The organism is Gilliamella sp. App6-5, from assembly GCF_001690525.1.
Taxonomy (GTDB): Bacteria; Pseudomonadota; Gammaproteobacteria; order Enterobacterales; family Orbaceae; genus Gilliamella; species Gilliamella apicola_H.
This window is the reverse complement of record NZ_LZGT01000014.1, coordinates 1-57,671: the sequence shown is the minus strand read 5'-3', so window position 1 is coordinate 57,671 and position 57,671 is coordinate 1. Positions and strand designations below refer to the sequence as shown.

Sequence of the window (57,671 nt, the reverse complement as noted above, 5' to 3'; positions counted from 1 at the left end):
ATGAACTTACTAATAAAACGAAAACTTCTGCAGCAACCAGTATCCATGCATCTGAAGTTACCACGCTTGAGACTGAATCTCAACGTGTTAATCGTTACACTGTCACTCTGTCAAACGGGCGAAAAATTCAAGAATTAAATGATGCAACTGCAGCTAAAATGGTGGCATTTGATACAATTAAATTCAGAGGTTATTATGTTACTGATCAGGAAATTTCTTATCAGGCAGGTAAACGAGCTATTGATGCCGGTGCTAAGTATTATCATATTGCTAGAGTAGCTCATGATTCAAATGGTCCGAATATAACTGTGTTTGTCGATCTTTATCGATAAACTTTATATAGATAATTGGGCGCATAAGCGCCCTTTTTTTATCGAACAAATATCTTCATTCAATTAACTGTTACAACTCAGATTTTACTTTATCGATTTGTTGCTTAATACGTTTTGCTGAAATTGGATATGCAGTACCTAACTGCTGTGCAAATAGATTTACTCTAAGCTCTTCAATCATCCAACGAATATTTGTTACTTTTTCTTGTGATTTTGAATTTTCCGATAAGCTATTCACCCATTTTTTATATTCAATTTCAACCTCTTCAATTATATTCATCGATTGCCTATCTTTAGTGGAATTCAACATTAGTTTTTCAATTCTTTTTTCAATCGCCAATAAATAACGATTGATATCTGGCAGTCGTTTATAACTCGATTTTACAACAAAACCTTTATAAATAAGATTATCCATTTGCTTTTTTATATCAGATAAAGCAAAAGCTAATGATATATCAATGCGACCCTTTAACTTTTTACTGATGTTGTAAAATAAAGTCAAAATGGACTCAACTTCTTTGGCAATATCAACCACAACATCATTAATATGACTTTTAGTATAATCTAATAATGCCTCATAATCATTTTGGCTTTGAATGGCCTGACCATTTTTTTCAATCAAATAGTCAACACCACAAGCAATGCAGTCATCAATTAAACTCAGTACCGTACCAAAAGCATTGAAGTATAAGCCTAATTTAGATTTATTCGGTAACTTTTCATGTAAATACTTGATTGGCGATGGTATATTGAGTATAAGCAAGCGTCTTAGTCCTAATTTTGTCAGTCTTTGTTGCTCATCTTGATTATCGACTAACTTAATGCTTACAGAATATTGATTATCAATGATTGCTGGATAAGCTTTAATCGTATAATTTTTATGATTTTCTTCATAGATACTAGGTAGAGAGCCGAAACTCCACCCAGTTAAATTACTTTGCTCAATTTGAACCGTTTTCTTAATTGTTAAAGATGATAATGCTTGTTGAAGTTCGTTTTTAAGTTGTTCTTTTAGTAAAACGAGGTCTTTACTTGCAGCAATTTCTTTATTGTTATTATCAACAATGCTAAAAGTCATTTTCAAATAATCAGGAATTTGATCCAATTGCCAATCTTCATGGGTAATTTTTACACCTGTCATTTTATGAAATTCGGTTTCTAAACTTTCAAGTAAAGGTTGATCCATTGAAATACCCCTACTCAAAAATGCATCAGCATAGTTTGGTGCTGGAACAAAATTTCGGCGCAGTGATTTAGGTAATGATTTAATTAATGCAATAATTAGATCTTTTCTAAAACCTGGTACCTGCCAATCAAATCCCCTATTTTTGATTTGGTTTAATAGATTAAGAGGTATTCTTATTGTGACGCCGTCACTTTTATATCCGATATCAAATTGATAACTCAGTGCTAATTTCAAATTATCTTGATTCCAAAAATCAGGAAAGTCATTTAAATTTATTAGTTGTGCCGATTGTTTGATCAACATCTCTTTCTTAACATTAAGAAAGTCAGGATCTGATTTCTGTTTTTGTTTCCACCAAGCATCAAAATGTTTAGATGATACGACTGATTTATCTATTCGCTTATCATAAAAATCAAAAAGTTCATCATCATCTATTAAAATATCTTGCCGACGAGATTTATGCTCAAGATCTTTAATCTCATTAATTAATTTTTTATTTTTTTTATAAAACTGATGGTTGGTAAACCAATCACCTTCAACCAAGGCATGACGAATAAATAGGGAACGACTTAATACAGGATCGATTTTACTATAATTCACTATTCGGCTAACAACAATAGGTAAACCAAATAATGTGACTTTTTCATTTGCAATTGTTGTACCTTGTTTTTTGGACCACCTTGGTTCGTTATAACTATATTTCACCAAATTTTTTGCTATGGGCTCAATCCATTCAGCTTCAATTTTAGCCGCTGTTCTTCCCCATAGCCGGCTAGTTTCAATCAGTTCACTAACGATACACCATTTAGGTTGATTTTTGAAAAGTGCCGAATTAGGAAAAATTGCAAATTTAATATTTCGTGCCCCAATATATTCATGCTTTTCAAGTTCTTTCATTCCGATATGGGATAATAAACCGCTTAGTAATGAAACATGTAATGAATTATAATCTGCCGCTTTACTATTTATAGGGAATGCTAATTGTTTAATTGTTTGTCTAATTTGTGTATAAACATCTTGCCATTCTCGAATCCGAAGGTAGTTTAAGAACTCTTTCTGACACAATCGTCTAAATTGATTGCCGGATAGCATATTTTGTTGTTCTTTAATATAATTCCATAAATTAATCAAAGAAATAAAATCGGACTCCTTATCTACAAAACGCCAATGTTTTTCATCAGAAATTTGCTGTTTATCAAAAGGTCTTTCTCTAGGATCTTGTATCGACAAAGCTGCAGTAATTATCATTATTTCTTTAGTACAACCTAATCGCCTTGCTTCGACCAGCATTCTGGCCAACCTTGGGTCGATGGGTAATTGTGCTAAAATCCGTCCTATTTCAGTTAAATGATATCGATGATGTTTAGTAAATATTGCACCGAGTTCTTCTAATAATCGAATGCCATCACGAATATATTTTGCATCAGGCGCTTCAACAAAAGGAAATGCTGCAATGTCACCTAAACCTAACGAGGTCATCTGTAATATCACCGATGCTAAATTGGTACGTAAAATTTCAGGATCGGTAAATTCGGGACGAGATAAAAAATCTTGTTCATCATATAACCGGATGCAGATACCATCTGAGGTTCGCCCACAGCGCCCTTTTCGTTGGTTGGCTGAAGCTTGAGATATCGGTTCAATCGGTAAACGTTGAACTTTAGTGCGATAACTATAGCGACTAATCCTAGCTAAACCCGTGTCGATAACATATTTAATTCCAGGCACCGTTAACGATGTTTCTGCCACATTTGTTGCTAGAACTATTCGCCTTTTAGTGTGTGACTGAAAAATCCGATTTTGTTCTGATACTGATAACCTTGCATATAATGGTAAGATATCAGTATGACGAAGTTCCAATTTATTAAGTGTATCTGCAAGATCTCGAATTTCTCTTTCACCAGTTAGAAAAATAAGTATATCACCATGGCTTTCAGCAGACAGTTCATCAATTGCTTCTATGATCGGTTGAAAATCACTATTTTTATCATTGTAATTATCATCTTCATTTAATATTGTGGGACGATATCTAACTTCAACTGGATAGGTACGACCCGACACTTCAATAATCGGTGCTTGGTTAAAATGTTTAGAAAAACGTTCCACATCAATCGTTGCCGATGTTATTATGACTTTCAAGTCTGGACGTTTAGGTAATAATTGCTTAAGGTAGCCTAAAATAAAATCAATGTTTAAGCTACGTTCATGAGCTTCGTCAATAATAATGGTATCGTATTGTAATAAAAGTTTATCTTTTTGAATTTCAGCAAGCAATATACCGTCAGTCATTAATTTAATCAGTGTTGTTTCACTAACATGATCAGAGAATCTGACTTTGAAACCAACTAATTGCCCTATTTCTGTTTTCAACTCATCTGCAATACGATTAGCCACTGAACGTGCAGCTAATCTCCTTGGTTGGGTGTGACCAATATAGCCTTTGACGCCCAAGCCTAATTCTAAACAGATTTTAGGAATTTGCGTGGTTTTTCCTGAACCTGTTTCACCTGCGATTATGACCACTTGATGATGCTTAATTGCGTCATAAATTTTTTGTTTTTTTTCAACAACAGGTAAATTATCTGGAAAATCAATGCTCTTTGGTAATGAATCTATTCTAGCTTGGTAATGTAACTTAGCATTTTGTATGGCTGAATCTATATTAGTTATAGTTTGACTTTTCTGGGCAAATTTTATTATTTTGTGCTTATCTAAGAAAGTCATTGAGTCAAGGTTTTTTAATTGGTTTTGAGATAACATAGAGAGTCAGATAATATTAATTAACGTCATAAATAGGTTTAATTATAGCAAATTTAACCCATCATTAGGAGTTCATATGAAAAAAACATTATTGCTAATTTCGCTATTTACTGTTGCTTTGGTTATGTCTGGTTGCTATGAAACGGGTAAGATACAAGATACTGATCTTATGCATCACCGTTTCGTATTAATTAATGCAAATGGTCAGGATATCTCTTTAGATGATCAAGCTGAGCTTATATTCGGTGAAAAAATGACTATCACAGGCAAAATGTGTAACCAGTTTTCAGGTCAAGTTATTTTAGATAAAAACAACATTAAAGGTACAGGTGTTGCAATGATCAAAATGCTTTGTAATGATGATCAATTAAATCAATTAGATCATGTTATTCAACAATTAATTACTGATGGTGCAAAAATCAATTTAACTAATAACCAATTAACTTTGAAAAACAACAAAAATGAACTCATTTACCAACTTAAAGATTTAATGTAGTTCAAACCTTTTATTTTTGTGCGAGTTTTAGTAAAAATACATTTATGAATGTTATTATTAAATTATTTTATAAACAAAAAATTTATTTAGGATAAAAAACTTTATTTAAAATACTGTTAAGAATATAATAAGAATAATTTTTAAAGGATTTAACTTATTGATGAAATTATCATACTCTTCAAATGCTTTATGTGATTTTTGTGGCTATTTAAAGCTACATAGAAGCCTTTTAACCAACCCTACCAATGCACTGCCATTGTTTTTTTGCATAACGTTGATTTATCGAGTTTTTAAATAGAATCAAAACATTAACATTAAATAAATTACAAAGTAGATATTATTATGAAAAAGACTAAAATTGTTTGTACTATCGGACCCAAATCCGAATCAAAAGAGATGTTAGCAAAATTGTTAAACGCAGGCATGAATGTTATGCGTTTAAACTTTTCTCATGGTGATTATGAAGAACATGGCAACCGTATTAAGAACTTACGAGAAGTCATGCAAGAAACTGGATTAAAAGCGGCGATCATGTTAGATACCAAAGGGCCAGAAATCCGCACCATTAAATTAGAAGGAGGTGATGATGTATCACTTATTGCTGGTCAAACATTTACTTTTACAACAGATAAGAATGTCATTGGAAATAATGAACGAGTAGCAGTTACATATGATGGCTTTGCGCATGATCTGAAACCGGGTAATCGTGTACTTGTTGATGATGGTTTAATTGCAATGGACGTGATAGAAATCAAAGGTAACGAAGTTATCTGTACAGTTTTAAACAACGGAGAGCTTGGTGAAAATAAAGGTATCAATTTACCTGGCGTTTCAATTAAATTACCAGCACTAGCAGAAAAAGATAAAAACGACCTTATTTTTGGTTGTGAACAAGGGGTTGATTTTATTGCAGCATCATTTATTCGTAAACGTTCTGATGTTGAAGACATTCGCGCTCACTTAAAAGCGCATGGTGGTGAAGATATAAAAATTATCTCTAAAATCGAAAATCAAGAGGGTTTAGATAACTTTGATGAAATTCTTGAGGCTTCTGACGGTATTATGGTTGCACGTGGTGACTTAGGTGTTGAAATTGCCGTTGAAGAAGTTATTTTTGCTCAAAAAATGATGATCAAAAAATGTAATAAAGCCTCTAAACCAGTTATAACCGCAACACAAATGCTCGATTCAATGATCAAAAATCCGCGCCCTACTCGTGCTGAAGCTGGTGATGTAGCAAATGCAATTATTGATGGTACCGATGCAGTTATGCTTTCAGGCGAAAGTGCTAAAGGTAAATATCCACTAGAAACAGTCAATGTCATGGCGACTATCTGTAAACGTACAGATGGTACTATTCCTGCTTTTTTAGAACTAACAACTAAAGAAGAAAAATTAAGCATAACCGCGGCTGTTTGTTGTGGTGCTGTGGAAATTGCTGAACGTTTAAATGCACCATTAATTGTTGTTGCAACACGTAGTGGTAAATCCGCTCGAGAGGTTCGTCATTATTTTCCAAGAGCCCGCATTTTAGCGCTTTCATCAAGTCAAAAAACGGTTAATCAGTTAGCTGTTACTAAAGGTGTAGAACCAATTTTAATTGATTCAATCAATTCAACTGATGATTTTTATCGTTTAGGTAAAGAGATGGCGGTAAAAGTATGTGGTTTACAACAAGGCGATATTATTGTGATGGTGTCTGGTGCTTTAGTACCAAGTGGAACCACTAACACAACTTCAGTTCACCGTATTTAAATCTTAAATTTTTAATCGATATAAAAAAAGCTAGCTATCTGCTAGCTTTTTTTTTTACTTAAGTTATTCTGTATAGAATCTTTTACTAGAGTTTAAAAAACTATAATGATTGAAGAAAAAGTATATTTACCTAAAGAGCTCAGCTGGTTATCTTTCAATCAGCGAGTTTTACAAGAGGCTGCAGATAAAAGCAATCCGCTTATCGAAAGAGTACGGTTTTTAGGCATATACTCCAGTAATCTTGATGAATTTTATAAAGTCCAGTTTGCTAATTTAAAAAGATATGTGCTTATTGAACAAGAACAAGTGCATTCTTCATCTAATGCTAAAAGCCTATTACGACAAGTAAATCAAAAGGTTATTCAATTAGAATTACAGTTTGATCAACTTTATAATGAATTATTGTTAGAAATGGCCAGAAATCAAATCTTTTTGATTAATGAAAGACAACTTTCGGCTTATCAAGAAAATTGGATTAAGAATTATTATAAACAAAATCTGAGGCAATATATTACCCCTATTTTGCTTGATAGCCATACAGAATTGATTCAATTTTTAAAAGATGATCATGCCTATTTGGCTGTAGAAATAGTTTGTGAGGATAATATCAGTTATGCATTACTAGAACTTCCGACTGATAATGTTTCTCGTTTTGTACTGCTACCGTCAGAGGTTTCAACTAAAAATAAGTGCATCATCTTTTTAGACAACATATTACGATATTGTTTATCAGATATTTTTAAAGTTTTTTTTGATGCCAAAGAATTAAATGCGTATTCAATTAATATTAATCGAGATGCAGAATATGAGTTGAATACTGAATTAGATAGCTTACTTGAACTTATGTCTCAAGGTTTAAAACAACGCTTAACAGCACAGCCAGTACGATTTACTTATCAAAAAGATATGCCAAAAGCATTATTTGAATTGTTGATTAATAAATTACGGTTAACCGAACAAGACGCAATGCCTGGTGGACGCTATCCTAATTTTAAAGATCTTGTTAAATTTCCTGAACTTGGGCAAAAGAATTTATTAAATAAGAAAATACAAAACTTAAGCTACACTCGATTTAAGCAATTCCGAAATTCGTTTGATACAATTAAAGATCGAGATGTTTTACTTTATTACCCCTATTACTCTTTTGGCCATGTTTTAGAAATCATGAGGCAAGCTTCATTTGATCCATCTGTTACGCATATTCGAATGAATATTTACCGAGTAGCAAAAGACTCTCGCTTTATTCATGCCGCCATCAATGCTGCAAATAATGGCAAAAAAGTCACCGTAGTCGTTGAATTGCAAGCTAGGTTTGATGAAGAAGCAAATATAAAATGGGCAAAACAGTTGATTAGCAGTGGTATTAAAGTTATCTATTCACAACCCAAACTTAAAATCCACGCTAAATTATTTTTAATTGATCGTAAAGAAAGCGATCAAATAGTTCGTTATGCCCATATTGGTTCAGGTAATTTTAATGAAAAAACAGCAACCATTTATACCGATTTTTCACTATTAACAGCAGATCCAGCAATTACAGATGAAGTTAAAAAAGTATTTAATTTTATTGAAAACCCATTTAAACCCGTATCATTTAACCATTTGCTTGTTTCACCACAAAATACACGATTACGATTTTATGAATTTATCGAACGAGAAATAAATAATGCCAAAGCTGGCAAAGCAGCAGGCATCTATTTAAAACTTAATGCAATAACTGATAAAGATATGATAGATCAATTGTATCGTGCATCTTGTGCTGGGGTAAAAGTTAGAATGGTTGTAAGAGGAACTTGTGTATTAATACCACAGATTCCGAATTTAAGTGAAAATATTACTGTTACAAGTATTGTTGATCAGTTCTTAGAGCATGCTCGTGTTTATATTTTTGAAAATAATGGGAAAAAAGATACTTATATCTCCTCTGCCGACTGGATGCCCCGTAATATTGATAATCGGATTGAAGTAGGCGTGAAAATCTTCGATCCAATAATAAAGTCAACTATCCACAATATATTTGATATACAATGCAACGACAATGTAAAAGCTCGTATTATTGATAAAGATGCAGCCAACAATTACGTACAAAGAGGTAATAAGAAAAAAATCAGAGCCCAGTATGCCATTTATGATTATTTGAAGCAGTCAGAATCCTTTGAAAAAGGACTCTAACATGAATAGTTTCAATGAATATGCGGTAGTCGATCTTGGTTCAAATAGTTTTCATATGGTGATTGCTCGTATCATTAATGGTGTCATACAGATTATTTATAAAAATAAAATAAATATTCATCTCGCAACAGGGCTTAAAGCCAATAACGAACTCACTGAATCAAGTATTATGCGAGGTGTAGAGTGCCTTGCGCTGTTTGCCGAACGATTAAATGGATTTCCTCACGAACATATTCGTGTTGTCGCAACTCATACTTTAAGGGTGGCCAAAAATAGACATAAATTTTTAATGGCGGCGGCTAAAGTGTTTCCCTTCCCTATTGAAATTATTTCGGGCCAAGAGGAGGCTCGTCTTATTTATTTAGGCACCATGACAGCAGAATCAACATCACCAACCGATACAAAACTTGTGATAGATATCGGTGGTGGATCTACTGAAATTGCGATAGGCAAAGGAAATGATTTAACTCCTTTAATTGTTGCTAGTCGTCCCATGGGATGTGTAACTTATACCAAACAGTTTTTTTATGAGCAGACAATTGACGCAGTATCATTTCAACAAGCAAAACTTGCCGCCGAACAGCAAATAGAAAGTATGATAAGTAGACTAAAAAAAATGAATATCACAGCTGCATTTGGTACGTCTGGAACCATTAAGTCTATTTATCATATCTTATTAGATCTTGGTGTCAGTGATGGCATTATCACTCCTAAAAGGCTCGATGATCTAATTAGTTATGTTTTGGAATTTAAAACATTTAACGATATTAATTACCCCTCTTTGTCCAAAGAAAGAAAAAAAGTATTTGTCAGCGGGTTAGCTATATTTAGTGGTATTTTTAATGCGCTGGGTTTACAGACTTTACAATTTAGCCCATGCGCATTACGGGAGGGCGTATTTTATGAGTTGATTGATTGCCCTAATTACCAAGATATTAGGAAAAACACCGCACAATCACTTTCAGAACATTACAACATAGATCAGCGCCATGCAAAACAAGTTGTTAAAACTGCAAAATATTTATTTTCACAATGGCAAAAGCAAGCACCGATTACTATTCCGCCCAATCTTGAATCTATTTTATACTGGGCAGCTCAGCTCCATGAGGTAGGTTTAAAGATTAACTTTTCTTCAATTCATAAACATTCAAGTTATATTTTGCAAAATAGTAATCTGCCAGGATTCAATGAAGAACAACAATTACTTTTATCTACCCTTGTTCGCTACCATAGAAAATCGATCAATATTGATGAACTACCTTATTTTAGCCTGTTTGAATACAAACATATAATATCATTAATGCAAATTCTAAGATTGTCTATCCTCATAAATAATCAACGGAATGCCGCCATTGATTTACAGGCATTTCAATTAAAATTATTAGAAAATAAACTAGCCAAAATCACTTTAGAAATTAATCAAGAATTTGTTGAAAATAATAAACTGATATTACTTGATTTAGCCCAAGAACAAAAATATTGGGAAGTGATTAACGATTGGAAACTATCAATTGTAATTTGCTAGCAATAAAAATTGATATACAGATGAATACCGCCAATCAATGTGGCGGTATATACAATAGTTTGTAAGATAGTTTTTAATTATTATTGATCAAGGCCAATAATCTTCCACCATAAAATACCGATAGTAAATATAATGAGCAGATTTACAACACTACACATAAAACCAACTTTCCACCAAGTTTTTACAGGAACAAACCCCTCGGCAAATAATAGTGGATTTCTAGCATTTGCAAACTGTGTTATTGACCCAAAATAATTAGTACAAATGACTAAAGCAAAAATGGCAATCAAAGTTGGTACACCAAGCGCAATAGCAATCGATAAGAAAACTGGGAATAATGCGGCAATATGCGCATTTCCACTGGCAAAGAAGTAATGTAAATAAACATAAGCAATACATAAAACGATTATTACAAATATCCAACTACTTTCACCTAAATGACCTTGCACCGCGCTACCTATTGTATCGCCCAGCCATTTTGTTACACCAAGTTTATTCACTTGGCCTGCCATCATTAATAATGCCGCAAACCAAATTAATGTGTCCCAAGCCGCTTTTTCGCCTTTTATATCATCCCAGCTTAATACACCGGTTAAGATCAATATAGTCAAACCAATAAAGGCTGTAGTCGTTGAATCTATACCAAAGTTTTTACCAAAAATCCAAAATACTAATAATAGCAGTACAGTTCCTCCCATAACAATTTCGTTAATGGTTATTGGTCCCATTTTTGTTAATTCTTCATCAGCTAACTTTGGTGCTTCTGGCGTTTTCTTTAGTTCTGGATTAGTTAAGAAATAAATAACCAAAGGGATCACAATAAATGAAACTAAACATGGCACAATTGCTGCAATAAACCATTGTCCCCAGCCTAGTGTAATACCTAGTGATGTTGTAACTAATTTAGCAGCTAATAAGTTTCCAGTAAATGCTGTCAAGAACATTGCAGAGGTGATATCATTTACATGACTAATCGTTAACATTAAAAATGTACCAATGCGGTTTCTTGATTTATCTTTCGGGTTAGAGTTAAAATTGATGGCTAAAGCTTCTGCTATTGGATATATAACACCTCCAGCTCGAGCGGTGGTACTTGGAATAGCTGGCGCCAACGCGATATCAGTAACAGATAAACCGTAAGCTAATCCCAATGTATTTTTACCCAAAATCTTCACAAGATAATAGGCAATGCGTTTACTTAGCCCTGTTTTAATAAAGCCTCGAGCAATCATAAAAGCAATAACAATCAACCAAATAAGACTACTATTTAATTCGCTTAAGGCGATTTTAATAGCTGCCGTATTTGTATCTGCCCCAGAAGGTCTTAATACGGCAAAAACGGTAATTGCCAATAAGCCAATTGCTCCAATTGGCATTATTTCGGCCACAATGCAGGCAATAGTAGCCACAAAAATAATACTGGTTTGCCAACCTTGTTGGCTAATACCAGTTGGCGGTGTTACAAACAACCAGAGTATTGCTGAGATTGCTGCAATAATTATGAGTGGAAGCCATTTTACTGGCGGTTTTTTTACTATATTCATAGTATCTTCCTTTTTAATTTAAATAGTATTTAATAAGTTAATATTTAATTTTGTTACACTATGATACTCACTTCGTACTCCATTATTTGCACAAGTTTATTGTCTTATATAAAAGCATCAAAAGAATTAAATTTTTAACAAAATTTTGAGCAAAACATCAAATAAACCATAAAAACTTAAATAAAATTAATATTATTTATGATTTTTTGATGGCAATCTTAATTATAATCTCTGCTGATTGTGTATTGAGTATCAAGCTGTTGAAAAATAAAATTATCAGTATTGATTAATGTTATTGTTTTATTTTTTAACAAGAATATAGCTGATAAGTTTTGATGTTTTTGTAAATATTCTCTACTTTTATCAAGTCCCCATCCATAAAAGACAGTTGAATAAATATCGCCTTCCAATGAAGAATCTGAAATTATTGTCACGCTTTCTAATTCATTGTCTAGTGGATAGCCTGTTTTGGGATTAAATATGTGATGGTAAAGATGACTGTTTTGTATAAAAAAGCGCTCATAAATCCCCGATGTTACAACCGACTTGTTTATAACTTTAATAATCCCAGACAGCTTATTTTTAGTTGAAAACGGTTTTCTTAGCCCCACATGCCAATAGCCGTCTTCATTAAGTGAAGATTTACCCAATGTTAATACATTACCACCTAAATTAATGATGCCTTGATACACTTGATATTGTTGTAAAATCAATTTGACGACATCAGCAATATATCCTTTAGCAATTGCACCTAAATCAATTTCCATCCCAGATTTTTTCAAAAATATGGAATGGGTCTTTACATCCAGTTCAACATTTTTAGGATCAGTTAACAATAATTGTTGTTTTATTAACTTGGTAGATGGTACTTGATAATCTTGAAAGCCAATTTTCCAAAGCTTAATTAATGGACCAATGGCAAAATTAAAGCAGCTATTGAAATGTAGGCTGACTTTTTGAGCTTGTTCAATCAAAGAAAACACAGAATGGCTTACTTTAACAGGGCATTGGCCAGCTGCTAAATTAATTGACATAACTTCTGATAACGACCTATTAACGGTTAATTTATCCTCAAGCACTTTTATGGTTTCAAAAACAGCATATGCAGCGGCTTCATTAGGCTCTAATAGCGTTAATGAAACCGTTGTTCCCATTAAAGTTTGAGTATATTCATAGCTAGGACGTACCATACTAAACAAGCTCAAATAGTTATAACAAGCTAACTTTTGATATAATCACCAGCTTTTTTGCCCGCTTGTATACCAAAAATAATGATATCTGCAACAGCGTTACCTCCTATACGATTTGCGCCATGTACACCACCCACTACCTCACCTGCGGCGAACACGCCTTGAATGACATTTTTATTAGTATCTAAGACTTGTGTTTGAATATTGATAGTTACACCGCCCATGGTATGATGAACACCAGGTGCAATTTTTATTGCATAGAAAGGCCCTTTTTCTATCGGATGACGCATACCCGTTGTTCGTCCAAAATCTTCATCGTGTTTAGTTGTTGCAAACTGATTGTATCGTTTTACAGTTTTCGTTAATGTGTTGTCATTAATCGATAGCTTTTGAGCTAATTCTTCAATCGTATTTGCTTGGGTAACAAGTTCATTTGCAACATATTCTTCAACTGATCTGTTTTCATCACGTATTTGTTGATCAAATAAGATATAAGCATAGTGTTCCGGTAGTTTGATAATCTCAGCTGATACATTGTCTCGGGTGTCAAGCTCATTAACAAATCGTTGGCCTTCTTGCGATACAAGTATCGCGCCCCCACCACGAATAGATTCTGAAATTAAATAAGAAGAGGTTTGTTCAACTGTTGGATGGATTTGAATTTCTCCCATATCAACAGTTCCAGCACCAAGCTTTTCAAGTATCATAATACCAGAGCCGGTGGCACCTTTATGATTGGTGGTGACAAATCCTTTAAGATCAGGGCGATATTTTTCAACCATTGCAGTATTAGCACTAAATCCACCGGTTGCAATAATGACTGCTTTGGTTTTTATCATATGAGTTGAACCGTCTTCTTCTGAAACTTTAACGCCAATAACTTTGTGGTTTTCGGTGACAATTTCAGTAACTGCTGTATCAAGCATGACTTCGATACCACGCTTATTGATATTTCTGACTAGTCCACTGATTAAGAAACCACCTACCGCTGCACCACTTTCTGGGCGGTGTGTTCGATCAATACTCATACCACCAGTTGTTGTAATGCCACTTAGTTCAATACCATTCTCATCTAACCAATTGATCGCATCTGGTGCATTTTCAACAAAATAATGTAATAAGTCAGGATTATTTTTATTTTTTCCACCTATCATCGTTTCTTGATAGAAAAGTTCTTTACTGTCTTTGATACCTTTAAGTTTTTGGAACTTAGTTTCTGCGGCATTCATACCAGCTGAGGCTTTATTGGTATTACCGCCAATGACAGACATTTGCTCAACAATTACTACATTTGCGCCCAGATCATGCACTTGAATAGCAGCCGCTAGCCCAGCACCACCACTACCAACTACCACTACATCGAAAGATTGGTCATTAGGATCGCCACCTTCGGCAATAATCGCCTCTTTGTTAGATTTTGCCATCGCTTTAGTGACTGCTTTTTTAAAAGCTTCACATTGGGTAGTTGCTCCTGAAATCGTATCAACATGTGAACTATTGGAATCAATAATTCTATTTTTTATAACAGTAAAATTATCTAGGATATCATTATCAAACTCTTTAGCATTCACTAATGCCATATCTTTAATAAAGTCTTTACCTAATTCAACATTAATAAGAAATTCGTAAGATTCATCGTTAACTGTTTCTTGATAATTACCTGGTTTAAATTTTTTAACATTAAGATTAACATCACGAATCAAGCTTTCAACCAAAGAAAAACGCCATAAAGGTTCAGGAATATTAAGTTCTTCACGTTTATCACTATTGATAAACAGTTCTAGTTTTTCACCTTTCTTAATACGGCTAATCCAATCAGGATAAGCAATACAAGCTCGTCCAACAGCGACTAAGTCATAACCATTATTGATTGCATCATTAACATCATTTAGATTAATAACATTACCAACACCCACAACAGGAATTTTTGCTAATGTGGCCGATCGCATTGCTACATATTTTTTAATTAGTGGGGTTGGATCTTGTGTATCAACAATAGATGGTCTAAGTGTTGTTCCCATTGAAAAATGGACATAATCAAGCCCTTTGTCAGCTAATTTTTCAAGTAAATACATGGAATCATCAAAACGAATGCCTGGGACTTCTAGCTCTTCAGGTGAAAAACGATAACCAACAATAAATTCAGGTGTTGCATATTGTTTAACCATATTATGGGTGATATTTAAAATAGCAAGCGGGAATCGAGTACGATTATCACGGCTTCCGCCCCATTTATCATTCCTTTGATTTGAATTAGGAGAATAGAATTGTTGAATTAAATAAGTATTAGCACCATGAATCTCTACCCCGTCAAAACCAGCCAGAATAGCTCGACGCACGGCTTGACCAAACTTATCAATCATTTCGTCCACTTCATCAGTAGTCAATTCAATTGGCATAGCAGCATTAGGACGCGGAGCTGCAATTGCACTAGGCCCTACAGGAGATTGTCCACCAATGAGTTTAGGTTCGACCATTCTTCCGCCATGATACACTTGAATAATTGCTTTAGAGCCTTGATCTTTGATAGCTTGAGCAATTTTAGCTAATCCTTCAATTTTATCGTCACTATCTAAACCAATCGCTCCAGGAAAAGCTAAGCCTTTATTATCGATAAATCCACATTCAACAATAATAGCCCCTATTTCACCAGATCTTACACGATAATATTCGATCAAGTCATGTGTAACAGAACCATCATAAAAACCAGAACATGTTGTCATTGGTGCCATCATTATACGGTTTTTTAATTCAACACCATTGGGTAGCGTTAACGATTTAAAAATATTTTCATTTTGCATTTTTATATACCTAACATTTAATCTTTTTCGTTTTCAATAATGATAACATTACCAATAGTCATTCTCCACTTACGTTAATTTCATTAATAGCTGGTGTATCATTTTTTCGACAAAAATTTTTCTTAATTTATTAATTGATTAGAAAATTATCGATATAAATAAAATAAGACTTTACTTATTTTTTATACTTGACAGTGTTTAAAGTTTCCACTGTATAACTATAAATCTAAAAAATAATATTATAACCTTTTCATTTAGTTACATATTTTTTAAATTTTCATATTGAATTTTAAATTTGATCAGCTAAAATGCCTTAAAGTTAACAAAAAGAGAATATTAGAATGTTTGGAATACCCATTAACAAATTAAAATCAAAATTATCTTTTTATTCTCTACTTACCCTATTTTTAAATCCTCCTTCATGGAGGATTTTTTTTGGTTAACAAACTGTTTTTTAACCATTTCAAATTAATAATCAATTTACTTTAAGACATGTATAATCAGGAGATAGTATGAAATCTTTAACACCTTTTTATAATCCAAATATAAGCTACGAAGATAATTATGCTCAAGGACCCTTTGGACTTTTTGCACAACTCGATAAAGTACAAAAAATCCCAACAACAATTTCAAAATTCTTAAATATTGAGGTCAATTTACCATTCGGTATGCCCGCTGGTCCACTATTAAATGCAAACTATATTAAAGCTGCTTTTGCTTATGGATTTGACTTATGCGTATATAAAACGGTCAGAACTAAACTACATAAATGCCATCCTTTACCTAATGTTTTATCTGTTCATCCTAAAGATAAATTATCATGCAATCTAGATACAGTATTAGCTGATACCAATTATAATCAGCCATTATCAATTACCAACTCATTTGGCGTGCCTTCATTTTCACCTGATATTTGGCAACTCGATATGGCTGACGCTGTAAAATCAGCTGGCAATGGACAATGTGTAATAGGTAGTTTCCAAGGAACACAAGGTAATGGAGAAATAGAAAAAGATTACGCTTTAGCAGCAAAATTAGTTAGAGAGACCAATGCACCTATTCTTGAAGCAAATTTAAGTTGCCCAAACGAAGGAGCAAGTAAACTACTTTGCTTTGATGTAGACAAAGTTGAACGAATAGTTAATGCCATTAAAACTGCTGTGCCTGATCGTCCACTTATTTTAAAACTAGCGTATTTTCCTGATGATGAAAAGATTATTTCTTTATTAACTCGTGTCGGAACTATCATTGACGGTTTAAGCGCCATCAACACATTATCGGCTAAACCCGTTGATGCTAAAGGTTACCCGGCCTTAGGTGAAAATAGAAAAGAAGGTGGAATTTGTGGTGATGCAATCCGTTGGGCTGGCTTAGATATGGTGAGTCGTTTAGCTAAATATCGTAAACAAATGGATCTAAAATTTGCTATTGTGGGTGTCGGTGGAGTTGGTTCTAGTGAACATTATCATCAATTTATAAAAAGTGGTGCTGATGCTGTTATGAGTGCAACGGGTGCTATGTGGAATCCACTTCTTGCGATAGAAATCAAGAAAGGCCTTTTGAATGAAAATGGATAGTTGAAAAAAACATAAAAAGTTACAGGGTAACTTACCCTGTAATTCCATTTTCAATAAAAAATTTATACAATTCTGCTTTATTTATTTTTGGCTGGTAATAAATAGACTAAATAGATTTAGATAAGATCTGATGAATTGGCGGAACGGACGGGGCTCGAACCCGCGACCCCCTGCGTGACAGGCAAGTATTCTAACCAACTGAACTACCGCTCCGCTTTTGTTTGATAGTTTTAATGCTAGAACATTAAAACAGGCGTGATATTAAAGATTTTTTTTGTTATCGTCAATAAAATTTTTAAAATTAATGTTTAATTGACTATAAAGCAATCATTTATTTAAATTCCATAATGCTCCACTACTTTTTTTATCAATTTTTTTTAAAACTGATTTATGTTCAGAAAGCTCATATTCAGTTGCCTTGATTACTTTTAAAGGCGCGCCGTTACGTTCTACTCTTTTTATTATATTATTTTCCGATGAAGATGAGTTATTATCCTCTGCATTAAAAGATAAGGTCGTTTGCCCCCCGGTCATCGCTAAATACACTTCAGCTAAAATCTCGGCATCTAATAACGCGCCATGCAGCGTTCTGTGAGAGTTATCAATTTGATAGCGCTCACATAATACATCTAGGTTATTACGTTTACCAGGAAATAGGCGCCTTGCCATGGCTAAGGTATCAGTAACAATACAATGATCAGCAGTTTTAAAATCCAACCCACAAAGACGAAATTCATAATCCATAAAGCCTACATCAAACGAAGCATTGTGGATAATTAATTCAGCGCCATCAATAAATTTAATAAAATCATGCGCTATATTTTTAAAAATCGGCTTATCTTTAACAAAATCGTCACTTATGCCATGCACTTTAAATGCATCTTCATCAATTAAGCGTTCTGGATTAATGTAAACATGAAAATGGTTACCCGTTAAACGGCGATTAATGACTTCAACAGCACCAATTTCAATAATCTTATGTCCTTCATAGTGATTATTACTTTCTTGGTTCATACCAGTTGTTTCAGTATCTAATACAATTTGTCGCGTAGAATGATTTATCACTTGCTTCTCTTTTTATATCAATGATTGGGAAAAAACATTTTTAGTGGTATAGTCTAGCATCAAAAAACTTTAATGTTGATACCTTTATAAATGAAGATAATCGTCAATTTGCTAAAGTTATAGAATAACAGTAAATAAATTAAATGACTGTTAATTTGCATTTTCAATTAAAATAAACAATAGATTTAAATCGATCCCCAATAATTATTAAATAAATTTAAAAAATGTTAAAAAAAATCAAAATATATACAGATGGTTCCTGCCTTGGTAATCCGGGCCCCGGTGGTTATGCTGCTATTTTAAAATATAAACAAACTGAAAAGATATTATCGAAAGGTTTTTTTAAAACAACGAATAATCGCATGGAATTATTAGCTGCAATTGTGGCTTTAGAACAATTAAAGCAACCTTGTCAAATTGAGTTATATTCTGATAGTCAGTATTTGCGTAACGGTATTATGAATTGGATCCACGGTTGGAAAAAAAATGGTTGGAGGACAGCCAGCAAACAACCAGTAAAAAATGTCGACTTATGGAAAAAGCTTGATGAATTAGTACAACCCCATAACATTAAATGGATTTGGATCAAAGGTCATGCTGGTCATATTGAAAATGAGCGCTGTGACATTATAGCTAAAACACAAGCCCAATCCCCTACTATGCAAGACGCTATATTTGAACAATCTATAAATGATTAATTTATAAAAATACTTTTATGAAACTGATATAAATTTACTTGCTTTTAATATAGATAACTGATGGTATAAAAATAATATGTATCAACTGAATAGCATCAAATCCTTAAAAGATAATTATATTTGGATTCTAAGCAACTCTTATAATCAAGCCGTGATTATTGATCCTGGCGAAGCTGGACCTGTTATTAATTATATTAATCAGTATAAATTATTCCCCCTTGGAATCCTACTTACCCATCACCATATTGATCACACTGGTGGGGTGTGTGAATTAAAAGCTCAATATCAGCATATTGATATTTACGGCCCTAGCGAAATTGATTTGCCGATTAATTATCTTATTAATCAAGATAAAGTTTGTATTGGTAATTTTAGCTTTGATGTTATAGCAATACCAGGACATACGCTTGGGCATTTAGCTTATTATTGCTACCTTTATTTGTTTTCTTTTCGGCTGGTTGCAGAAGGGTTTTTGAGGGTACTTATCAACAAATGTTAGATTCATTAGAACGTTTAAAACGGCTGCCTGATGATACTTTAATCTGTGCTGGTCATGAATATACTCTATCAAATTTAGCCTTTGCGTCCCACATATTGCCTAATGATAAAAGCATCAAAAGCTATATAGATCTGATTTCAAAAAAATCAAAAACATTACCGTCTTTTTTGTCTAAAGAAAAGCAAATTAACTTATTTTTGCGATGCCATGAACATCAATTACAAAATAAGTTAAATTTTAATAATGAGTTAGATTTGTTCACTTTTTTTAGGAGCCAAAAAGACATTTTTTAGGTATAATATTAAACTTAATTTGGGTAAAACTTACGGAATAATGAAAAAGTTATTAATATTTACAACATTATGTTTGTTTCTAGGTGCGTGCCATCATCATGCACCGCGATATAATCCTGTTGTTAGAATAAAGTATTCGAAAAACACGGCTAATAACAGAAGTAATTCTAGTAGTTATGTATCTATCACTCAGAACCCATGGCAATATATGCTTAATCAGATTGATGCCAATGTTCCTGAAAATAGCCGAGTTAAAGCAGAGCGAGAACGATTATTACGTAATCCTAAAGGATTTGAAACAGTTGCTTTACGTTCTGAACCTTATGTTTATTACATTATTAATCAACTTCGTAGAAATAATCTACCAGCTGAATTAGCTTTAGTTCCTCTTATTGAGAGCGCTTATGACCCACTTGCAACATCACCAGCACAAGCTGCGGGATTGTGGCAATTTGTACCAGTCACAGCTAGAGAGTATGGGTTACAACAAAGTAATTCATTTGATGCCCGTAGGGATCTAATAGCCTCCACTAATTCTGCAATATCGCTGCTACAAAATTTAAATAGCCGTTTTAATGGGGACTGGCTTTTAACACTTGCAGCTTATAATGCGGGTGAAGGTCGAGTCAGAAAAGCCATTGAGAAAAATCAGGCAAAAGGTTTACCAACAAATTATTGGTCATTAGACTTGCCAACTGAAACCATGCACTATGTGCCTAAAATTTTAGCTATCATTGATATTGTTAAAAATAATAAACGATATGGCATTAAGTTACCTGATTGTAACTACGAAAATTCGCTTGTTAGAATTGATATTTCTAAAAATATTTCATTAGCTAAAATTGCTAAATATTCTAAATTATCGCTTGATGAGTTAACAACATACAATGCAGGATATGTACAACAAACAGTAAATGGTCCTTTTCATCTGCTTGTTCCTTATACTCATGCTCATGATTTATTTAAAAAATTACAAAAAGAAAATCTTGTTGCAAATGAAATTACAGAACTTCTACAAGATACTCCTCATGCTAATATGCCATTTGAATTTAGATCAAGTTTCATTCAAAACAAAAGCATTGTAAGCAAAGATAACTTCTCTAGAAATGAAAAAAAGATTGCTTATCTTGTCAAAGCAGGTGATAGTTTATATTCAATAGCAAAAAATTATCGTGTAAAAATTACTGATATATTGCAGTGGAATAATCTAAAGAATTCTAGAGTTCAAGAAGGTGATATCTTAACAATCAATCTTGCCAGTGCAAATCCAATCTAAAATTTACTAATAGAGGATTATGATCTGATGCGGTTGTGCTAATAATTTCAGCTGTATTAAGTTGTAATCCTCGGTAAAAAATAAAATCTAACGGTCTGCCCATAAATCTTTTACGAATATCAATGGAAAAATTAACAGGCTTAAGTTCAATTGAATGAACAAGATGATACAATAAATTCAGTCGCTGTCTACTCCATGCATTAAAATCCCCAGCAAAGATGACTGGACCATTATGTTCTTTTATTCGGGTTAATAACACGCGTATTTGTTGATGGTAGACTTTTACACCAATACTAAAATTTACAGCATGAATATTCGCAACTAATAACTGTTGCTTAGAATCTCTAATAGGATAAATAGTAATTAAAGCAGATTTAGGAACACGAATTAATGGTTCTTTTTCTCTAAACGAAAAAAGTGAAGTTGGTAACGAGTCAGAAATTGTCATGACCCCAGCATAAATATTGTTGAAACAATATGCTGGGACATGATCGGCAATTTTATTGTGCTGTGAAATGAAATGAAGTAACGGTAATGTTGTTTGTGCTTCTTGTAATAAAATTAGTTTAGCTTTATCAGCATATTGTTTGAGTACAGTAATACAATCAGATTTCTTTTGTTTAAAAATATTCCAAACTAAAACAGTAAATGATGTTTGATCGATTAACGGTTTATTAACTGTAATTTCTTGGTTAGGCAAGAGCAACTCAACTTCGTTGCTTGCCCGATAACGTAAAGTATAACATCGATTTTTAAACATTTTTATCGTGCAACTTTTTCTGCAAATATTGATCAAAAGTTAAAGTATCACTCTGCTCTTTCTTCTTCTGTTTTTCAATAGATAAATTGCGTTGTTGAACAAAATCATCTTCAGTTAATAATGCTAAAGGTTCTGCCATAAGCTGTTTTTTATATTGGCTTGCTAAAGCTAAACCAAATTTCGCTGTCCCTAAATCGCTTATTGCTTGTAATGTTCTTGCTGATAAAGTTAATTCAGGTTGATCAAACATCAAATCTAAACGCTCACAAACATTACGATAACTCTGCTTGTCATCTTGATGATCTAAAACATCAGCAACACGTAATAAATCTTTGAATAATTGGTGTCCAACTTTGGCCAAAGGTTCTCGATAGCTATTGCAACCAATACCGATCTCAAGCCCTGGTTTTCGTCCTTCCATTATTACCCTATTCCAATTTAATTTGGCACACTCAAGTTCTTGACTGCTCATTTCAGGCGCTGGTGCTAGTGCACACCAAATTAAAAAAAGATCGATAAATCGTATTTGTTCTTCAGTAATCCCCACCGGTGAAAATGGATTAACATCTAATGCACGTACTTCAATATATTCAATACCACCACGTAAAAGTGCATCCGACGGTGACTCCCCTATCATTGCGACTCTTTTAGGTCTAATTGGCCCGTAAAATTCATTTTCAATTTGCAATACATTATCGTTTAATTGACGATAATGACCATCAACTTTGATACCCAGTTTAGTAAATTCCGCTGATTTTGTATGCGTTGCTCGTTTTAATCCTTCAACATAAGTATCTAAATGATTAAAAGTAATGCCTAGTTGTTTTTGTGCATTATTAGTATACCCAATATCGCTTAACCTTAAAGATGTTGCGTAAGGCAAATAACAGTTGCCATTTGTTTGTTCAATAAAGGCTTTCGCTTTTTGTGGATCTTGAATAAATGAAGAGCACATCGATGGTGATGATCCAAACAAATAAGGAATAACCCAACCAAAGCGATAATAGTTACGAATCAATGTAAAGTAGCCTTCAGAAATAACAGCTTTACCTTCTTCTGTATTTTTTACACCATCTCTTGCTTGCCAAAATGCCATGGGTAATGAAAAATTATAATGAACGCCAGATATGGTTTGCATCATTGCACCATAACGGTTTTTTAGACCTTCTCGATAAACCGTTTTAAAACGCCCTTCATTTGATGATCCATATTGAGCTAAAATAATATCTTCTTCATTGGCAACAAAACATGGCATACTTAATGGCCACATCATTTCGTCATCAATATTTACACTAGCATAACGATGCAGATCGCGTAAAAACGTTAGCATATAATCGATATTGGTATTAACTGGTGTAATAAATTCTAGCATTGATTCAGCAAAATCAGTTGTTATCCAAGGATGAGTCAACGCTGCGCCAATTTTTGCGGGGAATGAAGTTTTCGACAATGTCCCGTCAGGCAAAATGCGTAAAGTTTCACGTTCAACCCCGCGTTGAATACCTTGTAAGATGGTGTAGTGTTTTTCTAACCAGTTAAGCGCTTTAGAAACATCAGGAATCATATTTTGCCTTCCTTAAATGAAATTATTTATTTTTTATATTAACATAGTTTGATATTAACAATGGTCTAATTTATAACAATCTTTAAAATAAAAACTAAATATAATTTGTAATTTAATGATTAAAAAATACAATTCACTATTTTTATTACAGATAATTGAATCTTGGCAGATCTTTAAATATAACAATTATTTCATAGATTGAAGATAATATTATGGTTTGATAATTAGATTATCTATCTTTTCTTTGTAATAAAACCAAGACTTCCATATGTGAAGTATGGGGAAACATATCAAACAGTTGCACTTTCATGATTTGATAGTTGGATAACAACATTAAATCTTCGACTAACGAGGTTAAGTTGCAACTTGAATATAAAATATAGCTTGGTTGTACATTTTCTAAATACTGCATAAGCACTTTACCAACCCCTCGTCTTGGTGGATTAAGCAATACTAGATCTGGAATGTCTTGTTCAGCGATAGCATATTGTGTGGCATCAAACGATTTAAAAAATAATTGGTTAAAGCCTAACTTTTCTGCTGATTGAGTTGCGCACTCAATTGCGTCTGAACTAATTTCAATACCTGTCAGTTGGATAGCACTTTCAGTATTAAGACTAACACAACTTAAGCCAAAACCACCTACACCACAAAACAAATCCCAAATTGAGTGAATAGATAAATTTGTGACCCAGTCACTTGCTGTTTTATAAAGATTTCTGGCAACATAACTATTTGTTTGAAAAAAACTTTTAGGCTTAATAAAAAGAGGAACGCCATTTAATGTCATTGGCAAAAATGAGGTATCAGTTAAAACTAACTCTTCTTCTCCTTCTAAAATAGCCGCATGATTAGGTTGGATATTAATTGAAATTACCTTTAAGTTTTGTATTTTATCTTGTAATTGTTTAAAAGAATTATTTATTTTCTCGACAAATTTGTGCGATTTTAAAACAAATCGCAACATAAAATAGCTTGTATTATTCTCTTTACTTTCAGTAACTATAACAAATTTCAATTCTCCCTTCCGCTTAATAATATTATAAGGTACAAGCTCCTGTTTACGGATGAAAGTTCGAACAAGTTTGAGGATGTTTTGCATACTATTTGAGTAAAGAGGGCAATCACATAAATCGACCATCTCATTATCTGTTTGTATCCCTAAAATAGGTCTTTCAACGGTGCCTAACACCGCCATTTTTGCTTTATTACGGAAAGCAAATTCATTACTACCAAAGGGATCTACAACGTCATTAGGTTTAAATTGAGTTAATTGTTGCAACAGATTATTTTGTTTTTCTGCTAGTTGTGCATGATAGGGCTTATCCATCCATTGACAAGATAAACATTTTTTCTGCTGATAAAAACGACATTGCATTGCGATAAAACCCTTTTTTATAATGAGTTATTCTATATATAAAACCGTATTAAAATAAGTATAAGTTTTTATTTTATACTAAAACACATACTTTCCTGAAACTTTTTTACAAAATTTTATAAGAATATAAGTAAAATGCATAATTAATCATCCGGCATGATTTGACGAAATAGCGAGGTATGATAGGATATTGTTATTAATATTACAGGAAAAATTTAATGTCTATAAAGTTAAAAACCCCCGTCGAAATTGAAAAAATGCGAATTGCTGGAAAACTTGCAGCTGAAGTATTAGAAATGATTGAACCCTATGTTAAACCGGGCATTAGTACTGGTGAACTAGACAAAATTTGTTATGAACATATTGTTAATGTTCAAAAAGCTATTCCAGCTAATATTGGCTATAGTGGCTATCAACACACAAGTTGTATTTCAATTAATGATGTGGTTTGCCATGGTATTCCAAGTTTTGACAAAAAGTTAAAAGATGGTGATATTTTAAATATTGATGTAACAGTTATCAAAGATGGTTATCACGGTGATACTTCTAGGATGTACATTGCTGGTAAGCCAACTATCGCAGGTGAAAAATTATGCCAAGTTACACAAGAAAGTCTTTACGAGGCGATTAAAATTATCAAACCCGGCATACGTTTAAAGGAAATTGGTAAAACGATTCAAAAATATGTCGATAAATTTGGTTTTTCTTCAGTTCGCGAATACTGTGGTCATGGTATTGGTGAGGTCTATCATGACGAACCTCAAGTCTTACATTATGATGCTGATGACGGCGGTGTAATTTTAAAACCAGGCATGACTTTTACTATTGAACCTATGATAAATACAGGCGATTGGCGTACCCGTACCATGAAAGATGGCTGGACAGTCAAAACCAAAGATCATGGTCTTTCTGCACAGTATGAACATACTATTTTAGTAACTGATAATGGTGTTGAAATCTTAACATTGCGTAGTAACGAAGACTTTTCTCGCATTATTGAACACTAAATAAAGTGGATTCAACAATAGTTTATTGTTGAATCCTTTCGCTTTATTAAATTTCATAAATCTTAATATAATAAAGTATACAACTTACGTCGATAACTACTGGCTAAAGGATTACTTGTACCTAATGCTGCTAGTAAATCAAGTAATGTTTTCTTCACTTGTCCGTCACCAGCATTAAGATCTTTTGTCAGCGGTTTAAATAACAACTCTAATGCTTCCTCATGACGCCCTACATGCATTAATTGGGAAGACAATTGAATCATTAATTCAACGTTATCAGAATGTTGAGCAAATTCTGCTTGTAATTGCTGTAATTCAGGAGAATTAGTGGCTTGTTCAAGTAGTTCTATTTCGGCTTGTAATCCATGATAGCTTGAATCTTGATCTTGTAGCGGAATAGTTGCAAGCACTTCTTTTGCTTCATTTAGCTGTTTAAGTTCAATTTGTGATTTTATTAGCATTAATGCAATATCTGTTCTTGGTTTGCCCAAATGATCGGTAAGTGATTTCCAAGTTTGCCGTAACAGTGGTAATGCTTCTTCATATTTGGCTTCATTAAATAAATTTTGTGCTTCAATTAATTTAAGCTCATCTTCATTTGGTAGCACTTTTTCTAAAAAAGTTTTAATGGTTTCTTCAGATTGCGGTCCTTGAAAACCATCTACAGGTTGACCATTTTGAAATAAATAAACCGTTGGTATCGCCCGTAAACCAAATTGAGCGGCTAACATTTGTTGTTCATCACAATTAATATTGGCTAAAATAAATTGCCCATGATGTTCATTAGCTAATTTAGTTAATGTTTGAGTCATTACCTCATAATTTGGACTTCTAGCTGACCAAAAATAAAATAACACAGGGGATGTCGATGATTTTTCAATCACCTCTTGAATATTTTGCTCATTAACATCAAAAATAAATTGATTTTGCATATTATGTCCTAGGGTATAATGATTTATTATTTATTCTTTAAAATTTTATCCATTAATCTATCAGGAAGCAAACGTTTAGCAATAGCTGCTATTTTCGTTATTTTTGTTACCCTGTAACGTATTTTAGGATTGCCGTGTTCAAGGGCATCAAATAAGTAAGGCAAAACAGCCTCGGGTGGTAAAGTAAATCGTTTAGCTATAGGTGGATTTTTTACCATATTTTTTTGCTCTGTTTGATTTACATTGTTTGAAAAATATGTCTTTAATGGACCAGGTTCAATTAAACAAACCTTTATATTGGTTTGTGCTAATTCCAATCTCAGCACATCAGACCAAGCTTCTAAGGCATATTTGCTGGCTGAATAAGCACCTCTCCCCGGCGTTGCAACGATACCAACAATTGAACTTGTTTGAATAATACGCCCTTCATTTTGTTCTAGCATGGCTGGAAGCAGTAATTGCGTCAGCTGATGGGCACCAAAAAAATTGGTGGAAAATTGAGATTCTAACTGCTCTCGACTGATCGTGCTTAATCGCCCATAAACACCGTAACCTGCATTGTTAAATAACGCATATAATTTACCTTCAGACAAAGCGAGAACTTCTTGAGCGGCTTGCTTGACTGAGTCTGGATTGTCAAGGTCAAGAAGCACTGTTTCAAATCCTTGCTCGATAAGTTTTTGTTGGTCCAATGATTTGCGACACGAAGCAATAACACGATAGCCACGTTTTTTTAAAGCAATGGCCGAGATTAGCCCTATTCCACTTGAGCAGCCTGTAATAAATATTGTTCGCAATTTCAGCTCCGATTGATTCATATATTGTCAAATTTATCTTCTCAAACTATGATAGCACATCTAATTTGAAGTTATCCAAACAAAGTCAAGAGGATCGTATGAAAATTGCTATTATTGCTGCAATGGAAGAAGAAGTAGCCATATTAAAAAGTAAAATCACCCATTATCACGTTGAGCGTTATTTAGGTTGTAATTTTCATTTAGGTCAAATTGCTGGTTGTGAAATCGTACTGCTCCAATCTGGTATTGGTAAAGTAGCTGCAGCATTAGGTACTACGTTATTATTAAATAATTATAAAGTAGATGCTGTTATCAACACTGGTTCGGCTGGTGGGTTATCTTCCGACCTTAATATTGGTGATATTATTGTTTCAAAGGATGTTTTTTACCACGATGTTGATTTGACTGCTTTTGGTTACAAGCCAGGGCAAATGTCAGGTTGCCCTGTAGCATTTGATGCTGATCAAAAATACCAATCATTAGCAAAAATCTGTATCAAAAAGCACGGAGTTAATGCAATTGAAGGTTCAATTGGTAGTGGAGATGCTTTCATAAATGGTAAAAGCAATTTAGCAAGAATAAAACAAATTTTCCCGAATGCTATTGCTGTTGAAATGGAAGCCGCAGCTATTGGTCATGTTTGCTGGTTATTTAAAGTACCATTTGTGGTTGTTCGCGCTATCTCGGATAATGGAGATAATGAATCTGCAGTTGATTTCAAATCCTTTTTAAAATTAGCTGCAACACAATCATCACTCATTGTTGAATCAATGCTAAATGAGCTTGCGTGAGTTATCTTTTTTGGTTTGACATATTAGGTACCATTGTATTTACTATTTCTGGCGTATTATTAGCTGCTAAAAAAGAGATGGATCCAATCGGAGCCTTAGTGCTAGCGGTCATCACCGCTATTGGTGGTGGTACAATCCGCGATATTGTTTTAAATCCTGTGCCGCTCTTTTAGATCGCTGATTCCACTGATTTGTATATTGCTATCATCACCTCATTAGTCACCATGCTCTTATTACGTTACTCATCATACCTTTGGAATATTCAACATTCATTGGTATTTTGGTTACACTGGTTATTCGATTATTAGCTAATTATTGTAACCTAACTTTGCCAATTGTTGGATTAAAAAATCATTAAATGTACAAACTACGCCTACACTTAATCAATAATCAAAAACAATACTGCTCAAATAAAGGTTTACGCCAACCTATTAATAATTCTGGCGCATTCCCCTTTTTATCGATTTTCCACTTTATGTATTGATTAATTAATCGACGTGAAAGCAATAAATCCTCACTAAGCCCTGTTTGTGAAGAAATAGTCAGTGCAGCTTGTTTTAACTCACTAGTGATTTTTTTATAATCTGGATAGCTATTAATTCGGCGAATTTGTTGAATTTCGGGTATGGGAGTGGATAAAAGATCCAAAATTATTTGACCATATAAGCGAATTTCTTTCCCTTTCATACCTAACTTATCAAGTTCTCCTAATGATGTCGGTGAATAGCGTGCAATTTTCAATAATACTTCTTCATGTACTACAAAATTTATAGCAATATCTTGTTCTTTCGCTAATCTATATCGCCAGCTCGCTAATTTATACAATTGTCCTAAGCTTTTCCCTTTCAACTGCCAACTATTTTTAATATTTAGATAAGCATCATTTGGATCCATTAATTCCGATTTACGAGCAACCGCCATTTGGCACTCTTGATAAGCTGCTTGTAAATAATGATTAGTATTTAGCTTTGATTTTAAAATGTTAATTAATGGGAAAAGATATAACACATCATTAATAGCATATTTACACTGTTTTTCAGTTAATGGACGTTTTAGCCAATCTGTCCGGGTTTCACTCTTATCAAGTTCGACCTCTAAATATTTTTTTACTAAACTAGCATAACCACTACTTAATGGATTATCTAAAAAAGAAGCTAATATTTGGCTATCGACAATCGGTGTTGGAACACAGCCAAAATGATAAGAAAAGACCTCAATATCTTCACTACATGAATGAAAATATTTTTCAATAGTTGGATTATTTAATATAGCCAAAAAAGCCTGCCAATCAGTAATATTAATGGGATCAATTAACGCTGCATGTTCACCATTAAATACCTGCAGTAAACCCAAATGAGGGTAAAAGGTTCGGGTTCGAACAAATTCAGTATCTAAAGCCAAAGCCGAGCTATTTTCGATTTTTGAACAATAATCAGCTAACTGATCATTACTAATAATAAGTTGATAAGACAAAATCAAATTCCTGTTCAAATATATTTATTCATTGTGTGTATTTTTGTCAAAAAGGATATCCATTACCACGATCTCGGAACGAGTCATTAAGCGAATTGGTGGTCCCCAAAATCCATATCCACTACTCACAATACTGCTAAAATGATGATCTTCTTTTCTATATAATCCATAAGTATTTTTATACATTAATTTTTCAATAATATTAATAGGAAATATTTGCCCAGCATGAGTGTGCCCAGAAATCATCAAATCAACCCCCAGTTTTTCTGGCTCATTAAGGTCTTTTGGTTGATGATCTAATAAAATAATTGGCGAATCAGTATTAGTGAACATAATAAGATCTGACAGTGAAGCCCTATTTACATTATAACGAAATGAAGAAAAATCATCTCTGCCCACTAATGTAATCCCTATATCATCGAAATAAATGATATCATCCTTTAGTACTTTCATACCTGCTTGCCTAAAAGCATTAGCAATATCTTCTTCTTGGTTATTTTCTAGGTTAGTAGCTAAGTATTCATGATTGCCGAAAATAATAAAAGTACCATATTTTGATCTTAATTGTTGAAATTGCTTATCGAAGCCTTTTTGTGTAAAAGGTTTTAAATATTTATCTAATGTATCACCCGTAATCACAACAAAATCAGCATTAAGCTTATTTACTTCATCAACCATTTGTTGAATAAATCGATGTGTGGTTAATTCATTAAGATGAATATCAGAAAGTTGAACAATACGTAAACGTTCAACATTTGCGGGCTTATCTATTTTAACTTGGTAATGCACAATCTTGGGATTAATTGCCATTTCATGACCAAAACAAAACAATAATACAACGGCAACAATATAAATAATTTTAAGCCATAAATTAGGTTTAACCTTTTTTTTACTAAGCCAACGTACAGTGTCAAAAATAAGCGAGGTAAAAACGCAGCAGATCATCAAACCAGTAATGACATTACAATATAATGGCAGCCAATAAGTTGATATATTATTAAATATTTTAGAAAAAATTAGCGATAATCCGGCTATAAAAACAACGATCCAATAAATAAATTGATGATAGCCGATGAAATTAAAATCAAACCAAAATAGCCATCGTTTTCCTAGATAGAAAGTTATTAAAACACTAACAACAATCGCTATAAAAATAGTAATAAAATCGACAAAACCCATAATTATCCGAGCAATTGAATATAAAAAAATGATATGATAACAGAATTAATTTCTATAGTACCAATTAGTTTTATGGATACCAAAAAAGACCAGCTATTCTCAACACCAATTGATAAATTAGGCGATTGGACATTTGATGAAAAAGTCGCCGAAGTTTTTCCTGATATGGTGCAGCGTTCCGTACCTGGTTATTCTAATATCATATCAATGATCGGCATGTTAGCAGAAAGATTTGTACAGCCTAATTCAACGATTTATGATTTAGGCTGTTCCTTAGGAGCTGCCACATTATCTATTCGTCGTCATGTTAATCAAAAAAACTGCCATATTATTGCAGTCGATAATTCCCAGCCCATGGTTGACCGTTGTAAAAGGCATATTGAATCTTATAAAGCAAAAACGCCTGTAGATGTCATTTGTGATGATATCTGTAACCTTAATATGCAAAATGCGTCAATGGTAGTACTAAATTTTACTTTACAGTTTTTAACGCCTAAAAATCGCCAACATATCTTAAATAATATTTACAACGCATTAAATCCTAATGGTATTTTAGTGCTGTCTGAAAAATTTAGTTTTAGTGAGCCAACTGTCGATGAATTGTTATTTAATATGCACCATGATTTTAAACGTGCTAACGGCTACAGTGAACTAGAAATCAGCCAAAAACGTAATATGTTAGAAAATGTCATGCTGACAGACACAATTGAAACACATAAACAGCGACTGTCTGAAGCTGGTTTTAAACATATAGATACATGGTTTCAATGTTTTAATTTTGGCTCTATCATTGCCATAAAATAACTAACTGATTTAAGCTTAATTGATAAGGAAAACAGAATGATTGACTTTGGTGATTTTTACCAGATTATCGCAAAAAGTAAACTGAGTCGCTGGCTAGAAGTCTTACCAGCACAACTGGCAAACTGGCAAAATCAAAATATTGATAACCGTTTTAATCAATGGCTCAATAGTATTAAACACTTACCAGCTATCACTCCTTATCAAATTGATTTACTCCATAGTGTAACTGTTAATAGTGAACAGCCTATCTCGACTGGTGAACAGCAACGAATTACTCAACTACTAAAAAACATGATGCCATGGCGCAAAGGCCCTTTTCACTTATATGGTATTGATGTTGATACAGAATGGCGTTCAGATTGGAAGTGGGAACGTTTAATTAATCATATTGATAGTTTAGAAGGTAAAATTGTTTTAGACGTGGGTTGTAATAGTGGTTACCATTTATGGCGTATGATTGGTGCAGGAGCAAAACTCGCTGTTGGAATTGATCCTATGGCACTTTATCTATGCCAATTTGAGGCTATTCGCAAATTACTGGGTAACGATCAAAGAGCGCATTTATTACCACTTGGTATTGAGCAGCTACCCAAACTTGGTGCTTTTGATACAGTCTTCTCAATGGGCGTTTTATATCATCGTAGGTCGCCACTTGATCATTTATTTCAATTAAAAGATCAACTTGTTGAAGATGGTCAATTAGTACTCGAAACATTAGTCATTGATGGTGCTGAACATACAGCTCTCATGCCGGGTGAACGCTATGCTCAAATGCGGAATGTTTATTTTATTCCATCTGTTCCAACAATGATTAATTGGCTAGAAAAATCTGGATTTTCTGATGCAAAACTGGTTGATATATCACTCACCAGTTTGGATGAACAACGTAAAACAGAATGGATGACATCGGATTCACTTGCGGACTTTTTAGATCCAACCGATTTAACCAAAACCATTGAAGGCTATCCTGCTCCAATGCGGGCAGTTTTTATTGCAAAAAAATAAGAATAAATTGGCTAAATATTGTTTTTATTCATTAACATGAGTAGAAAATTCTAATTTAACCAATTGTACTTAATTAATATCGACTATTAGTCATAATGATTATTGGCAATGGCCATCGGCTAGTCAATAATTTAAAGTAATTATAATAACTCAAATTTAGGACTAAACTAAAGTATATTAATGCCACTACACTATTATGTAGGAAATCAATTACAATCAGATAGATATACATTATTTTTCAACAAAATAATCATAAACAGCATACTTTAAATGATATGCAGGTTGGTTATTGCAACGGATTAATCTGTTAACATTAACTGTTTATATTTCTGCTTTAATATTGCCAATTGCAGCTCCATTGGTAACTTTCTTGTAAATGGTTAATTTTATTATTATTTCACAATAAAATCTTTTCAATATACCCATTTATTCTCGAATTAATACCAGATAAATAAGCTAGCTCATCACCGTGATAATAATTTAAAGCTCCTTCTAAATTATCATGTAGTACCAAAAGACTATAAGCAAGCTGCTTGGGAATATCAGATTGTTGCGTATAATTAACTGTAATCTGATCAAGTAAATCATAGAGATGATTGACGCAATTTTGGTCTAATTTTTCTGCAAACCTTAATTTTTCAACTATACTTATAATGAAATCATTAATATCAATATTTGAGTTATGCATATTAACTCACCTTTACTTAACCTAAATCTGCAATACATAATAATTTATTGCTTATTTTTACTCTATCTAAATTTTTATAAAAACAGATAAAAATACTTGGTATTCTGAATATACAGATGTTCCTGAAGATCGTGTTATCATCTATGGTTCAACATATAATGATAAAATACAGAAATTCACCTATCAAATCAAAGCAACTAATATAGGAACCCACAGCATTCCACCTGCATTTGGATAAGCAATGTATGATCGTGATATTCAAGCGGTATCAACAAGCGGATAAAAAATAAGCGTCATCCCACGGTAATAGTTGTTTACAACTAACCAATCACTAAAACGGGCTTATGCCCGTTTTTTCAATAAAATAACCTCATACATGACAATAAAAACATGTCCTGAAACATAGCTCTTTTATGCTCACACTCGTTTTATGCTTATACAGCTAAAATGCTAAATAACAATTTTCCTGATACTAAAAGCATTTTATTTACTGAGTAACAAAAAAATTGATTTGTTTGGTTTCATCGAATGCTTCCTCAAGTTGTCTTGTCGCTGATTGATAACTTTGATTCGTATCTCCTTCCGATGTGCATTCTTTCATAATGGCATGTTTTGTTTGAAAAGTTTCATTCGATGTTAACTGTTTATATAACGATGCTAAGTCTTTTCCTGTCGAGGTAAAAAACTTATTCCAATCATTCAATTGAGTTTCCACAAATTCACGGCCTTTTTTACAGGCAATAGCATCTAACTGAATATTTGGAATCGTATATTTCTTGATCTCAGAAAATGTAGAGTGTTGATTTATGAAGTTTACTTTTTCATTAAGTCCTTCTGATTTCAAAGATTCAATAAAACTGTCTTCGCGGAATAATTTAATCTTTTGAGATTGGAATTGCCCCTTTCCTCGCAAAGTCACTTCATCTGGATAAGGTTCATCAACGGAATAATCCCAAAAATCCTTTCGACGCTCAATAAAAACATCATTAATAACTTTAACCGGCAGTTCAAGCTCTTGTTGTTCACCATTAATAATTACAGGAACGGAATTTAAATGTTTAGCTATCAACTTATCATAAGTTTCATCACTCACATTCGAAGTTGTATAGAAAGTAGTTAACAAATAATAGTTACTTTGTGTAGGATTAATTAATCCAGAACTATCAGTTGTTGAAGGTTTAGCTATAAAATTTAACGATTGATTACCATAAGACAATGTATGCTTACCGTACTCAAATGTATAATTCACACTTGATTTTGCTGGAATGGTTAATTCTTTTCCATCCACAACAACTTTTATTTCGTTCGGAGTTGGATTGTCAATCATACGATCAACTGAGCTAGACGAAAAGGTCTCTGAACCAAAACAACCGACCAATGTTATATTGCAAACTAGCAACAAAGAATATTTTATTTTTTTCATCGCATTAATTTTTTTGTAAAGGTTTTAAAAGGAAACAAATATTATCATAATTTTGATAAAACAACTATTTTAGCTATCATTTTTAATACTATTTGTAGTAATACCATAAATTCAAAATCCAGTAGAGAAACATCAGGTTGTTTACACTTTATGATAAAAATAATCTTGCAAAAATTTATACAGCGTTTTGCCAGAAATCGTTTAAGTTTTTGTTGCCTAGCTTTTGAATCTTCGAATATTTGCTGATTATGTCGCATATCATTTAAAGTGCGTATCACTCTTTCCACTTTCCCATTCATTTGATAGCTAGCAGATTTCGTGAATTTTTAATTGATACGATAGAGATTACATATTTTGACAAATGGGATACTACCTAGTCTCAATTAATCACCAAACGGTATAGAATCCTGAATATTTTTTACCAAAAATATAGCCTAAAAAGCGAACATTTGTGTAAATACCCCATAGTGAGCACACAACTCATCTAGAAAATGATACTAACTGTTTTCGTGTTTTATATTCTATGAGAGTTATGTTATTTAATGTTTAATGAGCTCTTTCGGTGCTATAAATGGTTAGACGCCTGCTCATAAAAAGTTTAACCAAATCGGTGACGGTAATTTTTTTATGATATAGGCGTTAGTTTTATGTATATTCATCACTGTCGTTTCTTAAATTACTATAAACAGCGCGAGTAATTCCTACACTATATTTTATTCATAAACCTTAACATCAGATTGCCAAATTATGTAAGGGAGCAATCCATCATAATCAGTTTCATCGATACCAGCATAATTAGAAAGATCACCTAACTGAGGTATACTCATTATACCTGTTGTGAGTAACTTATCTTTATCAATAAATTCAATATCCCAAACGTTTTGTTTGTTATTAATGTTATCGACAAATACATTTAACAAATCACCATATATTGGAACTCGCCAACAATCAGATGTTTCATCTACACAAAAACGCACACTTACAGCCTGATATTTTTTTAACTTATCAGATATCACAGGTACAGCAGTTTTATTTTTCGTATCAACAAAAAATGAAAAACTAAATGTTTCATTAAGTTGAGATTTATATTCAATTAACTTTCCATTACTGCCTTCAACTGGATATTTTTTAAATGAATATTTAGTTATATTTGCAACAGAGTTACCACATAAAACACCATATAAAAAAATTAATGTAATAAATTTTTTCATAAAATCTTTCATCCTATTATTTATAATATCTAATTAAAAACACGATTAATGAGTTTATTAACAACCCCACCAACAATAACCGATGTTACAAAACTAGCTAATACTCGTCCTTCTGTTTTGATTGACTTAAGCTCTTCATCTTCTTCACACGCTTTTGCTATATTATCTTGCGCAGTATATACTGCTGCTGTTGTTAAAAGAAGCCCAGAACCCACACTAATTAATTTAAAAATTGACATGTATAACTCCTTATTGTTTTATAGCTAAATAGATAAGCACAACTCTAATTAGAAAAATAAAAAACTTTTGTTAAAGATTTTTTCCCATAATTTTTTTAAGATCTATATTATTTTTTAATATTTGATTCGTTATTTTTGCATCATTGTATTTTTTTCTTAAGGTTGCTATATATAAACAAGCTGGAATTGTTACACGATAAGCTGGCCCTGTAATATTAAATAGTAGCCATAAATGGTTTATTGCCAAACAAATAGATAATACTAATTCCTGATATCGCCTAGGGTAAGGTCTTGGTAACATTACTGTCATTATATTGCCTGATTTAAAACCAAAATTGTTTAAAATGCTAAATATTAAATAATTTGAAATTAAAGAAGACGAAGTTATAAAATTTTGAATCCCCATCATTACCATGGATGGTGTAACTTTAGAATTAACATTACCCAATTCTGCTGCTATCTTTTTAAGGTCTTTTTGACTTATATTTTCTAATGATTGCTTGAGAAGTGAATTTAATAAAGCATCTTCAATTTTTTCAATAAAAAAAGGTGATGGCTCACTTAACATTGTATTAGTTCGATTGCACACATCTATTAATATTTCGCGATAACAAACCCCTTTTCCCTGCCTTAACAGGTTCATTCCAGAATTTGCACCAAATGTTTGAAGTTCTGCAGCAATAGATTTCCAATATAATTGATGATTAGGATAATGAAGTTTATAGCTTACATCACTCGTTAATGTTTCGGTAAATCGAGTAACATTATCACTAGGATCAACTGTTAATATAGAAATTAATAGCTCTAGATCTTCGTTAGTACATTGTTTTAAAAATACTAGATCTGAATCATCTCTATAAGTAGCCATTAATACTCTCCTTATTAATTATTTATTTATAATAACAACACTATAACAATAAGAGTTTCCTTAATATGGAATTAGAATAAATATTTTCAGATCTAATTTTTTTATTACTAAACTAATTTAGTTGTTATTTTGAATTCAATATGTTGCATGCAATAGTATTTATCTCGATAAACTCAACCCAACTATATTTATCTTTATAATTGAGATGATATTGTTTATCTACACAACAAATATCTGGCCTTGTTTCATAAATGGTACATAATTTTGTTTGATGATCATAATAGCGACATACCCCATTACCACTATCAAGAAATTGTGTTTCTTGTGAGCGATTAACACTGCAACAGCAAGCTCCACATTGATAACAAGGAAACGAGGGGGAATTACTCATAATGATTTTAACCATGAATTTACTGACTCAAGATTACCTGCTTCAAATGGTAATTTAATGCCACGACGAGTTACTTCCTCTTTTAACAGAAAGCTGCGTTCTAGTTCATTATTGGTCGTAGTAAGATGCAATGTAAACGACGCTAATTGTTGTGTATCCATATTGAACTCTAGCCTTGCCAACTCTTTTAAATAATTATCTAATTCAGCATTTACAGCTTTAAAAAAATCGAGAGTTCTTTCGTATTTATCTTTAAATTTATCCAAAAAAGCCCAAATTTTTTGAGGAAGAGTCCCTTTATCTAGATAGTGATTAAATGCTAATGTTAAAATACCAGTCGCTAGTGCACTACAAAATGCAGATAATTCGGTACCGAATGGAAAAGCAAATAATTGCGAACAGATACTATAAATAGCAGTACCACAAACAACTGAAATTCCAGCGCTAATAATTTTACTTACTTCTTTAACTAATTGACCTAAAGGTAATGAATTAGGGTTGCAAAAGATTAATTTTATAGCTGCCGTAATATGCCCCCACATTTCCCGAATCATTTTTCCAAGCATTTTTTGCGTAGTGAAAAATATGTTAGTAACAGTAGTGGTTACACTGGATAACGCACCACTAACAGCGCCATCTTTGAAAGAATTAAAAAAATCTTTAAATTTTAATTTTATTCGTTCCCATATAGCATTAAATACATTGCTAACATCATTTAAAAAATTTTTTATAGAAAAGTTATATTTATTATTTGCATAAATAGAAGGAAATTGATCGCGTAGTTCAAACCATGCCTCAGCAAAAATAAGCCCTAGCATCTGTCTTGTTCCCATTTTAAAACCAGAAAGAGCTGATTGATAAGCGACATCTTTAGCAAACTTACTGCTAGTATAATAGGCTATATTGACAGTTCTCTCGTATTTAGCCCGTGCTTTTTTGTCTATTTCAAGCATTTTATTAAAGTTTGCTTTTTCTTTATTTTCTAACTTTTCTAATGATTTTTTTTCTTGATCTGTTAACGATTTTTTCTGTTTTAGTATAGCTATTTCTTGACGGGTTTGAGTGAGTTCATTTTGAAGTTTGCTTACAAAGTCAGACATTGAACTTGCTTTCTTAGACTTATTTAATGTTTCATTGGTGAAATATAAATTACTACTGTCATTAGCAAGATCAGTTCCTGATAATTCTGCTAATATTCGGCCTTGATCGTGATGTATTTCATTTGCAGCAATAACGTGATCTAAATTTTTTTTATCATGTTGAGCAAATATTTTTCCTGTGTAAGCATCCTTTAAAATATTAGCTTGATGATCGATTTTTCCTTGTCGATTTGTCTTAATGTAATTGGGATGAGAATGATACTCATGTGAATCATATTTTGAGTTTTGTTCTTTTTTTATTCTTTCTCTATCGGTTGCGTAAATGTTTTGTCGTGCATTATGAACAGTATCAACATCTCCTCCTACATTATCCTTAAATAATAAAAAATCTAACCCAAATGAAGTCACCAAAGATTTGACAACAGTATTATGTAACTCTTCGCTCCAATTCATTTCCTGTTTCAGCATTATTTTTAGTCCTCGTTAATATAATCAACAAAACAAAAGCCAAGTTCCCTTGGCCTTTTATCATTAAACTCCCAGAGTAAAATCTTTATATTCTTTTTCTTTGTTAATTAATACATTATCTAATTCTTCTTGATTAAGAATATTGAATCCATCACTATCTTTTTCGACTTCAACAATACTATCTTCGGATACTGTTTTAATTTTAAAAAGTGGGGTTGTAATAATATCGGTCATAATAGCTGCCAATAAATAACCGTTATTAATAATTCTTAGACTCTTTTCCGTCATATCTCTAATTTCTTGCCAGCCACCCAGCACTACTATCTTTTCATGTATCTCTTTTAATGCAGAAAAGTATTCATTAAAGGTCTGATTAATTTTTTCTAACGATGTATGAATTTTATCTACATAGTTATTTGTATTAGATAAATGTTTATCAATTAAATCCATTTTTGTTATTGCTTTGTCAGCTTCAGATCTTGATTTTTTTGCATTTTCTAAGGCTTTTTCAGCGTGGTTTGCATACGCAAAACCAGCAATAGCAATCATTGGCGCAATGGCTGCAGCGCCTAAAACCATCGCACCACCAGCCATTCCCCAACCCCCAGCAGCAAGTGATCCACCTCCAATAGCAGCCATAGTGGCATTATATGCAGCTACGCCAGATAAAGCGGCAATAGGCGTTCCTGTTGAAGCGGCGGCAAAAGCCATCACTCCGCTATATACAGCAAAACTTGCAGCTGCTCCTGCTGCACCTGATGCTGCAACCGTACCTAAAAACTCCACTGTAGAAAAAGAATACTCTTCAATTTTATCTATATCATTTTTAGGAATAGATAACGTGAGATCTTTATTGTCTTTTTGTTTCAATTGTTTTAATAATTCGTCGGAAATTTTTTTAAATTCACCAAATGATTTACCAATATTAAGTTCTAATGTACCTAATCGCTCTAATTTCTGTTCTGAAACTTTGTTTAATACATCCAGTTCATCTTTTCGTTTATTATATCGGCTTTTAGTTCTTTCTAAGATTTCATCAGCTTCTGATTTTAGTTGATAACCATCGTATGCTTTTTTGCCACCAACTGCTGCAGCGACTGCAGCTGCACCTGCAATAATAAAAGGTAATGCCATTGTTATTTCCTCGTTAACTTTATGTTAATTAAAAATATATTATGTTTGTATCGTAATAAAACTAAGATGTGATCATCTTTGCTTGCTCTCCAAACCCCCTAACCCAAGCGTTTAACTCACGTTCACTAGATGTGGTGATAGTAAGAATAATTTCACCATTTTCGATCTCTTCGATTTTTTGTTCGTCGGACCAAATTCTTTCTTTGATATAACCAGCTGCTGATTTGGTAAATTGAATTGAAAAAGTACGAGGTTCATGTTCAGGTAAACCAAACATTATTTTATTTTCAATTGGATCAGGTATTGATATAGAGGCTTTTTGATTAATAAAATCTAACTTTTGTATTCGGTGAATTGCCAAACAAGTACTGTGTTTTAATTCTGTCGCAACGTTATTTGAAATTGCGCCATAAACGTATAAGGCATGATTCATTGCAATTAATTTTCGCGGAATAAAATAGTGGTTTTTTCCTTGTTGATTACCACTAGCAATATAATGAATGTGACAAAAAGTCTTATTTTCAATACACGCTAATAAGTCCTCAATAATGCTAACTTTCTCTGAATAATCAATCTTCCCTTTAGTAAAAAAAGCAATAGGTTTACTTGTTGCAAAGTGTTCTCGTGTATCTAACTCTAATAACAACATAGAAAGATGCAATAATGTTTGATCAATACGTTCACCAATCTCTGGTGGAATAAAGGGTTTAGATAATTCGCGGCACAAACTTAGATATCGTAATTCCTGATAATTTAAACCTAGTGTATTTTTATGATTGATCTGCAAACTATACCAACGACGATTTTTTTCCTTGCCAGAGCAGAAACATTCAGGGAAAGATAACTCGATCTGTTCAGCCAGTCGTATGACTGTTTGAGCAGAACAGTTTAGTATTTCAGCTAAATCTGATTGATAATGCGGTTTATTATCTGATAGCAAAATGTGATACATTTTCAACAGTTTTTGTCCTGCACTAACATTTGAATCTTTCTTCCTACCCATCATCTATTTACCTATTATAACCCTTTCCCAAAATAGAAATATTGCGTTATTTTTAATCAGTTAATTCTTATAAAGTAATATAATTTTTCGTAAATATAGTATTAACTAAATTCACAAATAGAACTTTATGCTTTATCTGAACAAAAATCCGATGGCTTTTACACCCACGCGTTATATTTTAATTATGCGTTAAATTATCAAATTGTTTTTCCAATCTACGGAACAAGAAATAAAAAAGAATTATTATTTTTATTTAATTATTAATGAATAAAGGAACATTGTCATATCGATATTTTCGATCAATCAACGCTTATTGATCGTTTGTTTCGATCAATGATTGCGCTATCATTTTCAGTTTTTTGATCGATTTGGGGCAATTGGGATTGATTTCGGTAGAATCATTTAACAAGCTAAATATTGTAGAATCCTGCCTTGATGAGATTTTGGACATAAAAAAAAACCAGCTTTTAGCTGGTGTTCTTTTTTGGGAATTGGTGCCAGTGGTCGGACTCGAACCGACACGCTTTTAAGGGCGGCGGATTTTGAATCCGCTGCGTCTACCAATTTCGCCACACTGGCATTAAACGTGTAAATAAGTAAACGTTAGCATTATACTTAGCTTTGTAATATCTGCAACAAGTATTATCGTAAAGTGCTTTATATGCCTAAAAAACAAGCTACCGTCTAGGTTTCCATGCGGGTAATTTTTTAAGGATGATATAAGCTGTTTGCTTAGCTATTGCCTTATCAATATTGTGATTTTTAGCATATTGTAATGTGACTTCATGCCATTTTTCGTCAAATGTTTTCATTGTGCCATCTTTATGAGCACAATGTTTACAATAGCTTTTAGACATATCAAGCAATGGATAATCAGCAATAACCGTCATTGGCATGCCGCAAGCAATACACATTTTCATATTCTAAATTCCAATAAAATTTAAAAAGGTGACTCAATAATTGCCATCTTTATATATATAAAAAATCCTACTCTTAGTTAAACAAGATTACAATATACAATTAAAAATAGATAAGTAGATTTCAGAAATTAAGATCAAATTGTGAAGTGATTGGATTTAATTGTGGTTGTTGTTGCTGTGATAATAGATAACGGCGCCTTAACGCCCGCTATTTGCATAAACGTAAAATTTCTTGCCTTTGGCTATCACTCAAGGTTAACTATTTAAATCTCTCTTCTCTTGAGCGATAGCAGATAATACAATAGCTTTTTTATCAGTTTCGCAAACCCGTTTACAAGGGCTTGAGATATCAAAAAGTTCAATCTGCTCCAATTATTTCTCAACTTTTAGGTAAAGTTCGCATTGACTAATGTTCTTTTAAGCCCAAACCTTTACTAAGCACTTTAAAACAGTCAGCACAATCGTGTGTAGCTGCATGAAATAATGTTTGAGTCGGTGCGTGGATTAATTTATTGGTTAAACGATGGGAAAACTCAGTAAAAACATCGTCAATATTAGCGCCTTGCTTAATAGCATTTAAGGCTTTTATTTCTAATTCACGCTTAATACTTTCCGCATTACGACGATACTGCTTAACATAAGCAACTGCATGTCTTGTCTTAAGCCAATCAATGAAAAGTTCAGCTTGCTCTTGAATAAGATATTGTGCTTCTTTAGCGGCAATAGCGCGTTGCTCTAAATTATTTTCAACCGTTTTGTGTAAATCATCAATAGTATAAAGATGCACATTCTCCAGCTGATTAACCTCTTCCTCGACATCGCGGGGAACAGCTAAATCAATAAATAGCATCTTGCAATAATTTCTAGCACGTAAGGTGCGTTCAACCATACCTTTACCTATGATAGGTAAAGGGCTTGCTGTTGAACTAATCACAATATCAACATCTTTAAGTCGATTAGCAATATCCGGCAATGAAATGATTTCTGCATCGATACCAGCCGCAAGTTTTAATGCCTTTTCACGGGTACGATTGGCAATAATCACTTGATTAAATCCATGCGGTTTTAAGTAGCGCGAGATAAGCTCTATCGTTTCCCCTGCTCCGACAAGCATAATGTTTAAACTAGAAGTATCAACAAAAAGATGACGAGCAACTAAACAAGCGGCATAAGCGACAGATGCCGTATTAGCACCTATATTGGTTTCACTGCGGACAACTTTTGCCACATGAAATACTGTTTGAAATAATTTTTTTAGTTGGACAGATAAACAGTTTTGTTTTTGCGCAAAACTATATGCCTGCTTAACTTGCCCAAGAATTTGTGGCTCACCAATAATCATAGAGTCCAAACCGCTAGCCACAGACATCAAATGTTCAACGGCTTGTTGACCGTCATACCAATAAAGTGAATTTCGGTATAACTCAATATCAATATGATGAAATTGCCCTAACCAATTTTCAACTGATTGTTTTAATCTTAGGTCATCGGTTTGATGTTCATAACTCAGATAAATTTCTGTTCGATTACAAGTAGACAAAATCACGCACCCTTCAACCAAAGGATGTTGGTATAAGCTATATAGCGCTTTATCAACAATCTCAGTAGGAAAAGCAAGCCTTTCCCTTAAAGCGACTGGCGCAGATTTATGATTAACACCAAAAATTATAATTGACATTGCAGTACTTCTTTTTTTAAAAGTTATATTAAATATATACTATTTTGTTAAACGTGCTTAAGCCTATATTATACATAAAAAACACTAAAGGTTCTTTTTCTTATTTAGACGATTATCAGTTATAATACTGCTATCATTGGCACATACACTATCAATTAAAGAGTTATTTCATGTCTAAAATTAAATATGCTTTTATTGTCATGCTATCTTTATTTATCACAGCTTGCCAAGCAACAAAATCTCAAAGTACCGCTTCAATTGAACAACAATGGCAAGTTCATCAACAAAATCTAAAACAAATAAACGCTTTTCAAGTGAAAGGTAGTATCGCTTATATAAGTGATAAATCGCGTAGTTATGGACGATTTTTAATAACTCAACAATCAACCGATAATTATCAAGTCAAATTGACCACCCCCGTCGGTACCAATATTCTAACCTTAAAAGCCGAGCCTAATTCTGCTCAATTGATTGATAGACATGGTGGAAGTTACCAAGATGCCAATGTTGAAAATCTCATGAAAAAAATATCTAACGTAAATATCCCACTGAATTCGTTACACAATTGGCTAAAAGGATTTTCAGACAATATCTATACTGACAAATTAGACAATTTTGGACGATTAGTTTCAACCGTATTTATGCAAAACAATAATAAATGGACATTAAAAATTCCAAGTTACGCAACTTATACCTATAAAAATCAAAAGATTGATTTGCCTGCTACAATCGAACTTATGCATGATGACAAAGTTGTTCGATTAAAAATTAGTGACTGGATTTTACGATAACGGAAAATAGTGATGAAACAGTGGTTATCACCTGCTAAATTAAATTTATTTTTATATATTACTGGTCGTCGTGCTGACAAGTATCATAATTTACAAACGTTGTTTCAATTTATTGATTATTGTGACACTGTAACGTTTAGCGTGCGTAAAGATAATAAAATTAACTTATTAACCGATTTTGCAAACATACCGACTAATAAAAACTTAATGGTTATTGCTGCTGAACAATTAAAAACTTATACCAATCGCAATAATTTAGGTGTGGATATCACAATTGATAAAAAGATCCCAATGGGGGGGGGATTGGGCGGCGCATCGTCCAATGCAGCAACAGTATTAGTGGCACTTAATCAGTTATGGCAACTTAACTTATCAACTGAAACATTAATGAACATAGGACGAAAAATTGGTGCCGATGTCCCTATTTTTATTTATGGACACGCTGCTTTTGCCGAAGGAATTGGCGATCAATTTCAGCCTGTAGATATACCAGAATATTGGTACCTAGTTACTTACCCTAATATTGAAATATCTACAGTTAAAATTTTTAATGATCCTGAACTAACTCGTGACACACCGGTCCAAAACATCACTGATTTGCTTTCATTGCCGTTTAACGAATTGAAAAATGATTGTGAAAACGTTGTTCGAAAACGTTACCCTAAAGTAGACAGTATCATTGCTTATCTTTCACAATATGGTACTACCCGGTTAACTGGAACTGGTGCATGTGTTTTTACACAATGTGAATCAAAACAACAAGCATTAACCATTCAAGACAAACTTAAAACATTCTCAATCCATAGTGTTGTGGCTAAATCATTAAACTCTTCACCTTTATACACAAATTAAAAAAACCTTAATCAAAAAATATTATTAATATGGTTAAGGTTTTTTATAAATAATGCCAATGTTTAAATATTCAATAAACTACATTTTTGCCATGCGTTAATCTTGCGATCACCAATAATATTTAAACCCAAATCAGACTAAACAACAAAATAAAAAATAATTGTTTTTTTTTCGGTTGCAACGTTTCGTGTTTATTTAATATGCTAACCGGATTGCTGGTCACTCAGTTATTAAATTAACTAAAATTGAGACCTTTAAAAATTATGCTTATTACCAATGTCGACAAAATAAAACAATACTATCAAGCTTTACTAGCAAAGGATCAGCACTATATTGGGGTATTCTACGCTGGCGTCAAAACAACATCGATATTTTGTATTGAAACTTGCCGAGCAAAGAAACCAAAATTTGAAAATGTAGAATTTTTTAGCTCTGTTAAAGAAGCCCTTGATGCAGGATATCGCCCTTGTAAAATTTGTAAGCCACTGAAAACGCAAATGAAGCACCGCCAGAAGTATTTAAAGCTATCACATGAATTACATAAAAACCCAAAACAAAAATATCGGATACACGATTAAAAGAACATTAAATAAGTCCCGAAACAGTCAGACGTTGGTTCAAAAAACACGATGGTATCACTTTCCAATCCTACCAAAGAATGTATCGAATTAATCATGCCTTTCAAGAGTTTAAAGTCGGCAAAAATGTCATCAATACCGCTTATGATACAGGGTATGAATCTTTAAGTGGCTTTGGATATACCTATAAAAAATCACCAAAAATGCCCCCATTAATGAGCATTAACCAAGACATTATCCTCATTAATCGCTTAACAACGCCGTTAGGCTCTATGTTTATATGTTCCACTAATCAAGGGATCTGCTTATTAGAATTTGTCGACAGACGAATACTAGAAACCGAATTCGAATAGCTGTAAAAGCAGTTGAAATTGCAGATAATTTTTGGAGATAACAAGCACATATAATAAACAAAAAAAGAACTTATTGAGTACTTTCAAGGAAAAAGACAACATTTTAATGTCCTTTTGCATACTCTAGGAACGGATTTTCAGCAAACCGTTTGGTGCTATTTAAAGCAAATTCCTTATGGAAAGCTAACTATTTATAAAGAACAAGCAGAAAAGATCAATAATCCACATGCTATACGTGCAGTTGCAAACGCAAATGGGTGTAATCGAGTCGCAATTATCATACCTTGTCACAAGGTTATTGGATCAAATGGTGAATTAATGGGATATGGCGGAGGATTAGAACGAAAACGCTGGTTAATTGAACACGAAAAGAATCACTCAAACCAAAATAAAATGCTTGTGTAAAAATTTGTAAAAAACTGTAAAAAACATAAAGTGTTTAAAAAGTATTTTTTACGACATGGTATTATTTATAATATTAATTACTATAAAGGCTAATGACACTAATATATTTATATTAACTTACAAGAATTGCTGGTTTTCAGTATGATATTACGGTTTCTTTATTGCAACTAAAAAGTTTGCAGGTATATAATGAAAAATTAGCAACTCTTATAGAAAAAGACTTAGAGAGCATTTAAATGAATCAGTTACAAGAAAAACTTGAATTAATTAAAAACAGCATTCTTACCATTCCTAATTACCCAAAAGAAGGGGTATTGTTTCGTGATATCACCAGTTTACTTGCTGATCCCATTGCATTTAAAACCACTGTTGAATTATTAATTGAACATTATCGTAATAAAAAAATTGACAAAGTAGTAGGCACAGAAGCTCGAGGCTTTATTTTTGCAGCGCCAATTGCGCTCGCATTGGGTGTAGGTTTTATTCCTGTTCGTAAACCTAATAAATTGCCTCGTCACGTATTTAAAGAAGAATATCAACTTGAATATGGCACAGACACATTAGAAATTCACACAGATGCCATTAAACCGGGTGAACGAGTATTAATTATTGATGATTTACTTGCTACAGGTGGAACAATTGCCGCAACGGCTAATTTAATTCGTAAAGCAGGTGGTATTGCCGAAAATGCCGCATTTGTGATCAACTTACCCGATTTAGGTGGCAAAACCAAGTTAACGGATATGGGGATTGATTGCTTTACCTTAGTTAATTTTGACGGTGAATAATGATTATCATTAAGGGCACGCTTGGTGCCCTTTTTTCATTTTAAGTACCTTTAATTTGTTTTCCTTTCTAAAATAAAACCAGTAAATTATTTTTATTGCATACAAAAAATAGATATGTACGCCTCACTTCATCTAAATTCAGATGTATTAATCAAAATAACAAATCAATAAAAATTCACTAAAACGAATAAAAACACATTTTATGGCTTGATAAAGCTTTAAATGTGAATTATTATTCATTAATAAAGCATAATTATTTAAAGGGAAATAAAATGAAAAAATTTAACCATATTATTGCAAGAACCCCCGCTAAATCACTTATTAACGGTTTAACGTCAGCTAACTTGGGTAAACCTGATTATCAAAAAGCCTTAGATCAACATAACAATTATATTCGTGCATTACAGCAGTGCGATGTTGATATCACCATTTTACCCGCCGATGAACGTTTTCCTGATTCAGTCTTTGTTGAAGATGCCGTGCTTTGCACACCATATTGTGCCATTATTACAAGACCTGGAGCCGAAAGCCGCAGGGAAGAAACTGAAATTATCGCTGACACCATCGAAAGATTTTATCCAAATAAAGTGGAAAGAATTAACGCTCCTGGTACAGTTGAAGCGGGCGATATAATGATGGTTGAAAACCACTACTACATTGGCTTATCGGCTCGAACCAACCAAGCTGGTGCTAACCAAATGATAGCTATTTTAGAAAAGTACGGATTAACTGGCTCAGTAGTTAAGCTCGAAAAAGTGTTACATCTAAAAACGGGTCTTGCTTATTTAGAAAATAACAACTTATTAGCAGCAGGCGAATTTATCACTAAACCCGAATTTCAACACCTTAATATTATTGAAATCCCTGAGCAAGAAAGTTATGCGGCTAACTGCATATGGGTTAACGACCGCGTTATTATGCCAGCAGGCTATCCAATTACAAAAGGAAAAATCGCAAAGCTTGGTTACCAAGTTATCGAAGTGGATACCTCTGAATATCAAAAAATAGATGGTGGCGTAAGTTGCATGTCATTACGATTTTAAAATGATTGAATAAAAAACTACTAATACTCAACTTAACAATAAGCGAACTATGAATACACCAATACAAAAAAAGCTAGGCATACTTCCCCTTACCCTATTAGTTGTTGGCAGTATTGTAGGAAGTGGAGTTTTTAGCCTACCACAAAACATGGCCGAAGGGTCAGGGACTGCAGGGATTTTAATTGCATGGACAATAACCCTTTTGGGCATGTTCATGCTAACACGGGTATTTCAGTATTTATCGATCCGATTTTACAAAATCAATGATGGATTATACGGCTATGTACGAGAAGGATTTGGCGATTATATCGGCTTTAATGCAGCATGGGGATACTGGATATCAGCATGGATGTCGTGTACTAGCTACTTAGTTATTTTATTTAGCGCATTAGGATCTTTTGATAGCTTAAACTTCTTTGGTCATGGCACCACATTACCGGCGGTTATTGCGGCTATTTTATTGTTATGGATAGTACATTATTTTGTATTGAAAGGAATATATCGCGCCTTTTTATTAAATTGTTTAGTGACATTAGCTAAAATTGTGCCTATCGGTTTATTTATTGTTTGTGTTAGTCTCGCCTTTAAAATCTCGACATTTAAGATCGACTTTTGGGGAACACCGCAATTAGGATCAATTATTGATCAAGTTGAAAACACCATGCTTTATACCGTTTGGGTTTATTTAGGAATTGAAAGCGCAACGGTTTATGCAACGAGGGCCAAAAATATCATCAGTATTAGCCGTGCCACCTTTTTTGGCTTTGCCATTACCAGCTTATTGCTTGTTTGCGTATCTGTGTTATCGCTTGGCATTGTACCGCAACAAGAACTGGCGCAAATGAAAAACCCATCAATGGCCTTAGTCATTGAACGTGTCATTGGTAACTGGGGTGCAACCTTGATCAACTTCGGCTTAATCGTGTCGGTCAGTGGCGGATTATTATCATGGCTAATGCTAGCCGCTGAAATGCTATTTTTAAGCGGTCAAGGCAAACAACACACGGTGCCGAGTTGCTTTGGTAAACTCAACAAAGCAGGCACGCCTTCCAACGCATTATGGTTAACAACAAGCTTAATAACGGTATTAATTATCCTTGCTCATTTCTATCAATCGGGCTACAACACCTTAATCCAGTTATCAACCTCAATGGTGCTGATCCCCTACTTGCTTTCGGCGCTTTTTGTTTTCAAATTAGCTATTCAACAAGGCAAAGTTTATTTAATTATGATTGGCGCTTTAGGATCGATTTATGGAGTATGGTTGATTTATGCTGGTGGTACAACTTATTTATTACTTTCCATGATACTCTATAGTGTGGGACTAGGTTTTTACCTCTATGCTAGAAAGGAACGATCTTTACCAGCATTTAGTTACTTACACGACAAAGTTTATGCTATTGCAATTATCCTATTAGCTATCATCGCTATTTTATACTTCTTGATCTGATCACATAGTTTAGTCGAGGCTTTTTAACAATCTCCAAAAGCCTCATATGAGCAAAAAATACGAATATATAAAAGGTATGCAAGCGGCTTAAATAATAAGTTATATTTGTATATAACATTACTTTTATGCTTTAACTTGTGTGAATGAAAATTTCTTTTTATCAAGATTTATTACTTACTATCAAATAACTTAGAGTCACTATGAAATTAAAAATAAATAAGAATCTAAACGTTATTTTCGAAACAGATAAAAATCAGCTAATAACGTTCTAAATGCTTGAGAGTAGCGCCCATCATTATCTCGCATACACAATTGCTGCTGATCAACCTTATTAGGTTGGATAAATGAAAAAACCATCAACGACAATGAAAAACCTTTTTCTGCACTATATCTAACATTCATCAATTGGTGTAAATATAACTGGTTAGATTCACATAATAACCTAAACTGATTGGATAAATGATAAGGTAAAACTAAACAAAATTGACCTACGGGGCTTAATAAACGCTTAACCGTGTCAATAAGCTGTTGAAAGTTTAAACTTTCGGTATAGCGTGCTAATTGCCTTTGAGGATTACGGCAATCAACGGCGGATTCAAAATAAGGGGGATTGGTCACAATCAAATCATAGCCCACGGCATGACTTGGCTCAAATTGATTAATGTCGATATTAATCGCGTTAACTGTAGTAAACCCAGCTTGCTGGCTATTTTGCTGACATTGTGTCACTGCCTGCACATCAATATCAATCGCATCAATTTGACAGCGATTATCTTCTAATCGCTGAGCTAACATCAACGCAATTACGCCACAACCACAGCCAATATCCAGTATTTTTTGCGGAACAGAACAAATTGGCGCCCATGCGCCTAACAAACAACTATCGGTTGTTACCTTCATTGGACTTTTGTCGTGCCCAACAAAAAAACGTTTAAAGGTAAAGCCACCTTTTTTTAATGGTAATGGATTATTCTGCATGGATAAACTTCTTAAACAAAGGTTTATTTGACGCAATCGCATCAGCCCAGCGCGTTGGTTCAGGCAAACGATAGCCACGCAAGCATAAATTAACCCATTTTAAAGCGCTATCTTGGCTCACTCGATGACCTGCCGAAATAAATAAAGGATTGCAATTATTTTTACTACATAGCACCCAACCAATCTGTTTTTGCTTATCTTGCAACGGCGTGACACTACCCGCTTGTTTTGGCAATGGTTCATACTGACCACACAACTTTTTTTTAGCTACACCAATCGTTGGCATATCTAGCAACAAACCTAAATGACTTGCAATACCTAAACGCCGAGGGTGAGCAACGCCTTGTCCATCAACGAACAATAAATCGGGTTTCTGTGTTACCTGCTGCCATGCCTCGATCAGTGCTGGATACTCACGAAAAGATAAATAACCAGGAATATAAGGAAACTGTGTTTTTATTCGAGCAATATGGTATTCAACAACCTTAAAATCAGGATAAGTAAGAACAACAATTGCAGCTCTCGTCACATGACCATCATCTTCAAAGCCTACATCGGTTCCACCAATAAATTTAATCGACTGACAAAACGTATCAGTTAATATCACTTTCTTAGCTAACATCTGTTGTGTTTGCTTTAATTGTTCTAAATTAATAGACATTTTGATTCTGTTCAGTATTATTATCCACAATAAATTGATTTTACCAGAATTAGCATGCCATATACATTAGCAAATCCCGTTGAACTAACAGAAGAAATAAAAAAAAGCCGCTTTATTGTCAATGCTGCGCCAGTTACATCAGCCGAACAAGCCACCGACTTTATTAACCAAATCAGTGATCCCAACGCTACTCACAACTGCTGGGCATGGAAGATTGGACAACAATATCGATTTAACGACGATGGCGAACCCACCAGCACTGCCGGTCGCCCTATTCTTTCAGCCATTGAAGGGCAAGATTGCGATCAAGTGGTTGTGGTGGTAACTCGCTACTTTGGTGGCATAAAATTAGGTACTGGAGGATTAATTCGTGCCTATGGCGGTTCGGCTAGCCACTGCTTACAACAAGCTGAGCTAATTGAACTCATTGCTCGCATAACGCTACAATTTCACTGCTATTATAACGAATGGCCAATTATCGAAAATCGTCTAAAGGAACTTGATTCCATTGTTGAAAATCAAGAGTTTGATGCTGAAGGTGTAAAAGTAAGCGTCGCTATCACAAAAGACAAATTGCAACTCCTACAAAAAAACGTTAGCGACATCACTCGTGGACGAGTTATTATTGAACCATAAAAATAACTTAGGCAGATTATTGATTTTATTTAATTTTTTAAAAATTAATTTTTTATTGACTATTTTCTGTTGTAGCAAGTTTAATTTTTAAGAAAAGTGCTTTTGGACTTTAAGTCATTAAAATGCAAAACTCTCAGGCTTTGCTATTTTGGTTCTCCTCCTCGCACTGGAATTTTATTTTTTTATTGATTATTCTTTATTAATATCAGAATATCATCAGCGCCATAAAGATTAATAACTAAGTCATAAAAACTAAGGGGTGGTGCAAAGGCCGTAATTGTTGGATGAGCAAAACAAATAAATATCACCATTATCTGCGCCCACATCAAACTGGCAGTCCCTCTTCGTCGTGTCACTTGTCCAGTAATTTTGGGCAATAAAATCCGCACCAGTGTAACGATACATAAAGCCCCACTCCGAAAATAATCCAGCACCTATTCTACGCTGATAATGATTACCTGTTGATGGCGGTATCGCACTGGTAGAGCCTTGGCAATGTAAACCTTCACCAAGACCCGAACAAACAGCGTTAGTCAGATCCTTAACCTGTGGCACACGGTAATCCAAACCACTGCACCAAGTTACCATATCAGGATAGTGATATAATTCAGCGCCTCTAACCACGAACCATTTCTGCAGAACAAATCCATATTTAATTACCTCTTTCCCCTCTCTATCTCGACCAACTAACTCAAAGGTCTGCGGTAACCTTGGCTTAGCAATTCGACTAGGATAAGAATTGAACCATTGATTTCTTGCCTCTGGACCTGTTAGTGTAACGCGAAATTCAACATCGCATTGGGCATTACATTTTGTTTTTCTGGTCACTGTAGCGGTAATTCCCTCATGCGTAATTGGCGTTCCCCATGTTAATTCGTCGGCCTCTCCCCTTATGATTAAATCAAAATATAACCCATTTGCGCCCGTTGTCGGAAAATTTAGGTTGTATGATGTCTGATCGGTTGATTGAACCAAGAATCCATGATCTGGATGCCATATATCAGCAGGGCCTGCGAAATGGAGTCCACCAAACTCAAGATAGGGCTTAACAAATTTAAGCTCACCCCATTGTGACGGTGGCAGTATTATGGCATCACTACGATTACCCGTTCGAACCTTTTTGCCATTCGCCTGTACATTCCATGAAGAAGACAATAATAACAATATCAATACTAACAGAAATTTTCGGAATAATTTTGATAATAATTTGAAAAATAACTTTGAAGATATAAACGTGGCGGGGTTAAAAATCCGACTAGTGTGTTTATCTGATAAATTTAAGACATAGGTTTGCCAGTGCTGGTGTCTGGTGTCTGGTGTCTAAAATGATAATGCATTACGGTTCACCCGTCAAGTAAATTATTGATTTATTTTAATTTTTATATTTATTTAATAATCTATTCCTTTAAGGTGTTAAAGTATAGCCATTTTAAAAAAACTTGGCTAGTTTTTTTATGCAATTTTTTAATTAGAATACGGTGTTAGGTTTTGGCGTTACAGTAGGTATAACACGAATCTCTATTACTACAAAAAATATTAACAATATTACTTGGTAAACAAGTTATTTTTGAGTTAAAAAACTAACCAACTATTATTCGCAAATTTACTATGTACCTTAAATTATTAGCTAACAGTATAAGGAATTATATAAAAAAATATTAGTACTTATTACTGCCATGTTTTTATTTGGATGTAATGAAAAACCTTATACTGTAGAAGATTTTTAAAATAACAAAAAAAGACTAAATGAATATCGAAAAAAAAACGTGTAAACGGAGAAATAGATGACGATAGTTTAAATTGTCAAAATTTGCACAAAGCAATGGTTGGACTTCGTAGACCAACTAATACAGGAAAATGGGCTAACTAAATTAAAGATCTAAAGTCGCTTTAGGTAACTTTTAAAATTTTATATGTGGAATAATATGACACGGCTTTATAAAAGCCGATTTTCCCGTCGGCTTGTTTAGTGATTTTGAATTTTTCTGCTATGGTGTTACGCAAACTGCACGATTAACGGCACGATAATCGTGAAAATCATAACTGTAAGGAAACCCGAAAGCTGAATGAACTCCAAGTCCTTTTCCATTACGATGAGAATCTACCGCATTCACCCCTACACTTCGAATCCAATACCCTATATAGATATCCCAGTCACTGCCTGGATAACCGCTACATCTAATACTTTCCAAATCTACTGCATTAAAATTGTTAACAATACACCCCCATTCATTAAATAGCCCACCTTGCCACTTTGTTGAGCTTTCTTGATAACTTAATTGACGAACAGGTAAGCCAACGCGAACACTATTTTCGGCTCTTCCTGGAATACCACCTCGCCAGCCATAACGACTTGCATTTGCATTCGTATAGTCATTTACATCCGGTATTCGATAGCCACTACCAAAACTTGCACAATAATTACTAACTTGTGTTTGGGCATTAGAACCATTACCTGTACCACGATAATTAACACTTGGCTGAGCTATATACCAGCGCATTATTTTAAATTCATATAATAATTTTGTCTTCGAACTATCGGCATATAGTTTGAATGTGACAGGTGTAAAACTCTTATTACTTGAGTTATATCTTGGTCCTTTCAAGGTTATTTTTAAACTTGGCTCAGCATTACCTAATGCCCCTGAGTTATTATAATTTCTATATTGCCAACGCGGTGTATTCTCTGTGCTCAATGTCAAACTGACATTACCGCCTTCTTCTGCCCTTACCTCGTTACCATTAGCTGCTAACACTTGAGCCGGGGTTATATTTTTAAGTAACAAATAAAAAAACAACCCATGCGAACCTGTGCTTGGGAAGTTATTGCTAGTAACCGATGACGCCTCATTATAATTTCCACTATTCGAAGCACTTAATACCTTATACCCCTTATTAGCCACCCACGTCGAACCATCAACATTAAGCCCCATCCCATTAGAAGAGCTGTCAAAAGCCAAATTAGGTTGGGCATAGCACACCGATACAATTGCCCTATTGGGATTGATATAATAGGTATGACTTCCACTGGCAAAGGCGATACGATCTGGTACACCATATCGCGTCTGTAACTGACCGCCCGATGAACTAATGGTTAACCTATAGGGCGAATCACAAACATTTAGCAAACTATTAGGGTTACGCTTAACGATTGAGGTAATGTCTTCATAGGCATTGCTGGCGTTCTTACTTTCCCACTTTACCGTTACACTTCCTGTCGCACTGATGCCATCATCACATCATCATCTCGCCCGTAGTTATATGGAGCATTCACGACATCATTGAGATTGATAATCGGGTAGTTATTATTGCCAAATCGAGGAAACGGGACCATACTTTGTATCGTTTCAAAAGTATCCAAATCGTTCGGTAATTCAATCGGATTGGTTGCACTTGAGTTATCTTCGTTCGCTTTAATTGTTGTTCCGTCCGATAACGTGATACCCAACAATGAACTAATATCATTCGCTTTTGTTACCCCGCCATCAAACGTTAAATAAGGCGCCGTGCCATGAATATCCAGCGAAGTCTGCGCCGATAATGCCTGCGAATTCACCGAATACGAAAGTAATAGCAGCGGCATAAAAGCCAGTGGGAACTTGGATAGTAACTTGGAAATCGGCGATAGCCTTGGTGACAATTCTGCCGATAAATCCAGCTATTTCGCAAGGTTGGGCGATAAAAATAGGAATTGAGTCTGATTTTGACTATGATGAAATTGGAAAAGATTTAGGACACAAGTTTGGCAGGCTAGATGCCAAGTATGATAGCGCATAACGATCACTCAACCACTTAATTTGTTGTTTTGATTTTAGTTTTTAAACTTTCCTGCTCAACTAATGAGCGCGCCTTGCTTTAATGGCGGTGAAATTATAATCGTTTGATTAATAATGCGATAGTTTTTTGTTAAATATTTGTAATGACTCGTTAAGCTAATAAGGTTAATATTTTGTTGGAGTGCTTTGGAAAATGATTTTGGTGGTATTTTTTAATCAAAAAATCTAGATTACACAATGAAGTGCAATTCATCTTAACTCCTTAGAATAAAAGGAAGCAGGGCTTTTAAACTTATGCTGTTTTCTTGGGCGTGAGTTCAATAAATATTGTATTTTCTTTATCTGTTCGTCGTCAACTAATAAAATGGCCGCTGACTTAGGTATAAACTGACGTATTAAGCCATAGCTGTTTTTTCGCCTTTTCCGAGCGAGGTTTTGAGTTTCTTTTTATCTCACGATCTATTGTCGAAGGTTTGCTATTGAGTAGCTAGACCATCTCTTTTTTATTCTTTCCGGCTTGTAATAATACGAAAATCGGGTATCGTTCCTTCCTAGAAAGGTGTTTATAATGCATAGCAATTTCCAAACTGTGGTGGTGCAAAGCAGCTAGTATAAATCACTTTCTACTTTCTTCACTCCACCGAGTTTAAAATTGCACTTCATGTTTTGTAAATACCCCAAACTTAGTACAAGATTCAAGTAGAAAATCATGCTGTTTGTTTTAGTGTTTTATACTCAATCGGCGTCATGTTATTTAATGCCTCATGCGGTCTTTCGGTGTTATAAATCGTTAACCATTCTTCGGTTATTCTCCTTGCTTGTGCTAAGTTGTTAAAAAGATATAAATCGAGTACTTCAGTACGATAGGTACGATTAAATCGTTCAATGTACCCGTTTTGATATGGGCTACCGGGCTGGATATAATCAATGGCTATATCATGTGATTTAGCCCAGTTTATAAAGGTTTTTCCTGTAAATTCTGGTCCATTATCGACGCGTATTTTTAATGGATACCCATGATATTCAGCCAGTTTATCTAAGTAACGGGTAATCCTTCCTGCTGGTAAGCTTACTGCAATATCAATACCTAACGCCTCACGATTAAAGTCATCGATGACATTGAATGTCCTAAAGCGACGTTGATTACAGCTACTATCACTCATAAAATCCATTGACCAACATTCACCTTGTTTATTAGGAACCAATAGCTTTTCTGGTGTTCGTTGGGGGATACGTTTTTTACGTTTAGCTCTAATATTAAGTTTTAACTCACAATACACCCGATACACCCGTTTATGATTCCATTTATAGCCGAGCTTTCTGATGCGATTAAAACATTTGGGAAAGCCCCAGCGTAAATGCCGGTCTGTGATAGCAT

The 57,671-nt window shown here is 33.6% G+C and carries 52 protein-coding genes and 2 tRNA genes (1 of these 54 running past the window's edge); 24 read left to right on the top strand and 30 right to left on the bottom strand.

The window, feature by feature from the left end; genetic code table 11:
- Nucleotides 1–332 carry the end of a YdgH/BhsA/McbA-like domain containing protein gene (locus A9G24_RS02015; RefSeq protein WP_065637547.1) on the top strand. The gene continues 712 nt to the left of window position 1, outside the view, so 332 of the gene's 1,044 nt are visible here — the last part of the coding sequence; the start codon falls outside the window, past its left edge; it ends in the stop codon at nt 330–332.
- 70 nt (nt 333–402) lie between these two features.
- On the opposite strand, the gene hrpA is transcribed toward A9G24_RS02015, so the two are convergent.
- The gene (gene hrpA / locus A9G24_RS02010) at nt 403–4,278 is read right to left on the bottom strand and encodes an ATP-dependent RNA helicase HrpA (protein ID WP_081303046.1); all 3,876 of its coding nucleotides are present in this window, start codon (nt 4,276–4,278) and stop codon (nt 403–405) included.
- A 76-nt stretch (nt 4,279–4,354) separates the two neighbouring features.
- Between hrpA and A9G24_RS02005 the strand changes: the two genes are divergently transcribed.
- The 4 genes from A9G24_RS02005 to A9G24_RS01990 all read left to right on the top strand — a co-directional run bounded on the left by A9G24_RS02005 (nt 4,355) and on the right by A9G24_RS01990 (nt 10,226).
- Nucleotides 4,355–4,774 (top strand): META domain-containing protein, encoded by a 420-nt coding sequence (locus tag A9G24_RS02005; protein WP_065637546.1) that lies wholly within the window; start codon nt 4,355–4,357, stop codon nt 4,772–4,774.
- 342 nt (nt 4,775–5,116) lie between these two features.
- A complete protein-coding gene (gene pykF / locus A9G24_RS02000; RefSeq protein ID WP_065637545.1) occupies nt 5,117–6,529 on the top strand; it encodes a pyruvate kinase PykF in 1,413 nt (470 codons plus the stop codon).
- Nucleotides 6,530–6,634: 105 nt separating this feature from the next.
- A complete protein-coding gene (gene ppk1, locus A9G24_RS01995; RefSeq protein WP_065637544.1) occupies nt 6,635–8,701 on the top strand; it encodes a polyphosphate kinase 1 in 2,067 nt (688 codons plus the stop codon).
- A gap of 1 nt (nt 8,702) precedes the next feature.
- Entirely contained in the window at nt 8,703–10,226 is a 1,524-nt protein-coding gene (locus A9G24_RS01990) for a Ppx/GppA phosphatase family protein (RefSeq protein ID WP_065637543.1), read from the top strand.
- 80 nt (nt 10,227–10,306) lie between these two features.
- Here the strand turns inward: A9G24_RS01990 and A9G24_RS01985 are convergent, their stop codons facing one another.
- The 3 genes from A9G24_RS01985 to A9G24_RS01975 all read right to left on the bottom strand — a co-directional run bounded on the left by A9G24_RS01985 (nt 10,307) and on the right by A9G24_RS01975 (nt 15,761).
- Entirely contained in the window at nt 10,307–11,770 is a 1,464-nt protein-coding gene (locus A9G24_RS01985; protein WP_065637542.1) for a DASS family sodium-coupled anion symporter, read from the bottom strand.
- Between the two features lie 218 nt (nt 11,771–11,988).
- Nucleotides 11,989–12,960: an FAD:protein FMN transferase gene (locus tag A9G24_RS01980; protein ID WP_065637541.1), complete on the bottom strand. Its 972-nt coding sequence runs from the start codon at nt 12,958–12,960 to the stop codon at nt 11,989–11,991.
- Between the two features lie 29 nt (nt 12,961–12,989).
- A complete protein-coding gene (locus A9G24_RS01975; protein WP_065637540.1) occupies nt 12,990–15,761 on the bottom strand; it encodes a flavocytochrome c in 2,772 nt (923 codons plus the stop codon).
- Nucleotides 15,762–16,273: 512 nt separating this feature from the next.
- On the opposite strand from A9G24_RS01975, the gene A9G24_RS01970 reads away from it, so the two are divergent.
- A complete protein-coding gene (locus tag A9G24_RS01970) occupies nt 16,274–17,338 on the top strand; it encodes a dihydroorotate oxidase (protein WP_065637539.1) in 1,065 nt (354 codons plus the stop codon).
- 136 nt (nt 17,339–17,474) lie between these two features.
- Here A9G24_RS01970 and A9G24_RS01965 read toward each other — a convergent pair.
- Nucleotides 17,475–17,551: transfer RNA gene (locus tag A9G24_RS01965), tRNA-Asp, on the bottom strand.
- Nucleotides 17,552–17,665: 114 nt separating this feature from the next.
- Nucleotides 17,666–18,403, bottom strand: coding sequence for a DNA polymerase III subunit epsilon (gene dnaQ, locus A9G24_RS01960; protein WP_081303045.1), 738 nt, complete (start codon nt 18,401–18,403; stop codon nt 17,666–17,668).
- A gap of 224 nt (nt 18,404–18,627) precedes the next feature.
- Between dnaQ and rnhA the strand changes: the two genes are divergently transcribed.
- From rnhA to A9G24_RS01945, 4 genes are all read left to right on the top strand, one after another.
- Nucleotides 18,628–19,101 carry a ribonuclease HI gene (gene rnhA / locus A9G24_RS01955; RefSeq protein ID WP_065637538.1) on the top strand — a complete coding sequence of 158 codons (474 nt, stop codon included), beginning with the start codon at nt 18,628–18,630 and terminating at the stop codon, nt 19,099–19,101.
- A 76-nt stretch (nt 19,102–19,177) separates the two neighbouring features.
- Nucleotides 19,178–19,600, top strand: a complete 423-nt coding sequence (locus tag A9G24_RS13000; protein ID WP_218056188.1) for an MBL fold metallo-hydrolase — start codon at nt 19,178–19,180, stop codon at nt 19,598–19,600.
- The gene (locus A9G24_RS12995) at nt 19,594–19,893 is read left to right on the top strand and encodes a hydroxyacylglutathione hydrolase C-terminal domain-containing protein (protein WP_218056187.1); all 300 of its coding nucleotides are present in this window, start codon (nt 19,594–19,596) and stop codon (nt 19,891–19,893) included. Before A9G24_RS13000 ends, A9G24_RS12995 begins: the two co-directional genes overlap by 7 nt.
- Nucleotides 19,894–20,101: 208 nt before the next feature.
- Nucleotides 20,102–21,169, top strand: coding sequence for a transglycosylase SLT domain-containing protein (locus tag A9G24_RS01945; protein ID WP_065637537.1), 1,068 nt, complete (start codon nt 20,102–20,104; stop codon nt 21,167–21,169).
- On the opposite strand, the gene A9G24_RS01940 is transcribed toward A9G24_RS01945, so the two are convergent.
- The 3 genes from A9G24_RS01940 to rlmC form a co-directional block, all read right to left on the bottom strand.
- A complete protein-coding gene (locus A9G24_RS01940) occupies nt 21,141–21,929 on the bottom strand; it encodes an endonuclease/exonuclease/phosphatase family protein (RefSeq protein ID WP_065637536.1) in 789 nt (262 codons plus the stop codon). The two genes, A9G24_RS01945 and A9G24_RS01940, sit on opposite strands and share 29 nt — an antisense overlap.
- Nucleotides 21,922–23,493, bottom strand: coding sequence for a glutamate--cysteine ligase (gene gshA / locus A9G24_RS01935; protein WP_065637535.1), 1,572 nt, complete (start codon nt 23,491–23,493; stop codon nt 21,922–21,924). The genes A9G24_RS01940 and gshA overlap by 8 nt, the downstream gene beginning before the upstream one ends.
- Before the next feature lie 229 nt (nt 23,494–23,722).
- Nucleotides 23,723–24,871 (bottom strand): 23S rRNA (uracil(747)-C(5))-methyltransferase RlmC, encoded by a 1,149-nt coding sequence (gene rlmC / locus A9G24_RS01930; protein WP_065637534.1) that lies wholly within the window; start codon nt 24,869–24,871, stop codon nt 23,723–23,725.
- Between the two features lie 218 nt (nt 24,872–25,089).
- Here rlmC and map point away from each other — a divergent pair, with 218 nt between their 5' ends.
- Nucleotides 25,090–25,878 carry a type I methionyl aminopeptidase gene (gene map, locus A9G24_RS01925; protein ID WP_065637533.1) on the top strand — a complete coding sequence of 263 codons (789 nt, stop codon included), beginning with the start codon at nt 25,090–25,092 and terminating at the stop codon, nt 25,876–25,878.
- A gap of 62 nt (nt 25,879–25,940) precedes the next feature.
- On the opposite strand, the gene A9G24_RS01920 is transcribed toward map, so the two are convergent.
- Nucleotides 25,941–26,810: a co-chaperone YbbN gene (locus A9G24_RS01920; RefSeq protein ID WP_065637532.1), complete on the bottom strand. Its 870-nt coding sequence runs from the start codon at nt 26,808–26,810 to the stop codon at nt 25,941–25,943.
- 26 nt (nt 26,811–26,836) lie between these two features.
- Nucleotides 26,837–27,628: an SDR family oxidoreductase gene (locus A9G24_RS01915; protein WP_065637531.1), complete on the bottom strand. Its 792-nt coding sequence runs from the start codon at nt 27,626–27,628 to the stop codon at nt 26,837–26,839.
- Nucleotides 27,629–27,705: 77 nt separating this feature from the next.
- Here A9G24_RS01915 and mtnN point away from each other — a divergent pair, with 77 nt between their 5' ends.
- Both mtnN and A9G24_RS12990 read left to right on the top strand, forming a co-directional pair.
- Nucleotides 27,706–28,398 (top strand): 5'-methylthioadenosine/S-adenosylhomocysteine nucleosidase, encoded by a 693-nt coding sequence (gene mtnN, locus A9G24_RS01910; RefSeq protein ID WP_065637530.1) that lies wholly within the window; start codon nt 27,706–27,708, stop codon nt 28,396–28,398.
- Entirely contained in the window at nt 28,395–28,571 is a 177-nt protein-coding gene (locus tag A9G24_RS12990; RefSeq protein WP_218056186.1) for a trimeric intracellular cation channel family protein, read from the top strand. The genes mtnN and A9G24_RS12990 overlap by 4 nt, the downstream gene beginning before the upstream one ends.
- Before the next feature lie 217 nt (nt 28,572–28,788).
- On the opposite strand, the gene rnd is transcribed toward A9G24_RS12990, so the two are convergent.
- Nucleotides 28,789–29,871 carry a ribonuclease D gene (rnd, locus tag A9G24_RS01905; protein WP_065637529.1) on the bottom strand — a complete coding sequence of 361 codons (1,083 nt, stop codon included), beginning with the start codon at nt 29,869–29,871 and terminating at the stop codon, nt 28,789–28,791.
- A gap of 24 nt (nt 29,872–29,895) precedes the next feature.
- Complete coding sequence (locus tag A9G24_RS01900) at nt 29,896–31,050, bottom strand: metallophosphoesterase (RefSeq protein ID WP_065637528.1); 1,155 nt, start codon at nt 31,048–31,050, stop codon at nt 29,896–29,898.
- A gap of 33 nt (nt 31,051–31,083) precedes the next feature.
- On the opposite strand from A9G24_RS01900, the gene cmoA reads away from it, so the two are divergent.
- On the top strand, nt 31,084–31,854 hold the full coding sequence (cmoA, locus tag A9G24_RS01895) for a carboxy-S-adenosyl-L-methionine synthase CmoA (RefSeq protein WP_081303043.1): 771 nt from the start codon (nt 31,084–31,086) through the stop codon (nt 31,852–31,854).
- Nucleotides 31,855–31,890: 36 nt separating this feature from the next.
- Complete coding sequence (gene cmoB / locus A9G24_RS01890; protein WP_065637526.1) at nt 31,891–32,859, top strand: tRNA 5-methoxyuridine(34)/uridine 5-oxyacetic acid(34) synthase CmoB; 969 nt, start codon at nt 31,891–31,893, stop codon at nt 32,857–32,859.
- A 397-nt stretch (nt 32,860–33,256) separates the two neighbouring features.
- Here the strand turns inward: cmoB and A9G24_RS01885 are convergent, their stop codons facing one another.
- The 11 genes from A9G24_RS01885 to hemA all read right to left on the bottom strand — a co-directional run bounded on the left by A9G24_RS01885 (nt 33,257) and on the right by hemA (nt 43,982).
- Nucleotides 33,257–33,547, bottom strand: coding sequence for a hypothetical protein (locus tag A9G24_RS01885; RefSeq protein ID WP_065637525.1), 291 nt, complete (start codon nt 33,545–33,547; stop codon nt 33,257–33,259).
- Nucleotides 33,548–34,034: 487 nt separating this feature from the next.
- Nucleotides 34,035–34,970 carry a hypothetical protein gene (locus A9G24_RS01880; RefSeq protein ID WP_141673031.1) on the bottom strand — a complete coding sequence of 312 codons (936 nt, stop codon included), beginning with the start codon at nt 34,968–34,970 and terminating at the stop codon, nt 34,035–34,037.
- 713 nt (nt 34,971–35,683) lie between these two features.
- Entirely contained in the window at nt 35,684–36,181 is a 498-nt protein-coding gene (locus A9G24_RS01870; protein ID WP_065637522.1) for a hypothetical protein, read from the bottom strand.
- Between the two features lie 29 nt (nt 36,182–36,210).
- Nucleotides 36,211–36,420 (bottom strand): hypothetical protein, encoded by a 210-nt coding sequence (locus tag A9G24_RS01865; protein ID WP_065637521.1) that lies wholly within the window; start codon nt 36,418–36,420, stop codon nt 36,211–36,213.
- 70 nt (nt 36,421–36,490) lie between these two features.
- Complete coding sequence (locus A9G24_RS01860) at nt 36,491–37,288, bottom strand: DUF3944 domain-containing protein (RefSeq protein WP_065637520.1); 798 nt, start codon at nt 37,286–37,288, stop codon at nt 36,491–36,493.
- Between the two features lie 387 nt (nt 37,289–37,675).
- The gene (locus tag A9G24_RS01850) at nt 37,676–39,247 is read right to left on the bottom strand and encodes a cobalamin adenosyltransferase (RefSeq protein WP_065637519.1); all 1,572 of its coding nucleotides are present in this window, start codon (nt 39,245–39,247) and stop codon (nt 37,676–37,678) included.
- Nucleotides 39,248–39,310: 63 nt separating this feature from the next.
- Nucleotides 39,311–40,381 (bottom strand): chemotaxis protein, encoded by a 1,071-nt coding sequence (locus tag A9G24_RS01845; RefSeq protein ID WP_065637518.1) that lies wholly within the window; start codon nt 40,379–40,381, stop codon nt 39,311–39,313.
- Between the two features lie 61 nt (nt 40,382–40,442).
- Nucleotides 40,443–41,387: a WYL domain-containing protein gene (locus A9G24_RS01840; RefSeq protein WP_065637517.1), complete on the bottom strand. Its 945-nt coding sequence runs from the start codon at nt 41,385–41,387 to the stop codon at nt 40,443–40,445.
- A 489-nt stretch (nt 41,388–41,876) separates the two neighbouring features.
- Nucleotides 41,877–41,963 (bottom strand) — tRNA-Leu (locus A9G24_RS01835).
- Between the two features lie 98 nt (nt 41,964–42,061).
- Nucleotides 42,062–42,304 carry a zinc ribbon domain-containing protein gene (locus A9G24_RS01830; protein WP_065637516.1) on the bottom strand — a complete coding sequence of 81 codons (243 nt, stop codon included), beginning with the start codon at nt 42,302–42,304 and terminating at the stop codon, nt 42,062–42,064.
- Between the two features lie 406 nt (nt 42,305–42,710).
- Nucleotides 42,711–43,982 (bottom strand): glutamyl-tRNA reductase, encoded by a 1,272-nt coding sequence (gene hemA / locus A9G24_RS01825; protein ID WP_065587324.1) that lies wholly within the window; start codon nt 43,980–43,982, stop codon nt 42,711–42,713.
- 170 nt (nt 43,983–44,152) lie between these two features.
- Here hemA and lolB point away from each other — a divergent pair, with 170 nt between their 5' ends.
- The 8 genes from lolB to A9G24_RS01790 all read left to right on the top strand — a co-directional run bounded on the left by lolB (nt 44,153) and on the right by A9G24_RS01790 (nt 50,242).
- Complete coding sequence (gene lolB, locus A9G24_RS01820) at nt 44,153–44,773, top strand: lipoprotein insertase outer membrane protein LolB (protein ID WP_065587323.1); 621 nt, start codon at nt 44,153–44,155, stop codon at nt 44,771–44,773.
- Nucleotides 44,774–44,785: 12 nt separating this feature from the next.
- Nucleotides 44,786–45,625, top strand: coding sequence for a 4-(cytidine 5'-diphospho)-2-C-methyl-D-erythritol kinase (gene ispE / locus A9G24_RS01815; protein WP_081303042.1), 840 nt, complete (start codon nt 44,786–44,788; stop codon nt 45,623–45,625).
- 263 nt (nt 45,626–45,888) lie between these two features.
- Nucleotides 45,889–46,203, top strand: coding sequence for an Ada metal-binding domain-containing protein (locus A9G24_RS13270; protein ID WP_065637514.1), 315 nt, complete (start codon nt 45,889–45,891; stop codon nt 46,201–46,203).
- 11 nt (nt 46,204–46,214) lie between these two features.
- Nucleotides 46,215–46,556 (top strand): helix-turn-helix domain-containing protein, encoded by a 342-nt coding sequence (locus A9G24_RS12980; protein WP_218056192.1) that lies wholly within the window; start codon nt 46,215–46,217, stop codon nt 46,554–46,556.
- A gap of 114 nt (nt 46,557–46,670) precedes the next feature.
- Nucleotides 46,671–46,961: a methylated-DNA--[protein]-cysteine S-methyltransferase gene (locus A9G24_RS12975; RefSeq protein WP_218056185.1), complete on the top strand. Its 291-nt coding sequence runs from the start codon at nt 46,671–46,673 to the stop codon at nt 46,959–46,961.
- Nucleotides 46,962–47,197: 236 nt separating this feature from the next.
- Nucleotides 47,198–47,749, top strand: a complete 552-nt coding sequence (gene apt, locus A9G24_RS01800; protein ID WP_065637513.1) for an adenine phosphoribosyltransferase — start codon at nt 47,198–47,200, stop codon at nt 47,747–47,749.
- Between the two features lie 272 nt (nt 47,750–48,021).
- Nucleotides 48,022–48,792, top strand: coding sequence for a dimethylargininase (gene ddaH / locus A9G24_RS01795; protein WP_065637512.1), 771 nt, complete (start codon nt 48,022–48,024; stop codon nt 48,790–48,792).
- Between the two features lie 49 nt (nt 48,793–48,841).
- Entirely contained in the window at nt 48,842–50,242 is a 1,401-nt protein-coding gene (locus A9G24_RS01790; protein ID WP_065637511.1) for a basic amino acid/polyamine antiporter, read from the top strand.
- Between the two features lie 231 nt (nt 50,243–50,473).
- Here the strand turns inward: A9G24_RS01790 and A9G24_RS01785 are convergent, their stop codons facing one another.
- Entirely contained in the window at nt 50,474–51,220 is a 747-nt protein-coding gene (locus A9G24_RS01785; RefSeq protein ID WP_065637510.1) for a tRNA1(Val) (adenine(37)-N6)-methyltransferase, read from the bottom strand.
- On the bottom strand, nt 51,210–51,875 hold the full coding sequence (nfi, locus tag A9G24_RS01780) for a deoxyribonuclease V (RefSeq protein WP_065637572.1): 666 nt from the start codon (nt 51,873–51,875) through the stop codon (nt 51,210–51,212). The genes A9G24_RS01785 and nfi overlap by 11 nt, the downstream gene beginning before the upstream one ends.
- 60 nt (nt 51,876–51,935) lie before the next feature.
- Between nfi and A9G24_RS01775 the strand changes: the two genes are divergently transcribed.
- Complete coding sequence (locus A9G24_RS01775; protein WP_065637509.1) at nt 51,936–52,517, top strand: IMPACT family protein; 582 nt, start codon at nt 51,936–51,938, stop codon at nt 52,515–52,517.
- 252 nt (nt 52,518–52,769) lie between these two features.
- Here A9G24_RS01775 and A9G24_RS01770 read toward each other — a convergent pair whose 3' ends face one another.
- From A9G24_RS01770 to A9G24_RS01750, 4 genes are all read right to left on the bottom strand, one after another.
- Nucleotides 52,770–53,672, bottom strand: a complete 903-nt coding sequence (locus tag A9G24_RS01770; RefSeq protein WP_065637508.1) for a hypothetical protein — start codon at nt 53,670–53,672, stop codon at nt 52,770–52,772.
- An 833-nt stretch (nt 53,673–54,505) separates the two neighbouring features.
- Entirely contained in the window at nt 54,506–55,645 is a 1,140-nt protein-coding gene (locus A9G24_RS01765; protein ID WP_065637507.1) for a hypothetical protein, read from the bottom strand.
- Between the two features lie 77 nt (nt 55,646–55,722).
- Nucleotides 55,723–56,100: a hypothetical protein gene (locus tag A9G24_RS01760; RefSeq protein WP_065637506.1), complete on the bottom strand. Its 378-nt coding sequence runs from the start codon at nt 56,098–56,100 to the stop codon at nt 55,723–55,725.
- Between the two features lie 900 nt (nt 56,101–57,000).
- On the bottom strand, nt 57,001–57,671 hold a 671-nt coding region (locus A9G24_RS01750), incomplete at its 5' end, for an IS3 family transposase (RefSeq protein ID WP_081303040.1).

Excerpts from the sequence above, each read along its gene's own strand:
- hemA (WP_065587324.1), bottom strand. The coding sequence starts at position 43,982 with ATGTCAATTATAATTTTTGGTGTTAATCATAAATCTGCGCCAGTCGCT.
- cmoB (WP_065637526.1), top strand. The coding sequence starts at position 31,891 with ATGATTGACTTTGGTGATTTTTACCAGATTATCGCAAAAAGTAAACTG.
- A9G24_RS01865 (WP_065637521.1), bottom strand. The coding sequence starts at position 36,420 with ATGTCAATTTTTAAATTAATTAGTGTGGGTTCTGGGCTTCTTTTAACA.
- A9G24_RS01985 (WP_065637542.1), bottom strand. The coding sequence starts at position 11,770 with ATGAATATAGTAAAAAAACCGCCAGTAAAATGGCTTCCACTCATAATT.
- A9G24_RS01940 (WP_065637536.1), bottom strand. The coding sequence starts at position 21,929 with ATGTTTAAAAATCGATGTTATACTTTACGTTATCGGGCAAGCAACGAA.
- A9G24_RS01830 (WP_065637516.1), bottom strand. The coding sequence starts at position 42,304 with ATGAAAATGTGTATTGCTTGCGGCATGCCAATGACGGTTATTGCTGAT.
- cmoA (WP_081303043.1), top strand. The coding sequence starts at position 31,084 with ATGATAACAGAATTAATTTCTATAGTACCAATTAGTTTTATGGATACC.
- A9G24_RS02005 (WP_065637546.1), top strand. The coding sequence starts at position 4,355 with ATGAAAAAAACATTATTGCTAATTTCGCTATTTACTGTTGCTTTGGTT.
- A9G24_RS01915 (WP_065637531.1), bottom strand. The coding sequence starts at position 27,628 with ATGAATCAATCGGAGCTGAAATTGCGAACAATATTTATTACAGGCTGC.
- mtnN (WP_065637530.1), top strand. The coding sequence starts at position 27,706 with ATGAAAATTGCTATTATTGCTGCAATGGAAGAAGAAGTAGCCATATTA.
- A9G24_RS01975 (WP_065637540.1), bottom strand. The coding sequence starts at position 15,761 with ATGCAAAATGAAAATATTTTTAAATCGTTAACGCTACCCAATGGTGTT.
- rnhA (WP_065637538.1), top strand. The coding sequence starts at position 18,628 with ATGTTAAAAAAAATCAAAATATATACAGATGGTTCCTGCCTTGGTAAT.
- ddaH (WP_065637512.1), top strand. The coding sequence starts at position 48,022 with ATGAAAAAATTTAACCATATTATTGCAAGAACCCCCGCTAAATCACTT.
- A9G24_RS01945 (WP_065637537.1), top strand. The coding sequence starts at position 20,102 with ATGCTTAATCAGATTGATGCCAATGTTCCTGAAAATAGCCGAGTTAAA.
- lolB (WP_065587323.1), top strand. The coding sequence starts at position 44,153 with ATGTCTAAAATTAAATATGCTTTTATTGTCATGCTATCTTTATTTATC.
- A9G24_RS01980 (WP_065637541.1), bottom strand. The coding sequence starts at position 12,960 with ATGGTACGTCCTAGCTATGAATATACTCAAACTTTAATGGGAACAACG.
- A9G24_RS01860 (WP_065637520.1), bottom strand. The coding sequence starts at position 37,288 with ATGGCTACTTATAGAGATGATTCAGATCTAGTATTTTTAAAACAATGT.
- A9G24_RS01880 (WP_141673031.1), bottom strand. The coding sequence starts at position 34,970 with ATGAAAAAAATAAAATATTCTTTGTTGCTAGTTTGCAATATAACATTG.
- A9G24_RS01760 (WP_065637506.1), bottom strand. The coding sequence starts at position 56,100 with ATGCCGCTGCTATTACTTTCGTATTCGGTGAATTCGCAGGCATTATCG.
- A9G24_RS01885 (WP_065637525.1), bottom strand. The coding sequence starts at position 33,547 with ATGCATAACTCAAATATTGATATTAATGATTTCATTATAAGTATAGTT.
- hrpA (WP_081303046.1), bottom strand. The coding sequence starts at position 4,278 with ATGTTATCTCAAAACCAATTAAAAAACCTTGACTCAATGACTTTCTTA.
- A9G24_RS01845 (WP_065637518.1), bottom strand. The coding sequence starts at position 40,381 with ATGGCATTACCTTTTATTATTGCAGGTGCAGCTGCAGTCGCTGCAGCA.
- A9G24_RS01790 (WP_065637511.1), top strand. The coding sequence starts at position 48,842 with ATGAATACACCAATACAAAAAAAGCTAGGCATACTTCCCCTTACCCTA.
- A9G24_RS01785 (WP_065637510.1), bottom strand. The coding sequence starts at position 51,220 with ATGCAGAATAATCCATTACCATTAAAAAAAGGTGGCTTTACCTTTAAA.
- ispE (WP_081303042.1), top strand. The coding sequence starts at position 44,786 with ATGAAACAGTGGTTATCACCTGCTAAATTAAATTTATTTTTATATATT.
- pykF (WP_065637545.1), top strand. The coding sequence starts at position 5,117 with ATGAAAAAGACTAAAATTGTTTGTACTATCGGACCCAAATCCGAATCA.
- A9G24_RS01870 (WP_065637522.1), bottom strand. The coding sequence starts at position 36,181 with ATGAAAAAATTTATTACATTAATTTTTTTATATGGTGTTTTATGTGGT.
- A9G24_RS01990 (WP_065637543.1), top strand. The coding sequence starts at position 8,703 with ATGAATAGTTTCAATGAATATGCGGTAGTCGATCTTGGTTCAAATAGT.
- A9G24_RS01920 (WP_065637532.1), bottom strand. The coding sequence starts at position 26,810 with ATGCAAAATCAATTTATTTTTGATGTTAATGAGCAAAATATTCAAGAG.
- A9G24_RS01775 (WP_065637509.1), top strand. The coding sequence starts at position 51,936 with ATGCCATATACATTAGCAAATCCCGTTGAACTAACAGAAGAAATAAAA.
- rlmC (WP_065637534.1), bottom strand. The coding sequence starts at position 24,871 with ATGCAATGTCGTTTTTATCAGCAGAAAAAATGTTTATCTTGTCAATGG.
- A9G24_RS01840 (WP_065637517.1), bottom strand. The coding sequence starts at position 41,387 with ATGATGGGTAGGAAGAAAGATTCAAATGTTAGTGCAGGACAAAAACTG.
- map (WP_065637533.1), top strand. The coding sequence starts at position 25,090 with ATGTCTATAAAGTTAAAAACCCCCGTCGAAATTGAAAAAATGCGAATT.
- A9G24_RS01970 (WP_065637539.1), top strand. The coding sequence starts at position 16,274 with ATGAAATCTTTAACACCTTTTTATAATCCAAATATAAGCTACGAAGAT.
- ppk1 (WP_065637544.1), top strand. The coding sequence starts at position 6,635 with ATGATTGAAGAAAAAGTATATTTACCTAAAGAGCTCAGCTGGTTATCT.
- apt (WP_065637513.1), top strand. The coding sequence starts at position 47,198 with ATGAATCAGTTACAAGAAAAACTTGAATTAATTAAAAACAGCATTCTT.
- A9G24_RS13000 (WP_218056188.1), top strand. The coding sequence starts at position 19,178 with ATGTATCAACTGAATAGCATCAAATCCTTAAAAGATAATTATATTTGG.
- gshA (WP_065637535.1), bottom strand. The coding sequence starts at position 23,493 with ATGATTCCTGATGTTTCTAAAGCGCTTAACTGGTTAGAAAAACACTAC.
- A9G24_RS01850 (WP_065637519.1), bottom strand. The coding sequence starts at position 39,247 with ATGCTGAAACAGGAAATGAATTGGAGCGAAGAGTTACATAATACTGTT.
- A9G24_RS13270 (WP_065637514.1), top strand. The coding sequence starts at position 45,889 with ATGCTTATTACCAATGTCGACAAAATAAAACAATACTATCAAGCTTTA.
- A9G24_RS12995 (WP_218056187.1), top strand. The coding sequence starts at position 19,594 with ATGTTAGATTCATTAGAACGTTTAAAACGGCTGCCTGATGATACTTTA.
- A9G24_RS01900 (WP_065637528.1), bottom strand. The coding sequence starts at position 31,050 with ATGGGTTTTGTCGATTTTATTACTATTTTTATAGCGATTGTTGTTAGT.